Raw genomic sequence first — 41544 nt, 5'->3', positions numbered from 1 at the left:
AGTCGTCACTCCAGATCATCCCGCCGCTGCGGCAATCTCGATCCGGTTGCGGCCATTTCCCTTCGCGCGGTAAAGCGCGGCGTCCGCATCCTTGATCAGCTGCGCCCATAGTGAGCGGTTCGGCAAACGCTCGACCTGGGCATTCATCGCCAGCTGGCCGCACCTTGGATTGCCTTATCCACCGGGACGTCATGCAGCATCCGGTAGCGCGCCTCGACCAAGGTGAACAATCCGAAGGCTAACAATCCAGCACCGATAACCAGATCGTACGGGCTGCTGAGCCACGAGAGAACGCGCGCCATTCCGCCCGCCTCATCTGCCTGCCCCTCCATGCCGGCGCGCATCAGAAAGTAGCCACTGATAAGAAACACTAGGCCACGCGCGGCATAACCTGCGCGGCCGCTCCATTGAACCCACGACTGTCGGGCAATCGACGGTTCAAGGTAGCGCAGAAAAGATCCCTTTATGGCTTTCACGAGCTGAACCACGCCAACCACTAGCAACACCAAGGCGCCGATAATCACGAGCGCCCAACCGCCTGGCAGTTGCAGCGCGGTTTGCGTTCCCTCCTGCGTGCCATCGCCGGAAACCGCGGAACCGCGCATCAATTCGATCGCCTGCCAGCTCATGAACAGGTGGACGATTCCGCTAGCGCCCGCTCCTGTACGTTCGAGAAGGCCTTTGCGATCGGAACCGTGCTGTTCGATGTTGAAGCAGGCGTCGGCCAGTCGCCAGATCCCATATGCGGCGAGACCCGCCGCTATGATCCCTAACAAAAACTGCCCGCCCCCCTGACCGAGGTACTCGAGGGCGCCACTTTGATCTTCCGCGCGGCCGGTTCGGAGGACCAACACTGCGATCACGATGTAAAGCAGGCCCCGTGCCGCGAAGCCGATACGGGTTAGGGTAGTCAGGCGCGCGTTGGCGTTCATGTGAAGCTCCTCAGCTTTGCCAAACAGCAGCCAGGCACGATCGTTCCTGTGGCAAAACATTTGGTCCGTTTGTTCTATCTACGGCCGGCGATCCTCTTCTGGCGCCAATCTATGGTCGCATATTTCGAAGCGATGGCCCTGAGACCAGTTCTCATTTCCTAGTCTTACAAACAGTCAGCCGTCCGATCAGACGGAACACTCTTATCTCGAGAGCGGTTTGACGCGTGATGGGAGCCTGCCGATGTCCGATACCGACCGAAGAACATTTGTTGCTGGCGTCGCCGCGCTTTCTGCCGCCTCCGCAACGTCGGTAGCAGCGCAGGAGGCTCAGTCGGTCCCACCCGCCACTACGCCGGGTGCCGCAGCGTTTCCGCGACCGCCGTTCCCCTTGCAGCGGCAGCCTTGGCCCGGCTTGGCATCGAAGATGAATCCGAAGCCCGACCATGGCGAGCAGAGCTACAAGGGTTCCGGCAAACTGCTGGGCAAGAAGGCGCTGATCACTGGCGGCGACAGCGGGATAGGTCGGGCGGCCGCGATTGCTTATGCCCGGGAGGGAGCAGACATCGCGATCAACTATTTGCCGGCGGAGGAGCCGGACGCTCGAGAGGTCATCGCGCTGATCCGGGCAGAGGGCCGCAAGGCGGTCGGCATACCGGGTGACTTGCGCGAGGAACGCTTTTGTCGGCGCTTGGTAGAGCAAGCGACTGCTCAACTTCGCGGCCTCGACATCCTCGTGAACAACGCCGCTCGCCAGCAGACCCGTCCTACGATCGCCGACATATCCAGTCAGGATTTCGACGATACGATGAAGACCAACGTCTATGCCCCGTTCTGGCTGACCAAGGCCGCACTGGAACGCATGGGGCCGGGTGCGGTGATCGTGAATACCTCGTCGGAACAGGCGGGGGACCCCTCAAAGGACATCGTTGACTATGCGATGACCCGCGCCGCGCTCCTGAACTTCACCAAGGGCATGGCCAAGCAGCTTGCCTCGCGCGGTATCCGCGTCAACGCCGTGGCACCTGGCCCATTCTGGACTCCGTTGCAGGTCAGCGGCGGCGCAACACCGGAAAAGCAGCGAACCTTTGGCGAGACCGCGCCGCTGGGTCGTCCCGGGCAACCTGCCGAGATTGCGGCGTTGTATGTCGCGGCCGCGGACCCTGCACTCAGCTTCTCAACCGGGCAGATTTTTGGAGCGAGTGGCGGCAATGGCCAGCCCGCCTGAGGAAGCGAGATGACAGATGTCGCGACGCTGGCGAAAGCCATAATGCATCTGCGTGATTTTCGCGCGTCGTTATACGACGGCGACGAAGTGGATACTGGAAGCCAACTCAGCGGCACCGACATCGATATTGTTCTGGCTGCTGCCGAGCGTCAGCTGCGGTCAGACCAGATGGGTGGCATCGGCCTAGAGGGACCTGAGGGAAAGTGAGCGCGCCAAGGCGGCATGGCGCTGACCTGCTACGTTCGCGCAGATCCAACGATCCGGGCGGGAGCCAATTCGCACGAGCCGCTTTCCTCTGCTTGCTTGGGCCATCATAGGAAAGGAATGGCTGAGCACATTCTCTACAGCTTCCGCCGCTGCCCCTATGCGATGCGCGCACGGCTTGCTCTGGCGATCAGTGCTACCCGCTACGAAGTGCGCGAAATCCGGCTTTCCGCGAAGCCCGCGGCCTTTCTCGAAGCGTCGCCGAAGGGAACGGTGCCTGTCCTCCGGGGAGGAGAGGGCGAAGTGATCGACGAGAGCCTTGAGATAATGCGTTGGGCCCTGGAGGCCAATGATCCGGATGGCTGGCTACAGCGCGACGATCCGGAGATGATCGACCGCTGCGATACTATGTTCAAGCACCACCTCGACAGGTACAAATATCCTGAACGTCACGGATCTGATCCTTTGGCGCACCGCGATGCTGGATTGAGCTTTCTGCATGAACTCAATTCTCGTCTCAAAAACGCCAGCAACCTTCGCGGGGAAGCCCTTGGGCTGGCGGACGCAGCGATCATGCCCTTCGTCCGGCAGTTCGCAGCGGTCGACGGCAACTGGTTTGAGACGCAACCACTCCTTGCCCTGAAGACTTGGCTCGCTCGGCATCTCGCATCGGACCTATTCGACCGGGTGATGTTCCGGGTATCTCCGTGGGCCGAGGGTAACCTGCCGCTCATCGTGGACGGCTGGCATTTGGCCCGCGACGAGTAAAAGGTGTAGCGAGGCTGAGATCGCGAACACGAAGCGTGGCCGGCGACAAACCTCATTTCGACGCCGTAATCCGAGCTCCTGATATTCTGATCTGGAAATGAGGCAATCGCCTTAGCGCACCGAGTAACGGCGTCGCTCGGGGAGCGCCGCTCAGGGCCGGGCTGCGGCGACCTGTGCCGCAGCAACGACAATTGCCGGTTCCTCGTATTAAGCCTCTGTGCCACACAGGGGTTGTGCATGCTTCCAATCTCATAGTCCGTTTCTGCTTTGCCGCCGCCTCTGCCGGAGGGCTGATCCTCGGCACGCCGGCGGCCGCTCAGGACGAAGCTGGTTTCCAGGCTTATCTCCCGCAGCTTCGCGCTCAGGCCGTTCGTGAGGGCGTTCGCCCGTCAACAGTGGATGCGGTGCTCCCGACGCTCACCTATAGCGCTCGGGTTGTCGAGCTCGATCGAGGACAGCCAGGCAACCCGCAATCCACCAGCATTCCCCCGTTCGCGCCCTATAAGGCACGGCATGTTGACGCGGCGCGGATCGGGCGCGGCCAGACCGCCTATGCCGCAAATCGAGCCAAGTTGGCGCGCGTTGAGGCGAGCACTGGCGTTCCGGAATCGATCATGGTCGCCATTTGGGGACATGAAACGAATTACGGCAGCTATACTGGTAATTTCGACCTTTTGCGCAGCTTGGCGACGCTCGCGTATGAGGGTCGCCGCCGCCAGCTGTTCGCCGGTGAGTTCGTCGCGACCCTGAAGATCATGGACCGCGGCATCCCCCGAGAAACACTGAAGGGAAGCTGGGCAGGCGCCACGGGAAACCCGCAGTTCCTGCCGTCAATGTATCTGCGCCTTGCTGTTGACGGTGACGGCGACGGGCGAGTCGACATTTGGAACAGCCAGGCTGACACGCTGGCTTCAATCGGCAACTACCTTCTCAACGCCGGTTGGCGTGCGGGCCAGCCATGGGGCTTCGCGGTCTCCGTCCCGGCGGGGTTCAACCGCGCCGCGATGAGAAATCGCCTGGTGTCTCCACGTTGCCCGCGCGTCTTCGAACGGCACAGCAACTGGCGGACGATAGCAGAATGGCGCGCTGCGGGGGTCTTGCCGCAGGGCCGAAGCTGGCCCTCGGACGATGTTCTGGCGACGCTGATGGAGCCGGACGGTCCGGGACAAACCGGGTATCTGCTGACCAGCAATTACCGGGTCATCCTCGATTACAACTGCTCCAATTTCTACGCTCTGTCGGTTGGACTGCTCGCCGATGCGGTTGAACGTTAAAGGCACACTCGCCATTCCGCTCTTGTTCGGGATGGCGTCGGGTGTCTGCGCTCAGGAGCGACGGGCCGGCAATGTTGACGATGGTCAGTCGACAGGTTCGCTGTTGCCGCTTGAGGCTGGCAACGTCAAAGGACCCATCGGCACCTCTGGCGCCGGCACAGCGCGCTACGATCGTGTGGGATTTGCCCGACTAAGCGCTGTGGCTTCTCCGGCGAACGGGGAAGCGGGATCCACATCAGCGGCAGTTCCGATCGTCCATCCCGTGCTGCCGGCAGGCAGCTTTGCCGAAATCACCGCCCTCGATAACGGGCGTGTAATCGTCGCGCGTGTAGATACTCGTGAAATGCTGCCGCAGGGCGTGGAGATCATGCTCTCACCGGCGGCCGTCAATTCTCTAGCCCTTGCCGACGGTCATCAGTCAGCGGTGCGGGTGCGCGACGTAATCGTTAGCCCGGCCGATCGCGCAGCTATCGGGGAAGGGCGCGGCGTAGCAAGCCGGCTGAACGCGCCGCCCGCGCTGCTCGCCGCGCTGCGCCGCCAATTGCCTACCGTTGCGGTTCCCACTTCTGCGACGCCAATCGTTCAAGCCACCGCTATGGTTGCTCAACCGCGGATAGCCGCCACACTGAAAGCTGATGGCGTGCTGAAAACGACCGCTGTCAGGCCGCCAACCGTGCCCGTGCGGGGTCGCTCCTACGCGGTGCAAGTGGCAGCGCTCAGCGATCAGAGGCGAGCTGAGGCACTCGCGACGCAGCTTGGCGGCAGTGCACAACGTGGCGGCTCTCTATTCCGAATACGCCTTGGCCCGTACGCATCGCGCAGCCAAGCAGAACGCGCGCGTGACGACGCCGTTCGCCGCGGCTATGGGGATGCCGCCATCATCGTTCAGCCCTGATTTCACCGAGTAGAGCGTCCATGACCAAGCTAATGTCCTATCTGGCCGTGCCGGCGATTGCACTGGCTGTCGCCTATCCTTCCGTTGCCGCTGCTCCGCAGTTCCAGACCGTCGCGCCCGTCGCCTTCATGAAGGACATGTCCTCGGGCGCAGTGCTATTTGCCAAGGACGCCGATCGCCGGATGCCGCCCGCCTCAATGGCGAAGATGATGACCGTTTACGTCGTCTTCGACATGCTCAAGCGCGGTGATATCCGTCTGGATCAGGAGTTTGAGGTTCGTCCCGAGACCTGGCGCAAGTGGCACGGGCCGTCGGCAGGATCGACCATGTTCCTGTCTCCGGGCGAGAAGGTGTCGGTAGAGAATCTGCTCTACGGCGTCGTCGTCCTTTCCGGTAACGACGCGTGCGTCGTACTTGCAGAAGGCATCTCCGGTACCGAGGAAGCCTTCGTTCAGCGGATGAACGAGGCGGCGCAGAAGCTGGGCCTGAACAATAGCCACTTCGGCAACTCGAACGGCTGGCCCGATAACGGCGTCACCTATGTCACGGCGCGCGACTTGGCGAAGCTCGCCGGCTCGACGATTGAAGAGCATCCTAAGCTCTACAAGCAATTCTATTCCCGGCGCGAATTCACATGGGGCAAGACGCTCGGGTCCGGCGCCGCGATCACCCAAGCCAACCGCGACCCGCTTCTGGGCCGCGTCGCTGGCGCGGACGGTCTCAAGACCGGCCACACCGAAGAAGCGGGCTATGGCTTTACCGGGTCGGCTGAGCAGAACGGCCGCCGACTGGTGATGGTTGTCGCCGGGCTGACCAGCTTCAACCAGCGCGCGAGCGAATCCGTCCGCTTCATGGACTGGGGTTTTCGTGCCTGGCAGGCGAAGCCTGTCGTGAAGCAGGGCCGCAAGGTGGCGGACGCCGCCGTGCAGTTGGGTGATTCGGCAACGGTCGGCTTGGTAGCCCCGCGCGATCTGAAGGTCGCGCTCCCCGCAGGCGCGGTGCCGGCGATGAACGCGAAGGTCGTCTATCAGGGGCCGATCAAGGCGCCGATCAAGGCCGGCGCACATGTAGCCGACCTGGTGGTGACGTCGCCCGGCCTTCCGGAGCAGGTTCTGCCTTTGGTCGCCGAGACGGACGTTGAAGAGGCCGGCTTCTTCGGTCGGGCATGGGCGGGCCTGACTGGGCTGTTCCGGTGATCGGGCGCTTCCTCTCGCTGGAAGGCGGCGAGGGGGCGGGGAAATCGACACAGGTACGGGCGCTCGCCTCCGCTTTGGAGGCGCGCGGCCTCTCCGTGCACGTGACGAGAGAACCGGGTGGCAGCGAAGGCGCGGAGGCTATTCGCGCATTGCTGATGCAGGGTGACGTGGCCCGATGGAGCGCGCATGCCGAGACCCTTCTGTTCGCCGCAGCCCGTGCTGATCACGTCGAGAAGGTCATACGGCCAGCGCTCGCCGCTGGCACATGGGTGATCACGGATCGCTTCATTGATTCGACGCGCGCCTATCAGGGCGTTGCCGGCGGCATTGATGATGCGGCGATTCTGGCGCTCCACGGCTTCGGAACGCGCGGGCTGTTGCCAGATCGTACTCTCGTTCTCGACCTGCCAGTCGCCGAGGGAGCGCGTCGGGCCGCCATGCGCGATGGCGAGCTCGCGGATCGCTTCGCGATGCGCGGCGAACATTTTCATGCCGATGTCGCACGCGCCTTTCGAGGCTTCGCCTCGCGTGAGCCCGGTCGTTTTCGCATCGTCGACGCCAACCGCTCCCCCGGAGATGTCACCGCCATGCTGCTGGCGGAGTTGAGCGATTTGCTTCCGTGAAGAAGGTGTGGGGGAACGAGGCGGCGCAGTCGCTTTTCCGCTCAGCAATCAACGGCGGTACACTGCACCACGCCTGGCTGCTGACGGGACCGCAAGGGATTGGAAAGGCCACCTTGGCGCGCGAGGCTGCCCTAAGCCTCCTGAGCCGGGCAGCTGATGACAGTAATGGCGCCCGTACCCGCTCGCTGATCGAAGCAGGTTCGCACCCCGACTTTCGCCTACTCGAAAGGCTTCCCAAAGATGCCAAGCCGGACGCGGACCTCGCCCGCAGCATCACGATCGCCCAGGTCCGCAGTCTCAACCCGCTGTTTGCCACGACGCCGTCACTGAGCCCGCGGCGGGTCGTCCTCATTGATGCCGTGGACGATCTTGAAAGGGCAGGCGCCAATGCCTTGCTCAAGAACCTGGAGGAGCCGCCGGCCGGCACGATCTTCCTGCTGATCAGCCATGCGCCCGGACGTCTTCTTCCGACGATCCGATCGCGCTGCCGCCTGCTCCGCTTCGAACCGCTCGATCGGGAGGCGATGATCGCAGCCCTCACGGACCTGCTGCCAGACACCACGACAGAGGAGCGTGACGCCTTGGTGCGGGTCGGCATGGGCTCGCCCGGCCGCGCGCTACGCTTTGCTGGACTGGAATTGGAGAAGATTGATGAGGCTTTGTCCCGCATCGCCCGCGACGGTGATCGGGATAACGCCGAGCGGGTGAAGTTGATGCGCGCGTTGTCGCTGAAGGCTGCTCAGCCCCGTTACGAGGCGTTCCTTGATCGTGTACCCACCTTCTTGGCGGAACAGGCCCCATATCGTGCGGGGCCTGCACTCCGTACTGCGCTAGACGCTTACGATGATGCACGTGGTATTGCGGCGAGTGCGCGGGCGCTTTCCCTCGATGCCGGGGGCACGGTGTTTGAACTGGCAGGGGTGGTAGCGCGGCTCGCACGAGGGTAGAGGCTCGGGTCTATGGGCGACCCGTTTTATATCACAACCGCAATTAGCTACCCTAACGGGCGGCCACACATCGGCCACGCATATGAGGCGATCGCAGCCGATGCGATCGCGCGTTTTCAGCGGCAGGCCGGACGTGACGTGCGTTTTCAGACCGGCACTGACGAGCACGGCCTCAAAATGGTTCAGACCGCGCGCGATCGCGCTGTTGCCGTTGCCGACCTAGCGACCGAAATGTCGTCATACTTCAGAGCCATGTGCGACAATTTCAACATTTCTTATGATCGTTTCATCCGCACCACGGACAGCGATCACTATACTGCCAGCCAGGCCATCTGGCGGGCGATGGAAGCATCCGGCGATCTGTATCTTGATCGCTACGAAGGCTGGTATTCAGTTCGCGATGAGGCCTTCTATGATGAGAAGGAACTGACCGAGGGTGAGGGGGGCGCGAAGCTTTCGCCGCAGGGCACGCCAGTGACATGGACGGCTGAGGAAACCTGGTTCTTCCGCCTGTCCAAATACCAGGAACCGCTGCTCGAACTGTATCGCAACAACCCCGACTTCATCCGGCCGGAGTCGCGTCGCAATGAAGTGATGCGTTTCGTCGAAGGCGGCCTGTCAGATCTGTCTGTCTCTCGCACCAGCTTCGACTGGGGCGTGCCGGTGCCCGACAGCCCGGGGCACGTGATGTACGTCTGGGTAGACGCGCTGACGAACTATCTGACCGGCGTCGGCTATCCTGATGGAGACATGGCGCACTGGCCGGCCGATCTTCACCTGATCGGAAAGGATATCGTTCGCTTCCACGCAGTTTACTGGCCTGCATTCCTGATGTCGGCGGGTATCGCGCTGCCAAAGACGGTGTTCGGACATGGGTTCGTGCTTCACCGCGGTGAAAAGATGTCAAAGAGTCTCGGCAACGTAGTCGATCCGGGCGATCTGGCGAGTGCTTTTGGCGTGGACGCACTTCGTTATTTCTTGTTGCGCGAGGTCAGCTTCGGCCAAGACGGCAGCTATTCGGCGGAGGCAATAGTAACGCGTGTCAACGCAGAACTCGCCAACTCCTTTGGCAATCTGGCGCAGCGTACCTTGTCGTTCATCGCGAAGAACCTGGGTACCTTGCCCCCCGACGGGCGAGCCGAGGATGCTGACGGCGTCCTGATTGAGGAAGTCATCGTCGCTGCCGCCGGACTGAAGGCGGCCTTTGGTGACCTGATGCTGAGCCAAGGGATAGAGGCGTGGATGCGGGGCGTGTTTGCCTGCAACCAATATATCGATGCACAAGCCCCTTGGGCGTTGCGGAAGACTGACCCGGACCGGATGAATGCGGTCCTTCGCACGCTTGTTCGCGCGATAAGAATACTCGCAATCGCTATCTTCCCCGTGATACCGACCGGCGCTGCAGCGATCCTCGACCAGCTAGGCGTCGCACCCGAGGAGCGGGACCATGCCGGGATCGATGACGACAGCTGGTACGCGCGTCGCGTTGCGAACGGCTCCCCAGTCGCTGCACCGACGCCAGTTTTCCCGCGGCTTGAAATGCCAGCGGAGGCAGCCTGATGCTCGCCGACAGCCACTGCCATCTGAACTACAAGGGCCTGGCGGAGGACCAGCAGGAGATCCTCGCGCGCGCCCGCGCACGTGGCGTGACGGCGATGCTGAACATCGCCACCCGCGAGAGCGAATGGGACGACGTTCTCGCTACGGCAGAGCGCGAACCAGATGTTTGGGCGACTGTGGGCATCCACCCGCATGAGGCCGATCAGCATCCCCATATCGATACCGAACGTCTGATCGAGCGGGCGCAGCATCCGCGCGTGGTGGGGATCGGTGAGTGCGGGCTCGACTACCATTATGATCACTCGGACCGGGCGCAACAGCAGAGCATCTTCCGCGCTCACATCGCCGCCGCGCGTCAGGTTGGTGTGCCGATCGTGGTCCATACCCGCGATGCTGAGGCAGACACCGCCGCGATCCTTCGCGACGAACTGGGGAAGGGGGCGTTCGCCGGCGTCATCCACTGCTTCACCGGGACCAGCGAGTTTGCAGACATCGCACTGGATCTGGGGTTTTACATCTCGATTTCGGGCATCGTGACGTTCAAGAGTGCAGCATCGCTTCAGGAGATAGCGGCACGCCTGCCGGCAGACCGGCTACTAATCGAAACGGACGCACCATTTCTGGCACCGGTCCCGCACCGGGGCAAGACGGGAGAACCCGCTTTCGTGGCCGATACCGCCGCATTCCTCGCGAAGCTGCGGGGCGAACAGGTGTCGGAATTGCAGGATGTTACCGCTCGTAATTTTCACCGTCTCTTCAGCAAGACCGCCTAATGAAGGTCCGCATTCTCGGCAGCGGCACGTCGACCGGCGTACCACGGATCGGGAATGACTGGGGGGAGTGCGATCCTGCGGAGCCCCGCAACAATCGGACCCGCGTATCCCTGTTGGTCGAAGCGGAAGGAACCCGCGTTTTGGTCGACACCGGGCCAGACCTTCGGCACCAGTTGCTGGCTGCCAACGTTGGCGTCGTTGATGCCGTCATCTGGACTCATGAGCATGCCGACCACGTCTTCGGCATCGACGATCTGCGACAGATTTACCACCAGCGAGGCACTCCGGTACCCGCCTATGCGCGTCCACAAACGCGTGACCGGCTGGAGGGGATGTTCGGCTACGTTTTTCACGGACGCGGCGGCTATCCGCCGACGGTCACGATCAACGATCTACCGGACAAGATCAGCATCGGTGCGCTAACCATCAGCGTTGCCGATCAGCCTCACGGACGCATTACCTCCGCCGGTCTACGCTTTGAACATGGCGGCAAGTCAGTAGGTTACGCTACAGACCTGAGCGGTATGACCAATGAGATGCGAGCGCTGTATAGTGGTCTTGATATGTGGATCGTCGACGCACTCCGTCGAAAGCCGCATCCCAGCCATCCGCATCTTGGCAAGGCATTGCGCTGGATTGAAGAGTTCGCTCCTAGGCACGCCGTGCTGACTCACATGGACCAATCCATGGATTACGCCACCCTGCGGGCAGAACTGCCGCCGCACGTGGAGCCGGCCTATGATGGCCTGGAGTTCATTCTTTGACGGCAGGACCACAGGTATGGCTACTGGCAATGATGCTGATCCTGCCGGTTTCCGCTTTGGTCGCGCGACGGCTACCGCTCGGCAGAACGATGAAGCTGGCACTTATATGGGTCGTGCTGTTCGCCTTAGCGACAATCGTGTTCATGCAGATTGACCGCTGAACGCGGGACAACGCTGAGGGACTAGGAAGTCCGGGCAGGTAGTGCTCCGGTGAGTAACCGCGAGCAGCAGATATCGCTGTTTAACATAATAAATATTATCGCCTTAAGCACTGTGCATCTTTGATTGTGCGATCTTGCTAGCTAGTCTCCCCCAGAAGCACCTGGTCTTCCAAATTGCCGCATGGCCGCGTTGTCGCTATCCAGCCGCGGGTCATGCCAAACGCTTCTAACGCCCTTGCGCGACTTCAAACAATCATGGCCCGCTTACGAGACCCTGCTACGGGTTGTGAATGGGACAAGGTCCAGACCTTCCAAACGATCGCGCCCTACACCATTGAGGAGGCCTATGAGGTCGCCGATGCCTGCGCACGTGGTGACATGGATGATCTGAAGGACGAACTCGGCGATCTTCTTCTCCAGGTGGTCTTTCACAGCCGCATCGCCGAGGAAGCCGGCCACTTCGCCCTCGGCGATGTTGCAGACGCGATTTCTACCAAGATGGAACGACGGCACCCACATATTTTCGGGGGTGCGGTCGAAGGCGGGCATCATCTATGGGAGGCGATCAAGGCCGAGGAGCGAGCGGCCAAGGATGATCCGAGCGCGCTTGCCGGCGTGGCTCTGGGCTTGCCAGCGCTCTTACGCGCGGAGAAATTGCAAAAGCGAGCCGCCCGCGTTGGTTTTGACTGGCCAGACGATGACGGCCCGCGTGCAAAGATCGCCGAAGAAATTCAGGAAGTGCTGAACGCCGATGACGACGCGGCCAGGACGGAGGAAATCGGCGACCTTCTGTTTGCGGTGGTAAACTGGGCCCGGCACCTCGGCGTGGATGCAGAGGCTGCGCTTCGATCCGCCAACACGAAGTTCGAGAGCCGTTTCCGGGCAATGGAAGCGACCGCGGGCGGCACCATCGCGGGTTTCACCCTCGATGATCAGGAAGCGCTGTGGTCAGCCGCAAAACAAGCCGAACGTGAACCGCGCAAGGTATAGAAGAGGGGCGTTGCCTACGGCGCCGCCCATCCGATCACTCCTGCTGTGCGCCCTGCCCGGGCAATCGCTCCATGAACCGGGCATAGTCACTCGGAGCCATGCGCACCTCGTACACCGCCGTCTCTCCCGCGATCTCCTGCTCCAGAACTTCACCATGCTGGTGCAGCCACGCTGCGTTGGCACCATCGCCGGCCGGAAGTTCGATCGAATACCGCTGATGACCTAGAGTCAGCCGCTCCGAGAGCACTCGAACCAGTTCCTCCATCCCTTCCCCACTAAGCGCAGACAAAGAAACGACATCGTCGCGGCGCGCGGCTTCAGTCAGCAGATGCTCGCGGGCATCGCCTTCCAGCAGATCGACCTTGTTCCACGCCTCGACCCGCGGCGTAGCCTCGGAAACGCCGATATCAGCCAGAACGGCCTCCACGTCAGCCTTCTGGGCGGATGTATCGGGATGCGCAACGTCGCGAACGTGCACCAGCAGATCGGCGGAGATCACCTCTTCCAGCGTCGCCTTGAACGCAGCAACGAGTTGGGTAGGCAATTCCGACACAAAGCCCACCGTGTCCGACAAGATCGCCTTGTCGATCCCCGGAAGGCTGATCTGCCGCAGCGTCGGGTCCAGCGTTGCGAACAGAAGGTCTTCCGCCATCACATGAGCGCCGGTCAGGCGGTTGAACAGCGTTGATTTGCCCGCGTTGGTGTACCCGACCAGGGCGATCACCGGCCACGGCGCGCGCTGCCGCCTCTCTCGATGAAGGCCGCGCGTGCGAGTCACCTGATCAAGCTCACGGCGCAGACGCGCCATCCGGTCGCGGATTAGTCGCCGATCCGCCTCGATCTGCGTCTCGCCCGGGCCGCCTAGGAAGCCGAAGCCACCCCGCTGGCGTTCCAAGTGGGTCCAACTGCGCACCAGCCGGCCCGCCTGATAATCCAGGTGAGCAAGCTCGACCTGCAGCCGACCTTCCGCAGTCGCAGCGCGTTCCCCGAAAATCTCGAGGATCAGTCCAGTTCGGTCGATGACCTTCGCTTCCAACTGCGTCTCGAGGTTTCGCTGCTGGATCGGTGAGAGAGCCGCATCGAAGACGAACAGTGTTGCCTCTTCCTGGCGGCCCAGCGTTGCGAGTTGCTCTACCTGGCCGGACCCCATGAGCGTCGCCGCCCTCGGCGTCCGCACACGAACGGCCTGTCGCTCGACGACGTCAACGCCGATGGCGGCCGCAAGCCCGGCGGTCTCCTCAAGGCGAGCATCGGCATCGCGTGAGGAGCCGCCCAGGTCTGGATACACGACGATCGCGCGTGCGCCCCGGGCGAATTCCTCGCGATCGCGGTCAAACCCGGCGCTCAATCCTCGTCAGACCCATTGTTGTCGTCCGCCAGGTTCAGCGGCCGCGCCGGCTGGATGGTGGAAACTGCATGCTTGTAAACCAGCTGGGACGTGCCATCCCGCTGAAGCAACATGCAAAAAAGGTCGAAAGCTGCGATCTGTCCCTGCAGCATCACACCGTTGACCAGGAACATCGTCACTGCGTCTTCCGAGCGACGCACTGCGTTCAGGAAGATTTCCTGCAAGAGCGGCTGCTTCTTGGTGGCTTCGCCCAGCTGATCGACGATTGCCGCCACATCGATCTGCGCGCCCGGCATGATCGTGGAAATCGCATGCTTGTAGATGAGCTGGCTCTGACCATCGCGCCGCAGGAGAACGGAGAAATTGTCAAACCACGTGACGATACCCTGCAGCTTGACGCCTTTGACCAGGAACAGGGTCACCGGGGTCTTCGACTTGCGAAGGGCGTTGAGGAAGAGGTCTTGGAGAGAGCTTTGCTTATCGGCCATCGATCGATGCCCTTTCGTTTTTTGGCGAGGTTTTCCCCGCGATGCGCCGGTGCCCGGCGTCGGTTGCAGCCCCAACGGCACGCTCCGCCCTATGTAGGGAGCCGGCCGGATCGGGTCCAGATCGATCAATCGTCGCGTGTATCCGTGATCCCAAGCAACTTGAGTTTGCGGTGAAGCGCAGAACGCTCCATCCCGATAAACGTCGCGGTTCGGGAGATATTTCCGGAAAATCGCCGGATCTGTACCTTCAGATACTCACGCTCGAACGTCTCGCGTGCTTCGCGCAACGGCGCACCCATGATCGCGTTGGCACCCCCGCCGCCTTGATCCCCCAGAACCTCGCCCGGCAGCAGGTCAACATCGATCCGCGCGATCCGATCACCCGGGGCAAGGATGATCGTGCGCTCTACCACGTTGCGCAGCTGGCGGACGTTGCCCGGCCAGTCGTAGGATTGAAGCGCTACCATCGCATCGGTTGCCACTTCCGGCGTCGTCACCCGACGCTGCGCCGCATAGTGAGCGACGAAATGCTCCACCAAAGCCGGAATGTCCTCGCGCCGTTCGGCCAGGGACGGGATGGCAACCGGAACGACATTGAGCCGATAGTAGAGATCTTCGCGGAAGCGGCAGTCAGCGATCTCTTGGGTCAGGTCGCGCCCGGTCGCGGAGACCACCCGAACATCCACCTTCACCACACGTGTACCGCCCACGCGCGTGAAGCTTTGGTCAGTCAGAACGCGAAGGATGCGGCCTTGCGTGGTTATCGGCATGTCCGCAATTTCGTCGAGGAACAGCGTGCCGCCATGCGCCTGCTCGAGCAAGCCGGGCCGTACAAGATCGCCCGCCTCCTCTACGCCGAACAATTCCTCCTCCACGCGCTCGGGCGTCATATTGGCCGCGCTGACGACGACGAAGGGCGCCGCGGCACGCTGGCTCCATCCATGAAGCAACCGTGCCGCCACTTCCTTGCCCACGCCAGCGGGCCCGACGATCATCACTCGGCTACCAGTCGCGGCCACCCGCTTCAGCGTAGCACGCACCGCATTGATCGCGCTGGAACTGCCGGTCAGGTCGGTATCGCTGCCTGCCGACGCGCGAAGGCTCGCCACCTCGCGGCGCAACCGCTCAGTTTCCGTCGCGCGTTCGACCATAAGCAGCAGGCGCTCCGCCTGAAACGGCTTCTCGATGAAATCCGCCGCGCCCTGCCGAATTGCCGCCACGGCAGTATCGAGATTACCGTGCCCCGAAATCACCAGCACTGGGATCGACGCGTCGCGACGCTTGATTTCGGCGAGCAACTCCAGGCCGTCCAGCCGCGACCCCTGCAGCCAGACGTCCAGCAGCACGAGGCTTGGGCGACGTGTGGAAATCGCCTCCAGCGCCGCATCGCTGTCCGCCGCGGTGCGCGTATCATAGCCTTCGTCCTCAAGCACGCCCGACACGAGTTCGCGGATGTCGAGTTCGTCGTCGACGACTAGGATGTCTAACGCCATGGCTTATGCGGTCCGATTGCGGGTCAGGGCGGCAAAATTGCCCCCCTCGGTCTCTGATTGTTCGTCATCTCGAGCAGCGACGCCCGCGAGCATGACCGTGTCAAAGGTCATCGTCACCAGCGTGCCGCCGTCGGGACGGTCGGCAAATGAAATCGTTCCGAAATGTTCCTCCACGATCTTCTTCACGATCGCGAGCCCGAGGCCGGTGCCCCGCGCCCGCGTGGTCATATAGGGTTCGACGATCCGGTCCCGCTCTGCCGGGAGGCCGATGCCATCGTCGGCGACGGTGATGACCGCACGGCCTTCCTCCTGCTCCAACGCCATGAGGATTGTCCCCTCACCCCGCCCGGTCCCCTCGATCGCCTCGACAGCATTCTTGACGATGTTCGTCAGCGCCTGCCCCATCTGGCGGCGGTCGCACACAAGAATCGGTCCGGGTTCTTCATGCCGGATCTCGAAGCGGATCCCGGCGTGGGCGACCTCGTGCAGGAACATGGTCTGACGCGCGACATCTACCAGCGACTCCTCGCGGAAGACCGGCTTGGGCATGCGTGCAAAAGAGGAGAATTCATCCACCATGCGGCGCAAATCGCCGACCTGCCGCACGATCGTCTCTGTCAACCGGCTGAAGGTGGTGTCGCCCTCCTCCACCTTGGCGCCGTACCGTCGCTGCAACCGCTCCGCCGCCAGCTGGATCGGGGTTAGCGGATTCTTGATCTCATGCGCGATGCGACGCGCGACATCGGACCACGCGGCGCGGCGCTGGTCGAGCAACTGCTGGGTGATGTCATCGAAGGTCAGGATCGGACCAGTTGGGACGCGTGCGATCCGAACCGCCAAGGTGCGCGCTTCGCCCGCGGCCGTCAGCTGCACGATCGCCTCGCGCGCGGTGCCGTCCAGCAGCTCGGCCAATTCGGGCGCGACAATCGCCAGCGGCTTGCCGATAGGCGGATCTGCGAGGCCGAGCAGGCTCTGCGCGGAATTGTTGATCAGCCGGATCGTCCGGTCAGGCGCAATCGAAATGACGCCCGCCGACACGCCTGACATCACCGCTTCGATCAGCGACCGGCGGCTGTCGAGCTGTGCGTTGGCGGTGACGAGCGCGGTATTCTGCTCCTCGATCCGCTCGGTCATGCGGTTGAACGCGTTTGAGAGAGTGCCAACCTCATCACGCTCGCGCGTCTCGGGAACGCGGGCGGTCAGATCACCACCCTCGACCCGCCGCGCCGCATTGACCAATTCGGCCACCGGTCGGACCAGCCTGTCGGCGACCGCCAACGCGATCCACACAGCGACCCCAACGATCAGCAGGGACAGCAACAACAACGCGGCGTTGAAGCGGAGCTGCAACGTGCGCGCGCGAACCAGAAGCGACCGGTAGTTGGCCAACGCCGCCTCCGCCCGCTCGGTCTGAGTTGTCATTTCCTTCGGGTTGGTGACACGCGCGGCGTATAGATAAACGCGGCTCGATCCTGGCAGCCGAGTGACCGTCTGAATGCGATCCCCCGTCACGGTGACGACGCTACGCTGGCCGCGCGCTAGCTTGCGAACAGCCTCGGCAGAAACCTGCCGCGCAAGATCCAAATCGTACGGGTTTACAAATGCCAGCGTCTGAAGCTCGCCATTGGGCGCCACTTGGAACAGCAGCGCCTCAGACAGGCTTCGGAAATAAGTTTGCTGGAACAGGAAGGCGCGAAACTGCGGATCCTCTATCGGGCGCTCGTTCAGCTCGTTCGAGATGTCGCTGGCCATCGTGACGGTGGCCTCCTCCCATCGCTGGAGGATTTGATTGTACGACGTGCGCGTCAGGGTCGTCGCATTTTCGAACACCCCGCGCGCCCGGTCGGAATACCAGAATTGCACACCATATTGGAACAACAGAGACGCCGCGATGGTGACCAGAACCATTGGCACGGCTGCAACAATCGAGAACAGGGCAACCAGACGGACGTGAAGCCGTCCCTCTCCGCCAACTGGCGAGCGCGCTGCACGGCGACGCGCAATCCGGCGCCCAAGCAGCATCATCAGCGCGACGCCGGGCACCAAATTGGCGACCAGCAGCAGGGCGACAACCTCCGGTGCAATCAGCCCTTCGGGCCGGCCAGTATGCGCCACGACGATGTAGGTTGCGATTGCTATGCCAATGGCAACGCCGAGCACCGCGATCTCGACAGCAGGCGTTACGCTCCAGCGACGCGGCGTGGCGACCAGATCAGGGGTTCGAGGTGCCGCGCCGGCAGTCATCCAGGCAACTCTACAACAAGAGTGTTGCAGAGAAAACACATAATAACTGCGTTCACCTTGTCTCTGGCGCGGGTGGCCTCCGCGCAGGATCAATCCCGAGCGTGTCCAGCCGCTTTCTCAACGTGTTCCGGTTTAACCCAATCGCTCGGGACGCGCGAAGCTGATTACCACCGTGGCGAGCCAGCATCACTTCGATAAGCGGACGCTCCACCTCCGACAGAAGCCGGTCATATAGCGTTCCGTCGTCCAGCGAACGCGGATCGCACTTAGCCAGGCGGTCGATGAAAGCTCGCACCGCGGTCTCGAGCCCTACGTCGGGCAAAACCGAGGCGGGGTGGCCACCGGCTTGACCAAGCATGGCAGCAACTTCGCCGGCTGAAATCTGATCGTCGCGGGACAGGGCGGCAAGGCGTCGCATCAGGTTCTCGAGCTGTCGGACGTTGCCCGGCCAGTCGTGGTCCCGCAGCAATGTGACTGCCTGCTCGTTCAGCACCTTGCGGGGCAACCCCGCATCGGCTGCACGTTCCAGGAAGTGACGCGCCAAGATAGCAATATCTTCACGACGCTCGCGCAAGGCAGGCAGTTCGATCGGCACGACGTTCAACCGGTAATACAGGTCCTCACGAAACTGCCCGTTCGCGACGGCTTGCTGGAGCTCGCGATTTGTCGCCGCGACGATGCGCACATTGGCGCGCATGATCCGCGCACCGCCGACCGTGGTGAATTCGCCGGACTGAAGAACACGCAGCAAGCGCGTTTGCGCCTCGATCGGCATGTCGCCGATTTCATCGAGGAACAATGTTCCGCCTTCGGCCTGCTCGAAGCGTCCCGCGGTTCGCTGGGCCGCCCCGGTGAAGGCGCCCCGCTCATACCCGAACAGCTCGGCTTCGATCAGGTCGCGGGGGATCGCTGCCATGTTTATGGCCACGAAGGGTGCCGCGCGACGACGCCCCAGGTCGTGGATCGCGCGCGCCACCAACTCTTTGCCCGTCCCCGACTCGCCGGAAACCAAGACGGTCAGATCGTTCGAAACGACACGTGCGATGATCCGATAGACTTCCTGCATCGCCGGCGAACGGCCGATCAGCGGCAGGCTGGCATCGTCACTGTCCACCGCGACGGGAGCCAATTCGCGCCGCCGCGCGAGAGCGGCCGACACCGTCTTTGTCAGCGTGTCGAGGTCGAACGGTTTAGGCAGATAGTCGTAAGCACCAGCCTCATTGGCGCGAACCGCGGTACTCAACGTATTGCGCGCAGACAGCACGATGACGGGAAGCTCCGGCATTTCCCGCGAAAGCCGCTGGGTCACGTCAATGCCGTCGCCGTCTGGCAGCACCACATCGGTCAGCAGCACGTCGGGCCGGCTCGCCGCCAGTTCACGATCCAGCTCGGCGATGCTGGATGCCGAGCGAACACTGTGCCCGGCCCGGCGAAGCGCCTGCGCCACCACGACCCGGATGGCATCGTCATCATCGACCAGCAGGATTGCCCCGCCCGGCATCAGCCGGCTGCTCGCTGAAGTAGGATCCGGAACACTGTCTCGTTCGGGGTACCTTCACGCGAATACTGCACGATCCCACCCATGTCCCGGACTAGCTTGTCGACGAGGGCGAGCCCCAGCCCCTTCCCCTCCGGGCGGCTGGACACAAAGGGGTCGAAAAGGTGCTCGGCAATGTCTTCGGGAGCACCCGGCCCGGTATCGATCACGCAGATCTCGATCGGCAGGGGCGTCCGAGGACGACCCGGCGCGGGAGCGACGGACATGCCTAGTCGGAATGAGGTGGTCAGCGTGATCCGCCGCTCACCGCGAGGCCCCAGCGCAGTCGCGGCGTTCTTCATCAAGTTGAGCAAGACCTGCAGCAACGCATCGCGGTTCGCCAGCACCGGCGGCAAGGACGGATCGAAGCGTTCCTCGATCGTGATTCCCCGCGCAAATCCCGCGCGTGCCGCATCCCGCGCATGAGCGAGCAAAGGGTAGATGTTGAGCGATTCCACCGCGAGCGGCCGTGTATCGGTGAAGTCCTCCATCCGGTCGATGAGCGCGGTGATCCGGTCGACTTCGTCGATCACTAACCGGGTGAGCTCCGCCGGCTCCGCCCCATCGGCGATCAACTGCGCCGCTCCCCGAATGCTCGACAACGGGTTCTTGATCTCGTGCGCCAGCATCGCGGCTGCCCCTACGGCGGATCGAGCAGCGGCGGCACGATCAGCAGACACACCCAGGCGCCGCGACGTTGCGGCATTGTGAAGTGTGATGACGCGCCACCCAGGCTGATCCGGCAGCTCAGTCGCCGCCAGATCGACGCGAAGCCGCTGCCCCCGCGCCGTCGTTAGCGCTAGATCGAAGGCGGCGAATGCCCTGCCCTCCGCTACATCGATTTCATCGGGCAGCAGCAGCACATCCCCGAGGGAGCGTCCGCGCATCGCCCGCTCGGACAGGTTGAGCAGCAGCTCGCATTCAGCATTCGCCTGCGCAATCCGCGTTTCGGAATCCACGACCATCACTGCGACGGGCAGCGCACTTAACAGGTCCGTCGGATCAGGACCGCGCCGGGGGTGCATCAGGCAGCTGCGTTCAGACGGTAAGGCGCGTAGAATTCGGCGAGCATCGAAAGCACGCGCTCGGGATCAGGCTCCTGGTTCACGGCGTTTCGGAACTCGGCAGATCCGTGAATGCCCTTCGTGTACCAGCCAATGTGCTTACGGGCCATGTTGACGCCAGTCAGCGTGCCATAATGGCCTAGCATCGCCTCATAATGTTCGACAATCACGCGATATTGTTCGTCCAGTGATGGCTCACCACGGGGCGTGCGCCCGGCGAGGGCGTCCATCACCTGCCCCAGCAACCACGGTCGTCCGTAAGCGCCGCGACCGATCATCACGCCATCGGCCCCTGATTGATCGAGCGCCGTCTCGGCGTCCTCGATCGAGCAAATGTCGCCGTTGACAATCACCGGCAGGTCGATCGCATCCTTTACCGATCTCACGAAGCCCCAGTCCGCGCTTCCCTTGTACATCTGGTTGCGGGTGCGACCGTGGACCGTGATCATCTTGGCGCCAAGATCCTGGGCGATACGGGCGAGTTCGGGTGCGTTCAGGCTGTCATGGCACCATCCCATGCGCATCTTGACCGTGACAGGGGCCGCAACGGCCTTCACCACCGCGTCGATGATCGCGCCGGCGTTCTTGAGATCGCGCATCAGCGCCGACCCGGCGTCACCGCTCGTTACCTTGCGTACCGGACAGCCCATGTTGATGTCGATGATGGCCGCGCCTTTTTCCTCCGCGAGCTTGGCAGCCTCAGCCATCTCGTACGGCGTACAGCCAACCAGTTGCATCGACACGGGCTCTTCCGACAAATGCCACGCCGCCTTCTGAATCGACTGGCGCGTTTCGCGGATCGCGGCCTGGCTCGCGATCATTTCGGTTACGTTCAGGCCGGAGCCGTACCGACGCACGAGCGTCCGGAATGGTTGGTCCGTCACGCCCGTCATCGGTGCCAGAACGACGGGCTCGTCGATCTGAACGGATCCGATCTTGATTGGGGCGAGCGTGCGCATCAACAGTCTGCCTGAAAAATGGGCAGGTAGGTCATCGACGTGGCGCTGGCAAGCCGTCCCGCTTGTCGCTAGTCGCCCGCGTATGAAGACTGTTGTGCTGATTGTTGCTGCCGGCAAGGGAGAGCGGACTGGTGGCGAGATACCGAAGCAATTCGCGCCGCTGGCCGGCCGCCCGATGCTCATGTGGAGCCATGCCGCCCTTGCAGTTCATCCCACAATCGATGATATCTTGGTCGTCATTGGGCCGGGCCAAGAGGGTTTGCTCAAGGACTGCCTGCCGGACGCTCGGTTCGTCCTCGGTGGCGCAACCCGGCGGGAATCGGTGGCACGGGGCATCGCCTCGCTGCAGGACGCTGACCGCATCATTGTCCATGATGCGGCCCGCCCATTTCCGTCATCATCCGTAGTTGACCGCCTGCTCGCAGCGCTGGATCAGGCTGACGCCGCCATCCCTGTCCTTCCGGTCACCGATACGATCGTGTCGGCAGAGGGCGCGACGGTGCCGCGAGACCAATTATCGCGCGTGCAGACACCGCAGGCGTTCCGAGCGGCAGCCCTGTTGCGCGCACATGCCGAGTGGACCGGCGACGAGCCGACTGACGATGCGCAGATGGTCAGGGCGCTTGGCGGATCGGTCGCCTTGGTGCAGGGCGATGTGATGCTCGAGAAAGTGACCTGGCCCGGCGACTTTACCGCCGCCGAAGCGCGGATCGGCTGGGAAACCCGCATGGCGACAGGTTTCGACGTACATCGGCTTGTCGATGGCGCCGATCTGTGCCTTGGCGGCGTCAAAATACCGCATCACCAAGGCCTTAGCGGGCATAGTGACGCGGACGTGGCGCTGCACGCGTTGACCGACGCGCTGCTCGGCACGATTGCAGCCGGAGATATCGGGCTGCATTTCCCACCGAGCGATCCGCAGTGGCGTGGTGCCGAATCCGGTCAGTTCCTGCGCCATGCGGCAGACCTGGTCGCCGACCGTGGCGGGCAGATCGTCTTTGTCGACCTGACCATCATGTGCGAGGCGCCCAAGATCGGCCCACACCGCGCGGCCATTCAGGGTCGCATTGCGGAACTTCTTGGGCTGTCGACCGATCGCGTGAGTGTGAAAGCGACAACGACCGAGCGTCTGGGATTTACTGGCCGTGGCGAAGGCATCGCGGCACAGGCCGCGGCAACCGTGCGCGTGCCGGGGACGACACGATGAAGCATGTGCTTACTAGCGTTGCGGCGGCAGTGACCGCGATGGTCCTTCCATCGACCGCGGTGGCGCAGACCGCGTGTCTCAGCGCGGCAGAAGCAGAGGCGATCACTGCCGTAGCCTTCCCGGACATCATTTTGGAAACTGGCCGGGTGTGCACCACCCTGCCCGCCAGCAGCATCATTCGGCGCACCTCCGGTCCCTTCCTCACGCGCTATCAGGCTGAGGCAGACCGGGCATGGCCCGCCGCGCAACAGGCGATTGCAAAGTTGAGTGATCCGCGCGTCTCCCTGTTGCTTCTTCAGTCCGATTACGCGCGCCCCCTGATCACGTCGTTGATTGCGCCGATGGTGGTGGGGCAGATCCAGCAGACGGATTGCGGCACGATCGACCGCATTGTGACACTTCTGGAGCCCCTTCCCGCGCGCAACACAGCGGGGATCGTTGTTGCTACGCTTCAGCACCTGAAGGCCGAGAAGGCTCGGGGCGCCGCCTCGGTCGCCAACATTCCTGACCTACCGGTATGCGCGGCGGCACGGCGATGAGCGAGAGCCTGCTCCCCGCCAATCTCGTGGAGGCCGCTCAGCGGGTGATCGAGGCCAATCGTGCAAAGGGGCGCCGCATCGCCGTGGCCGAAAGCTGCACCGGCGGCCTTGTGGCGGCCGCGCTGACCGAAGTGCCGGGTTCGTCCGACGTACTCGAAGGCTCAATCGTCAGCTATTCCAATGAGGCTAAACAGCGCCTTCTGCACGTTTCCACCGACGTGCTGGAAACCTTTGGTGCTGTCTCGATCGCGACGGCGTGGAGCATGGCCCAGGGTGCGCTGGAGGTGACCGGGGCGGACGTCGCCGTAGCGATCACCGGAATCGCAGGCCCCGGCGGGGGATCAGACAAGAAGCCGGTCGGCACGGTCGTCTTCGCGCGCGCCGAACGCGGCGGCGATCCCGCCGACGTGGTCGCCGACAAGCGCGCGTTCGGTGATCTGGGTCGGTCGGGTGTCCGGCTTCAGGCGGCGCTGTGCGCGCTCGACTTGCTTATGCCCCCGTCGGACGAACCGTCACCGTAGAGCACACGGGCACGATCCTCAAAGGCCCCGATCATCTTGCGCAGCGCAAGGCCGAACACCTGCCCCGCCAGCATCTCGAACATGCGGTTCTTGAACTGGAAATCGACGGAGAAGTCGACGAGGCAGCCGTGCCCGTCCGGCCGAAAACGCCATTCGTTGTGAAGGTACTTCATCGGCCCGTCGACATAGTCGACATAGACCCGGTCGGGCCGATGCTTCTCGACGCGCGAGGTGAACGTCTCACGCAGTCCCTTGAACCCGACGATCATGTCCGCCAGCGTCTCATCGGCGCTGTCCTGCCGCACCCGCATTGCGACCACCCACGGGAGAAAATCCTGATAGGCTTTCACGTCCGCGACCAGATCGAACATCTGCTCGGGCGTGTACGGCATGGCACGGGTTTCGCTATGCTTTGGCAAGCTGAGCCTCGCGCGCTGCCCGCATCTTCGCGAAATCATCGCCCGCGTGATAGCTCGAACGCGTCAGCGGCGACGATGCAACCAGCAGGAAGCCCTTGGCCCGCGCGATCGCCGCATAGGCATCAAACGCCTTGGGCGTGACGAAATCCGCAACTTTGGCGTGCCGCGGCGTTGGCTGCAGATATTGGCCCATGGTTAGGAAATCGATGTCCGCCGAGCGCATGTCATCCATCACCTGGTGGACTTCCAACCGCTCCTCGCCGAGCCCCAGCATCACGCCGGACTTGGTGAAGATCGATGGATCGTGCCGCTTCACGCTCTCCAGCAGACGGAGCGACGCGTAATAGCGCGCGCCCGGCCGGATGGTGGGATAGAGCCGCGGCACTGTTTCCAGATTGTGGTTGTAGACGTCCGGTCGCGCGGTGACGATCGACTCAACGGCGGCTTGCGTCTTGTTCCGGAAGTCCGGCGTCAGGATCTCGATCGTCGTGCTCGGCGTGTTGCGGCGGAGCGCTTCGATAACCTTCACGAACTGCGCGGCACCGCCGTCCGGAAGATCGTCACGATCGACGGAAGTGATGACGATGTGCTGAAGCCCCATCTCGGCCGCCGCCACGGCGACATGCTCCGGCTCGAGCGGATCCACCGCACGCGGCATCCCCGTCTTTACGTTACAGAAGGCGCAGGCGCGGGTGCACGTGTCGCCGAGGATCATCACGGTTGCGTGCTTCTTCGTCCAGCATTCGCCGATATTCGGGCACGCAGCCTCTTCGCACACCGTCGCCAGGTTGAGCCGGCGCATCAGCTGTTTGGTTTCCGCGAAGCCAACGGAGGTCGGCGCCTTGACCCTGATCCAGTCAGGCTTGCGGGCGCGTTCGGGCCGGGCGAGAGGAAGTGTTTCGGTCATCGTGGGGGCGAGATAGCGACTGACGCCGGCCGAAACAACGCGGTAAGGAGGATGCATGACCGTCTTCACCGATCTCATCGCCGGATATCGCCGCTTTCGTGGACAGGGCTGGGCCATGCAGCGTGACCGCTGGGCAACTCTCGCCGAGGGACAATCGCCCAAGGTAATGGTGATCGCCTGTTCCGACAGCCGCACCGATCCCACCACTGTGTTCGACACATCCCCGGGCGAGATCTTTGTCGTCCGCAACGTCGCCAATCTCGTTCCACCATTCGAGGTCGGCGGCGGGCGCCACGGCGTGTCAGCGGCGCTTGAGTTCGCCGTCACCCAGCTGAAGGTCGAAGAGATCCTGGTAATGGGCCACGGGATGTGCGGCGGCGTCCATGCCGCCATGACCCGGCGCTTCGAGCAGGCGGATCCCGGCGAAGGCGGCTTCATCGCCAATTGGATCGGCCTGCTGGACGAGGCGCGCGACCGGATCACCGCCGAACATGGCGCCGGCGACGACGCGATCCGCGCGCTCGAGATGGAAACCGTACGGGTCAGCCTTGCGAATCTGCGAACCTTCCCATTCGTCCAGGCGGCCGAAGGCGCCAGCCAGCTTTCGCTCCACGGTGCATGGTTCTCGATCAAGGAGGGCGTGCTGTGGGTGATGGGCGAGGACGGCGGCTTCTCGCCCGCCGCCTGACGCACCGGCGCTAACCTACGTCTCTGGCGACTAAACCACCGGTATATGGCCGCCAATCGTCCCCAGAAGCCGTGCGAGCCGCGCCTCGGCCGCGCGGTCTTCCGCATGGTTCGCGGCTAGCGCAGGGAGCATGGCAGGCGCCTCGCTGCCTGCCAGTACCATCGCCGTCTCGATCGACACGATTTCGGCTGCCTTGGCTTTGCGGAGCGCCCCGATCAGTGCGGTATCGAGCAGCGGCCCGCGCTGGTGGCTCTGCGCGTCGCGGTAGGCATCGTTCAGGATGCCGCTCATCCAAAGGTTTTCCGGCGCACCGTCTAGCGTCGCCATCTCGTCCAAGCGCGCAGCATGTCGCTTGGCGTTGAAGCGGTCGCGCTCGATCACTTCCTGCAACCCCGGGTCGCTTGCAGCATCGGCCAGCGGCTCCAGCCGCTTCACCAGCAATTGCTTGCCGGCGCGCAGATCCTGAAGGGCGACGTGAAGAAGCGCGGCACGCGAAGCGGTAAGCGACATAGACCTCTAGCGCTCACCGCGGCGCGCGGTTCCCTCATTCGGCGCTTGGCGTGGCCAACTTGTCCTTTGCTGCTTCCGCCGTCACACGGATATTCAGCTCGCGCAGCTGTTTGGCGGTGGCGAAGTTCGGCGCCCCCATCATCAGGTCTTCCGCCTTCTGCGTCATCGGGAAAACGATGACTTCGCGGATGTTCGGCTCATCCGCCAGCAGCATGACGATGCGGTCGATCCCAGGGGCAGACCCGCCGTGCGGCGGCGCGCCATATTTGAACGCGTTGATCATGCCGGCAAAGTTAGTGTCGACATCGGCCTGGGTGTAACCCGCGATCTCGAACGCCTTGTACATGATCTCCGGCCGGTGGTTCCGGATCGCACCCGACGACAACTCGATACCGTTGCAGACGATGTCATACTGGTAGGCGAGGATATCCAGCGGGTCCTTGGTCTCCAGCGCCTCCATCTCGCCCTGCGGCATGCTGAAGGGGTTATGGCTGAAGTCGATCTTCTTCGCCTCTTCGTCATACTCGAACATCGGGAAGTCGACGATCCAGCAGAATTCGAAGCGGTTCTTGTCGATAAGGTCCAGCTGCTCGGCAATGCGCGTGCGTGCCAGCCCGGCGAGCTTCGCCGCCTGAGCTTCCTTGCCAGCCGCGAAGAACACACCGTCGTCGGGTCCAAGGCCCAGCGCCTCAGCCAGTTCGCGCATGCCGATGTCGCCGTGGTTCTTCGCGATCGGGCCACCGAACTCACCACCCTTGCGAGTCGCATAACCCAGCCCCGCGAAGCCTTCGGACTGCGCCCAGGCGTTCATGTCGTCGAAGAACTTGCGGCTCTTGTCCGCCGTCTTCGGTGCCGGGATCGCCCGCACGACGTCGCCCGCTTCGACGATCGAAGCGAAGCGCCCGAAGCCGGAACCCGAGAAGAAACCACTGACGTCCGAGATGATCAGCGGGTTGCGCAGATCGGGCTTGTCGTTGCCGTATTTCAGCATCGATTCCCGGTAGGGGATGCGCTTGAACGGCAGCGGGCTGACCGTGCGGCCCTTGCCCTGCCAGTTCGCGAATTCCTCGAACACGCCGTGCAGAACTGGCTCGATCGCCGCAAAAACATCGTCCTGCGTGACGTAGCTCATCTCGAAATCGAGCTGGTAGAACTCGCCGGGCGAGCGATCTGCGCGTGCGTCCTCGTCACGGAAGCACGGTGCGATCTGGAAATAACGGTCGAAGCCAGCGACCATCAGCAGCTGCTTGAACATCTGCGGCGCCTGCGGGAGCGCGTAGAACTTGCCGGGGTGGACGCGGCTCGGGACGAGATAATCGCGCGCCCCTTCCGGCGACGACGCAGTCAGGATCGGCGTCTGGAACTCGGTGAAGCCCTGATCCACCATGCGGCTGCGGATCGACGCGATCACGCTGGAGCGCAGCATGATATTGGCGTGCAGCTTCTCGCGGCGCAGGTCGAGGAAGCGATAACGCAGGCGGATATCTTCCGGATATTCCTGCTCACCAGCCACCGGCATTGGCAGTTCCTGCGCGTGGCTCTGCACGGTGATGCCGCGTGCGAACACCTCAATCGCGCCGGTCGCAAGGTTGGGATTGATCGTCGCGTCCGACCGCGCCTTCACCACGCCGTCGATCGTGATGACCGACTCGACCCGCAACGCTTCCAGCGTCGAAAGCGCCGGAGAGTCGCTGTCTGCCACGATCTGGGTGATGCCATAATGATCGCGCAGATCGACGAACAGGACGCCGCCGTGATCTCGCTTCCGGTGAACCCAACCGGACAGACGGACTTCGGCGCCGACATCGTTGGCGTTGAGCTGGGCGCAAGTGTGCGAGCGATAGGCGTGCATGGCCGCAATCTCTGAAATAGCTTGTTTGGAGGTCCGCGCCCCTCCCCTTCCAACCTCTCTTTGTCAACCCGCTCGCACGCGTCTATGGGGCGGCACTTATGCATGTTCACCCGCTAATTACCGACAGCGCCACTCTCGCCAATCTGTGCGCGCGCCTTGCCGATGCTCCCTTCGTGTGCGTCGATACAGAGTTCATGCGAGAGAATACCTATTGGCCGGAGCTCTGCCTGATCCAGATCGCTGACACAGAGGAAGCGGCCGCCATCGACCCCAAGGCGCCGGGCCTCGACATGCAGCCGCTGCTGGATCTGCTGGTCAACAATGAGGATGTGCTGAAGGTATTCCATGCCGGTGGTCAGGATATCGAAATCATCTACAACCTGACCGGCAAGACGCCGCACCCCATGTTCGATACCCAGGTCGCGGCCATGGCGCTCGGACAGGGTGAACAGATCGGCTATTCCAACCTCGTCGACAGCTGGCTCGGCATTCAGATCGACAAGGGCGCGCGCTTCACGGATTGGTCGCGACGGCCGCTGGATCAGCGACAGGTTGATTACGCCATCGGCGACGTGACCCATCTCTCCAAGATTTTCCCGCGCATGCTGGAACGGCTTAAGAAAACCGGGCGCGGTGCGTGGTTGGACCAGGAGATGGAGCGCATCTCCGACCCGGCGAACTATGCCAACGACCCCGATCTGGCATGGAAGCGGGTTCGCATCTCTGGCCGCCGCGCAGATGTGCTCGGCCGGCTGAAGGCGATCGCACGCTGGCGCGAAGTGGAAGCGCGGGCAAAGGATCTGCCCCGCGGTCGTATCATAAAGGATGAAACGCTGGCTGATCTGGCCGGTCATCCGCCAAAGCGTCAGGCTGATCTGGCAAAGGTACGCGGCCTGTCCGCCACCTGGGCCAGCAACGATATCGGGAAGCGCCTGATGGGGGCGATAGAGGCCGCTGAGCCGCTGCCCGCCGACGAGATGCCGGCGCGTGAGGATCGCAAACCTGGCTTGGGACGCGAGGGATCGCTGGTCGCCGACCTGCTGAAGCTGTTGCTGAAAATCCGCGCTCGCGACATCGATGTCGCTCCGCGCCTGCTGGCGCGCAGCGAGGAGCTCGAGGCGCTCGCCGCCGGCGTTCGTACCGATCTGGCGATTCTCCACGGCTGGCGATTCGATCAGTTCGGGCGCGACGCGCTGGATCTTGTCGAGGGCCGTCTTGGTTTTGCTGTGCTTGGGGGCAAGCTCAAGATGACGCGAACGGAGAATGAGGCATGAAGGCGATCTTGGCAGCAGCCGTTCTGCTTTCCGGGTGCGCGACCGCGACATCGGGATCCTCGGGCGGCGATGGCGCGATGATGTGCAACGCGAACGCAGCTGAGCGGTTCGTAGGGCTACCCCTCAAGGGCAACGAGGAGGCGGCACAGCGCGCCGCTGGCGCCCAAGTCATCCGCGCCTATGTGACTGGCGACGCACTTACGATGGACTACCGCTCCGACCGGCTGAACATCGAAACCGATCCCAACGGGAAGATCGTCGCGGTCTCCTGCAGCTGAGATCAGGCTTGCGTCAGCGCTTCGTCTGACGACCGGCTTGCGACCGGCAGCCGGAGCGCCGCGCCCAACCCCTTGAGCCGCTTTTCCACCGCTTCGCCACTCAGCGCGCGGTCCTCGCCCCGCCAGACCAGTTCCACAATGCCGTCGCGGCGACGAATACTGCTTCGCTTGAGTGGGCCGGCTACACCGCCGGATAGCCGCTGCGCCAAACGTATCGCGAGGCCCCAGCAGGTTGCACGGTGCAGCTCCTGCTCGCTCGCCAGCGCCCGCAACGGATCGGGGAAAGGCGGCTGCTCGCCCAGGCTGGCCGCCAGCGCTGCTGCCATCAGCGCGCGTCCCCGGCTGTCAACGGCTACCCAGTTTCCATGCAGCGCCGTCTCGATGCCTAGCGCCACGCGAAACTCGGGGTTCGCGCGCCAGCTCGTATCGGCCAGCAGGCAGGCAGCGTGCCGCAACCGCGCATCCTCGGCCGGCTCGCCATCGAACAATGGCGCGATCCAGCTGTTCAGAAGGTCGCCGTGCTCGGGGAACCGTCCGCGATGCTTCCCCTCGTCACGCGCTGCCACGATCAGCGGGTCCATCTGCTGCTCCCGCGCGGTCAGACGCTGATACAGCAGCCCTTCCCGCAACCCGAACGCTGATACGACGGTCTCGCGCGATCCGATCACCGGCAGCAGCGCGTCCAGCAGATCTGTTGCCGCACTCAGCGTCGGCACGCGGCCACCAGAAAGGTGCGGCACGCTCTTCAGCCAGTTCTTCTCGAATGTCGGCAGTTTTCGTCGTAGTAGAGAAATTCGCGCTCGAGACATGACATAGCCGTGCAGGATCGGCAGCGGGTAGCCGCGGTCGCGGATATCCACCCGCGCGAGCGACCGCCACGACCCTCCCACCAGATAGAATGGCTTGCCCGACCCAACGCCAGACCAGCCCGCCGCATTCAGGATGTCGGTGACACGCTGGTCGAAATTGTCTTTCGCCCGCAGATCCGCGAGCCGCAATACGCCCAGCGGGAAGGATGCGTGTTCGCTGACCCTGCCGTCACATACCCGCACCAATTCCAGGCTACCCCCGCCTAGATCCCCTACGATGCCGTCGGCATGCGGTATGGCCGAAAGAAGGCCGTAACCGGCCGCCTTCGCTTCTTCCGCTCCCGACAGCAGTTCAACGGACAGGCCGTTCTTCTCCGCCAGCGCAATCAATTCTGCCCCGTTGGCGGCGTCGCGCACTGCTGCGGTGGCGACCGTGCGCACCTCATCACAGTCCATCTCGCGCGCCAGTGCCGCAAAGCGTGACAAGGCCGTGCCGGCCAGCGCCATCGCCTGCTCGTCGATCGCACCTGTTCGGGACAGGCTCTTTCCCAGCCCCGCCAGTACCTTCTCGTTGAACAGCACCGCCGGCAAACGCCGCGGTCCCTGGTAGACGACGAGACGGATCGAGTTGGATCCGATGTCGATGATCGCGGTGCGAGCTTCCTTCACCCGTCAGCCCCGTAGCGAGAGCTTCGGTACCTCGCCACCCTCCGCGAGTGCCGCGCCGCGACCGGAGAGCGACGGGTTGGTCATGAAATAGCGGTGTAGATTGAATGGCTTGTCGCCCGGACTTGTCCGCTTGTAGCTGCTGTCGCCATACAGTTCCCAGCTCTGCTCGGTGTCGATAAGATTCGCCACCATGACCTGATCAAGTACCTGATCGTGAACCGTTCCGCTCTCCAGCGGCAGCATATACTCAACTCGCCGATCGAAGTTTCGAGGCATCCAGTCGGCGGATGAAATATAAACATGGGCTTCGTCGTTGGGCAGAGCCTGGCCGTTCCCAAACACGGCAATTCGACTGTGCTCAAGAAACCGACCGATGATGGATTTGACCCGGATATTCTCCGACAGACCCGCAACACGGGGACGCAGGCAGCAGATACCGCGGACGACCAAGTCGATCTGAACTCCGGCCCCGCTGGCTTCGTAGAGCTTCTCGATGATCGCAGGATCGACGAGGCTGTTCATCTTTGCCCAGATTGTCGCAGGCCGTTGCGCTCGGGCATGTGCGATCTCGGCGTCAATCTCCTCGATCAGCCGGGCGCGCAGCGATCGGGGTGACAGGACGACACGCTCCATGTCTTCTGGCTCGACGTAGCCGGTGATGTAATTGAATAGCCGCGCCGCATCACGACCGATCGCAGGATCGGCGGTGAAGAAGCTGAGATCAGTATATATCTTCGCCGTAACGGGATGGTAGTTTCCGGTGCCAAAGTGGCAGTAAGATCGGAACTGCCCCGCCTCTCGCCGAACGACCATCGAAACCTTCGCATGGGTCTTCCAGTCGATGAAGCCGTAGACGACTTGAACACCCGCACGCTCCAGCGCCGACGCCCAAAGAAGGTTCTGCTCCTCGTCAAAGCGAGCCTTCAACTCCACGACGGCCGTGACCGACTTTCCGGCTTCTGCTGCCTGGATCAGTGCATTGATGACCGCGGACTGCTTGCCGGCGCGGTACAGGGTCTGCTTGATCGCTACCACATCGGGATCGTTCGCGGCTTGCTTCAGAAATGCGAGCACTACATCAAACGTCTCATACGGATGATGGACGATGATGTCCTTGGCACTGATGGCGGCGAAACAATCACCGCCAAACTCTCGAATTCGCTCGGGAAACCGGGGCGTGAACGGCACGAACTTGAGGTCCGGCCGATCCTCCTCAACGATCTTGCCCAGGTCACCTATGCCCAGGAAGGAACCAGAGTCGGTGACCAGTGCCTGCTCCCCCAACTCCTCCTTCAGGACCTTGGAGAGCGAGTCGGGCATGCCCGTTTCCAGTTCCAGCCGAATGACGCGACCACGACGCCGGCGTTTGATCGCATTGGCGAAGTAGCGAACGAGGTCCTCCGCTTCCTCTTCGATCTCGATATCGCTGTCGCGCAGCACGCGAAACTCAGCGGCACCGTCGACCCGATACCCCGGAAACAGCATGGTCGAGAACCGCTTAAGCATCGATTCGACCGCTATGTAGCGAGCAGGTTCGCCCGGAAGCCGAACGAATCGCGCCATGCCATTCGGGACGATGACCAACTCACGGATGGGTTCGTTGTCCGACAGACGAACGAGGTCGAACATCACTCCCAGCCCCGCGTTTGGGATGAACGGAAAGGGATGTGCGGGATCTAGCGCTTGCGGCGTAATGACCGGAAAAATCTGTTCCCGAAAATGCGTCTCGAGCCAGAGAATGTCCTCGGCTGCCAAACGATCATCCAGATGGCGCGACGACAAAACCTGTATTCCGCTGTCAGCCAGTGCATGCCGGATGTCACGCCAGACGCTTTGCTGGCTGGCGAGTAGTGCGTCCGCTTCAGCGGTAATCGCGCTAAGCTGCTGAGACGGGGTCAAACCGTCTGCCGATCGCGCCTCCACCTCGAGCAGTTGCTGCCCTTTCAGGCCGGCAACTCGAACCATGAAGAACTCATCGAGATTGGACCCGGAGATCGAGAGGAAGCGCAACCGTTCCAGAAGGGGGTGCGCTGCATTGCACGCTTCTTCCAACACCCGACGATTGAAGGCGAGCCACGAGAGTTCGCGATTGAAATATCGCTCGTTGTCGCGCTCTTCGAACGGATCATCATCCGAATCGAGACGGGCTTGGCGAAGGGTTCGGGTCATCACGGCTCCGGCGTTGTGGGGATCAACGCCGCTGCCAACAGCGTCTCCCGTGCCAAGGGAATGGACAGTCGCTTGCGGCGTTCCATTACCTCCTGATCAAGCGCATCAACCGTGCGCATGACAGCCACGTGACTCCGTTCAATCCGTATAACCAACCAATCCAGCACTTCCGCCCGCGCATCTATGCCGCGACGGGTGAATTCCCGCTCCAGCAATGCGCGCAGCAACGCATCGTCTGGAGGACCGATGATGGCGAGTGGCGTGGCCGCCAGTCGCGAGCGTAGGTCCGGCAGCGCCACTTCCCAGGCGGGAGGAGCAGCGTCGCTCACCAGCAGGAGCGGGCGACGTAGCGCCTGAGCATCGTTCCAGGCGTGGAAGAGCTCATCCTCGTCCCGCAACGGCGCGTCATCGATGATCGTGCCGCCGCTCTTGGCAGCGAATATCCTTGCGAGGAGACTGCGGCCAGATTTCCGCGGCCCGACCAACAATGACGCCATTACGGGCCACATCGCCCAATGGTCTAGCGCGCTGACCGCCCGCGCGTTCGATTCGGTGACAAGAAACTCCTCATCCCGCGGGTCAGCGGGCCAGGCAAGCGGCAGCGCGATTTGGCTCATCGTGCGACCGGGAGCGGTCGCATCCGCATCATCCGGCGGTCGCATTGTCGGGCAAAAGGTCTTGCGGCAGCAAACGTGGGGCACGGCGGATGCGGATAGTCGATCCCGACCCGAACACCTGCCATCCGCGCGCCTCAAGTGCCGCCTTCAGCGCCTCTGGCGGCCCCACATACGCAATGGTCATCACTGACACGCCGCCAAGTGCCAAGCTGCTCGTGGTTGCGCCAGAAACCCCAGGCACGCCGCGCATGGCCGCCTCCGTCGCGGTCACCGCTGCCACATTGGGTGTGTCAAACTGAACTGAAACCGTCGCAGTGGGGAGAACGGGCGCGTCCGTCACGACAGTTTCACCTGCCTCGTCATCATCCTGCGGCACATCCTCAGGCGGAACGTAAGACAGTCCCGGGTCGCTGCGCAGAAGGCCGGCACGCAGCGCCTGCTGGTAGATGTCGTCGATCCGCTTCACGCCAGCGTCGAGCAACGCGGGCACGCCCCCGACGCTGCTGACCCGCAAGGTAAACTGTGAAAGCAGCCGATTGTCAGGCCCCTGCCGCGCTTGAAATACGCCGACAACTGGGCCGCCAGGCCACTGGCGGTAGAGCTTCACGGTCGGGATCAGCACATCCGAGCCGCCATATTGATTCAGCACCGCACGCCACCACCCTCGGGCCGGACGCTGCGTCTGACCGAAGTTCAGCAAGAGAGGGTCGGGACCACTTCCGGTCGGCCGGATGTAATCGATTGCGCTGCCGCCGGTGCGATATCGCGCCCATGCTTCCTGCCAGAGGGTTCGCTGCTCAAATCCCGTGGCGACGCCGCCGGACCAAACGATGGGGATGACGACCATCGGCGGCGAGCGCATAACGTAATTAGAAATGCCAAGGATGGCGCCCGCGCGGTTTCGGTCGAAGAGCACGCCAAGCCGGGCCACGTAGCGCTTTGGACCAATCTGCTCATTTTCGACGACGATGCCACTGACCACCGAATCGAGCGCGGAATCGGATAGACCAGCGTTTCCTGCCCCCAGGCGCTTCGTGAGTTGGGCCCACGCCTTTCGCTGAGCAACGCGCCACCCGCCAAGCCGCGCGGCGTCAGCATCCTTGGCCGCCACATCAACGCGGATACCCGAAACTTCATAGTCGCGTGAGCTGTCCACTGGCGCCACGCCTCTGCCGCCGCCCTCGATCTGGGCGACACCAACCCCTGCCCCGAGGGCGAGCGCCACGGCAGCAGGAACGAGGAACAATGGCTTCAGACGCATAATCACGCGTCTTTTGGCGAAGGAGGCGTGGAAATCCAAGCGCGTTGTGGCTAGGCGGCTGAACATGAGCGATAGCGGGTACACATACGAGCAGGCTGGCGTGTCGATTGCCGCCGGCAACGCACTGGTCCGGGCGATAGCGCCCTTGGCACGCGCAACACGCCGCCCCGGAGCGGACGCGGACCTCGGCGGCTTCGGCGGCTTCTTCGATTTGAAGGCCGCCGGCTTCGTCGATCCGCTGCTTGTCGCTGCCAATGATGGCGTCGGAACCAAGCTAAAGCTAGCGATCGATTACAACCGCCACTCGGGCGTCGGCATCGATCTTGTGGCGATGTGCGTGAACGATCTGATCGTCCAGGGTGCTGAACCGCTGTTCTTTCTGGATTACTATGCGTCCGGCAAGTTGGACTCGCAGGTGGCCGAGCAAGTGATCGCATCGATCGCAGAGGGATGTCAGCTCGCGGGTTGTGCCCTGATCGGCGGTGAGACTGCCGAGATGCCCGGGATGTATGCGGAAGGAGATTATGACCTCGCAGGCTTTTGCGTAGGCGCAGTAGAACGGGAGCACGTGCTCACCGGCAGCGAGATCACGGATGGCGATGTTATTCTAGGTCTCGCGTCCTCCGGGGTGCACTCGAACGGCTTCTCGCTCGTGCGCAGGCTGGCCGCCGACAAGGGTTGGAAACTTGATCGCCCTGCTCTCTTTGATCCCGAAGTCCTCCTGATCGACGCATTGATGGCGCCGACGCGAATTTACGTCCGGAGTTTGCTTCCTCTGCTTCGCGAACAACGCGTGAAGGGGCTGGCTCACATCACGGGCGGAGGGCTGCTGGAGAATATTCCGCGTGTTTTACCAAAAGGCATGCGCGCAGAAGTGAACGCGGATGCGTGGCCGCAATCCCGATTGATGGCTTTCCTCCAGGCTCAGGGCACGATCGAGCCCGAGGAAATGGCCCGCACATTCAACTGCGGTATCGGAATGGTGGTCGTTGCCGCCGCCGACGCAGCAGAAGGGGTGATGGCTGACCTGAGGGCCGCTGGGGAGGAAGTCTTCCAGATCGGCCGTATCATAGAGGGTGCGCGCGGTTGCACCGTCGCAGGCTCGACTGACACCTGGAGCGCCCGCTCACCCTGGCGGGCGAGCCACGACGCGTGACAGCCAAGGTGGGCGTCCTGATCTCCGGCAGGGGATCAAACATGCGATCGCTAGTTGCGGGCGGGACGGACGCGTACAAGGTTGTCGTCGTCGCGTCCGATCGGCCCCATGCCGAAGGACTGATCTGGGCGCGGGAACAGGGCATCCCGACCTTTGCCTTGTCACCGAAGGATGTTGGCAAGCAGGCCTATGAAGCCGCGCTGGATGCCGCCCTTCGTGAGGCAGGCGCCGAGTACATCGCCCTGGCGGGCTATATGCGCTTGCTGTCCGATGACTTTGTTCGCCGCTGGCGTGATCGAGTGATCAATATCCACCCCTCCCTGCTACCAAAGTACAAGGGTCTTGATACCCACGCGCGCGCCATCGCCGCGGGTGATCGGGAGGCGGGATGCTCGGTTCATGTCGTGACAGAGGAGCTGGATGGCGGCGAGGTTCTAGGTCAGACAATTGTACCGATTGAGCCCGGCGACACTCCCGAGCTTCTGTCAACACGGGTGCTTGCTGCGGAGCATCGTCTCTATCCGCGCGTTCTCGCAGAATGGCTGACACGGTAACCCATTCCGACAACGCGCTCGCCAAAGTGCGGGAGATCGCGCTTGCTCTACCGGGATCCGGTGAGCGGCTCTCACACGGCTCGCCGGGATTTCACATCGTCGGCGGCAAGTTCTTCGCCTACTTCTGGCATGATCACCACCACGATGGTGAGACTGTCGTCATCGTGAAAACCAGCGGCCTCGACGAACAAGAAGCGCTGATCGAAGCAAAGCCCGATCTGTATTTCAAACCAGCATATCTCGGTCCTTCCGGTTGGGTCGCGCTTCGGCTTGGCGGGGACACTGACTGGGAGCTCGTGGCCGACAGAGTCGCGCAGAGCTGGGAGATGGTGGCTCCTCGTCGTCTGCTGGAAATGGGGGGGCGGTGAGCGAGTCTGCTGATCAGGCCGCCACCCGCCGCCGCTGGATCTCGCTTGCGGAGATCGTCGCCGTATCCGGCCTTCTGATCGGTGCGCTGACTCTTTGGATGAACTGGAGCGACAAGCGCAGCTCCGCAGAGGAAAAGGCAGCGGCTCGTAGTGCTGCGAGTGCTGCAGAGGCCCGGTTCGCACCACGCGTGTCGCTCGCCGGCGACGGTCGCGAGGTGCAACTGAGCGATCCGCGGCATGATCTGCTGGAGACGACCATCACCTTCCCCTCTCAGCTAGGTCTCGACCAGCAGAGTCCCGCGACGGCAAGGATCGAGAAGAAGTGGTTCGCAGATGCCGTGCTGAAGGCAACCGACGGGGGCTCAGATGAATTGGAAGGCCGTTTGCCCGTGCTCGTGACAGCCCATTATCGTTCAGGTGACGGGATAAAGAGCGGCAGAGTGATCGTTGAGATCGTGTGGCGAACGGAGGGGCAACTGCTGCGAGGCCGCAGCCTGTCGCTTGAAACGGCTCGTATCCGCGAGATCGGTGGAAGCACAGAGGCCATCAATGATTTGTGGGCCGCAGAGATCAAGCGTCAGAGCGAACGCGCGTAGATCACATCATCATACCAACCAGCGCCAACATTGAAGCGGCGTGCTCCGGCAAGTTGAAAGCCCTCACGTTCGTAGAACGCGCGTGCGCGAGCGTTGCGACCGAGAACACCAAGCAATAGCCGCCGCCCGCCGAGGGCGCGGGCGTCTTCGAGTGCTGCTGCCATAAGCGAGTGTCCGAGCCCGGTGCTGCGTGTGATCGACAGCGCATAGATGCGGCGCAGCTCGACATCACCTGGGAGCGCCGGGACCGGAAGGTCGGGCATAGTAACCAAAGAGTACCCCACAGGCGCCATCCCTTCGGGATGTTCCGCGACCGTGACCACGCTGGAGCGATCCTCTGCCCAGAAAGCGAACTTCGCGGGAGAGCTGTTCCGCTGGCAATGTACGACGATATCTGCACCCGGCAAAATACCGGCGAATGTCTCCAGAAAGCTGGCGCCCGCAACCATCGCCACAGCCTGCGCGTCGGCAGCAGTGGCATGCCTGAGCCGCCAGTTCCCGGTCATCAGATCAGCCGACGATCTCTTCCGGCTTGAAGAAATAGGCTATCTCGATCGCCGCATTCTCATCCGAGTCGGAGCCGTGAACCGAATTGGCTTCGATCGACTCGGCAAGCTCCTTGCGGATCGTGCCCGGCGCCGCGTCCTTCGGGTTGGTCGCGCCCATAATGTCGCGGTTGCGCTGAACCGCATTCTCACCTTCGAGAACCTGAACCACAACGGGCCCAGAAATCATGAAAGACACCAGGTCGTTGAAGAACGGGCGCTCCTTGTGGACCGCGTAGAAGCCTTCGGCCTGTTCCTTGGTCATCTGGATTCGCTTGGAAGCTACGACACGCAGGCCAGCCTCCTCCAGCATCTTGGTGACGGCGCCGGTCAGGTTGCGACGGGTGGCGTCCGGCTTGATGATCGAAAACGTACGATTGGCGGCCATGATGGTCGCTCCTGTGCTTGAAGATGTGCGGAAACAGCGGCGCCGTTAGCCGCGAGCGGCGCCCAGCGCAACTGTTCGGATAAGCGAGCGCAGCGGGCATGGCCAGTGGGTTCGTTGCAAGTGACCGCTCAGGCTGCTTGCTCCCAGCGGCCTGCCTCATTCTGCTTCCAGTAGCGCCGCTCAACGCACTCGCGCTCGTTCAGCGTCCGCCAAGCGTGACGCGCCTCAACGATGTGCTCTTCATCGAAGAAGTGAAAGGCGCGCTGGAAATCCAGCGCATCCTCCCGCCATGTGCCATCCACAAGCGCGACGTGACGAGCGCCGTTAGCGGCATTCACGTCCAGCGCGATAAGGACCGGCTGGTCGTTCTCATCCGCCGCACCAGCACATGCGTGCGGCAGGAAGCTGTCTGCAGAGTATTCCCACAAAAAACGATCGATCGCCGCCTGCTGCGTTTGATCCCCAGCAACAATGAGTAGCCGGGCGCCGCTCTCAAGCACGCGCTCCGCGATCCGCGGCAGCGCGCGCTCAAGCGGCATGCTGGTCAGATGATAGAAGTCGACCTGCACTGCGGAGTGACCATCAATTCTCGAAGTTCTGAGCGACGAACGTGTCGAGCAGGCGCACACCGAAGCCAGTGGCCCCCTTGCCCCATGTTGGGCCATCCTTTTCCGACCAGACCATGCCGGCGATGTCGAGATGCGCCCAGCGCACGCCGTCCTCGACGAAGCGCTTGATGAACTGGGCTGCCGTGATCGAGCCGCCGCCGCGTGGCCCAACGTTCTTCATGTCGGCAATCGCGCTGTCGATCAGCTTGTCATAAGCAGGCCCCATCGGGAACCGCCACAAGGCATCGCCGCTCGCCTTGCTTGCGGATAACAGCTCATCTGCCAGCCCATCATCATTCGCGAACAGGCCGCCCTGCTCATTGCCGAGGCTGATGATCATTGCACCGGTCAGCGTCGCGAGATCGACGATCGTTTTCACATTATGCGTGCGCTGGACCCAGGTGATGCAATCGCAAAGGACTAGACGACCCTCTGCATCGGTGTTGATGACCTCGATCGTCTGGCCGGACATGGAGGTGACCACGTCGCCCGGACGTTGCGCGTTGCCGTCTGGCATGTTCTCCACCAGACCCATCACACCGAGGACGTTTGCTTTCGCCTTACGCAGCGCAAGCGTCTTCATCGCACCCGCGACAGCGCCTGCGCCGCCCATGTCCCACTTCATGTCCTCCATGCCCGCCGCCGGTTTGATGGAGATACCCCCTGTATCGAAGGTCACGCCCTTGCCCACCAGCGCGACAGCAGGATCACCCTCACCGGCGCCGTTCCAGCGAAGCACAAGCAGTCGCGCCTCTCGCCGCGAGCCCTGAGACACACCCAGGAGAGCACCCATTCCCAGATCCCGCATCGCCTGCTCATCCAGCACCGATACCTCGATGCCGAGGCCATCCACTTCCTTCGTCACCAGCTCAACGAAGCTTTCCGGATACAGGATATTCGGGGGTAGAGTGACCAGCGCCTTGGTCAATGCCAGACCTTGGGTCACCGCATCGCGGTTCGTCCAGGCTGCCTCCGTTCCGGCGGGCGCGCCGACGATCGTGAGGTTGGCCAGAGAAGGCTTTGCGTCATCAGTTAGCTTCGTACGATAGACATCGTACCGCCATGCTCGCTGCGCCGCGCCCGCAGCAAAGCGCGCAGCCGCCACGTCCGTGCTCCCCGACAGATCCGCCGTCACTTCTGTAACGCCGGACGTCAGCAGGCGGGCCGTCAGAGCGCCGCCCGCCCGCTCATAACCCGCGTCGTCGCCATCGCCCACGCCCAGCAACAGCACGCGGCCGGACTCGACATACGCCTCCGCGGCCGTGCCTGCCTCGCCCTTGAAGCGTTGTCCGGCCGCGGCAGCGGCGATGATTCCGTTCGTTGCCGCGTCCATGCCCGCTGGTGCGATCGTGCCGGCTTCGTCCTTTCGCACGGGAAACGCTAGGACCGGCGATGCCGCGGGACGGGAATCGGCGAAGGTGACGTTCATGGCTCTTCCTCTTGTTTCGTGACGCAGATAGGGATTGACCAGGACGCTGGCAAAGCGTTGCAGCCGCTCGCACACGGTGCGATAGGAATTTCGACCGACGCCTCGATGGGCTTCGGAAAGGGGTTTCCAGCTTTGCGAGTAACCGAGTGACGCGTCTCGACCTTTTGGCCAGTTGCGCGTTTTCGCTGGTCCTGTTCGCTGGTGCTGCCAGCGCTCAGGACTTGCAGGATCGCACCGTCCCGCCTCCGGTGCCGGAGGCCAGCGCGCCGGCGCAGCCCGCGGGCGACGATGAGGTGAATTTCAGCGCCGGATCGCTCGAATATGATTATGAAGCGGACATCGTCACTGCGCTGACCGACGTGCGCATGTTCCGCGCGGGGCAGCGGCTGCGAGCCGACAAGGTTGTCTGGAACAGGAAATCCGGACAGGTTGTGGCTACCGGCAATATCGCTGTGACCAGTCCCGAAGGCGACACCGCGTACGGCGACTCGATCGAATTGACCGATTCGCTGAAGGACGGCGTAGTCGACAACATGCTGGTCGTACTGGAACGTGGCGGTCGGCTTGCAGCGGAACGCGGCACTCGCGAGGAGAACGGCACGATCTCTCTCGATCGCGCAGCCTATACGGCCTGTTCGGTGGTCAGTTCAGAGGGATGTCCGAAGGAACCGACCTGGAAGGTGACGGCCGTACGCGTCACGTACCGTCCGGACCGTGAGCGCGTTTACTACGTCG

45 protein-coding genes (1 of these 45 cut by a window edge) are annotated in these 41544 nt (G+C 62.9%); 24 read left to right on the top strand and 21 right to left on the bottom strand.

Annotated elements, in window-relative coordinates; translation table 11 throughout:
* Nucleotides 1-15 precede the first annotated feature (15 nt).
* Both K0S66_RS01640 and K0S66_RS01635 read right to left on the bottom strand, forming a co-directional pair.
* Nucleotides 16-147 carry a hypothetical protein gene (locus K0S66_RS01640; RefSeq protein ID WP_301073330.1) on the bottom strand — a complete coding sequence of 44 codons (132 nt, stop codon included), beginning with the start codon at nucleotides 145-147 and terminating at the stop codon, nucleotides 16-18.
* Nucleotides 144-932, bottom strand: a complete 789-nt coding sequence (locus K0S66_RS01635) for a DUF1206 domain-containing protein (RefSeq protein ID WP_301073329.1) — start codon at nucleotides 930-932, stop codon at nucleotides 144-146. Before K0S66_RS01635 ends, K0S66_RS01640 begins: the two co-directional genes overlap by 4 nt.
* Before the next feature lie 424 nt (nucleotides 933-1356).
* On the opposite strand from K0S66_RS01635, the gene K0S66_RS01630 reads away from it, so the two are divergent.
* From K0S66_RS01630 to mazG, 13 genes are all read left to right on the top strand, one after another.
* Nucleotides 1357-2157: an SDR family oxidoreductase gene (locus K0S66_RS01630; RefSeq protein WP_301073328.1), complete on the top strand. Its 801-nt coding sequence runs from the start codon at nucleotides 1357-1359 to the stop codon at nucleotides 2155-2157.
* Between the two features lie 9 nt (nucleotides 2158-2166).
* Nucleotides 2167-2364: a hypothetical protein gene (locus K0S66_RS01625; protein WP_301073327.1), complete on the top strand. Its 198-nt coding sequence runs from the start codon at nucleotides 2167-2169 to the stop codon at nucleotides 2362-2364.
* Nucleotides 2365-2481: 117 nt separating this feature from the next.
* Nucleotides 2482-3129 carry a glutathione S-transferase gene (locus K0S66_RS01620; protein ID WP_301073326.1) on the top strand — a complete coding sequence of 216 codons (648 nt, stop codon included), beginning with the start codon at nucleotides 2482-2484 and terminating at the stop codon, nucleotides 3127-3129.
* Nucleotides 3130-3419: 290 nt separating this feature from the next.
* Nucleotides 3420-4403 (top strand): lytic transglycosylase domain-containing protein, encoded by a 984-nt coding sequence (locus K0S66_RS01615; RefSeq protein WP_301073353.1) that lies wholly within the window; start codon nucleotides 3420-3422, stop codon nucleotides 4401-4403.
* A complete protein-coding gene (locus K0S66_RS01610; protein WP_301073325.1) occupies nucleotides 4387-5298 on the top strand; it encodes an SPOR domain-containing protein in 912 nt (303 codons plus the stop codon). Before K0S66_RS01615 ends, K0S66_RS01610 begins: the two co-directional genes overlap by 17 nt.
* Before the next feature lie 20 nt (nucleotides 5299-5318).
* Complete coding sequence (locus tag K0S66_RS01605) at nucleotides 5319-6494, top strand: D-alanyl-D-alanine carboxypeptidase family protein (protein WP_301073323.1); 1176 nt, start codon at nucleotides 5319-5321, stop codon at nucleotides 6492-6494.
* On the top strand, nucleotides 6464-7117 hold the full coding sequence (gene tmk, locus K0S66_RS01600) for a dTMP kinase (RefSeq protein WP_301073322.1): 654 nt from the start codon (nucleotides 6464-6466) through the stop codon (nucleotides 7115-7117). Before K0S66_RS01605 ends, tmk begins: the two co-directional genes overlap by 31 nt.
* A complete protein-coding gene (locus tag K0S66_RS01595; RefSeq protein ID WP_301073321.1) occupies nucleotides 7114-8064 on the top strand; it encodes an AAA family ATPase in 951 nt (316 codons plus the stop codon). The genes tmk and K0S66_RS01595 overlap by 4 nt, the downstream gene beginning before the upstream one ends.
* Before the next feature lie 12 nt (nucleotides 8065-8076).
* Complete coding sequence (gene metG, locus K0S66_RS01590; RefSeq protein ID WP_301073320.1) at nucleotides 8077-9624, top strand: methionine--tRNA ligase; 1548 nt, start codon at nucleotides 8077-8079, stop codon at nucleotides 9622-9624.
* Nucleotides 9624-10397, top strand: coding sequence for a TatD family hydrolase (locus K0S66_RS01585; protein ID WP_301073319.1), 774 nt, complete (start codon nucleotides 9624-9626; stop codon nucleotides 10395-10397). The genes metG and K0S66_RS01585 overlap by 1 nt, the downstream gene beginning before the upstream one ends.
* Entirely contained in the window at nucleotides 10397-11161 is a 765-nt protein-coding gene (locus K0S66_RS01580) for an MBL fold metallo-hydrolase (protein ID WP_301073318.1), read from the top strand. The genes K0S66_RS01585 and K0S66_RS01580 overlap by 1 nt, the downstream gene beginning before the upstream one ends.
* A gap of 29 nt (nucleotides 11162-11190) precedes the next feature.
* Nucleotides 11191-11322 carry a hypothetical protein gene (locus K0S66_RS01575; protein WP_301073317.1) on the top strand — a complete coding sequence of 44 codons (132 nt, stop codon included), beginning with the start codon at nucleotides 11191-11193 and terminating at the stop codon, nucleotides 11320-11322.
* A gap of 213 nt (nucleotides 11323-11535) precedes the next feature.
* Nucleotides 11536-12312 (top strand): nucleoside triphosphate pyrophosphohydrolase, encoded by a 777-nt coding sequence (gene mazG, locus K0S66_RS01570; protein ID WP_301073316.1) that lies wholly within the window; start codon nucleotides 11536-11538, stop codon nucleotides 12310-12312.
* A 34-nt stretch (nucleotides 12313-12346) separates the two neighbouring features.
* On the opposite strand, the gene hflX is transcribed toward mazG, so the two are convergent.
* From hflX to dusB, 7 genes are read right to left on the bottom strand one after another with little or no spacing between them, the layout of a single operon-like run.
* A complete protein-coding gene (gene hflX, locus K0S66_RS01565; RefSeq protein ID WP_301073315.1) occupies nucleotides 12347-13660 on the bottom strand; it encodes a GTPase HflX in 1314 nt (437 codons plus the stop codon).
* The gene (gene hfq / locus K0S66_RS01560) at nucleotides 13657-14241 is read right to left on the bottom strand and encodes an RNA chaperone Hfq (protein WP_301073352.1); all 585 of its coding nucleotides are present in this window, start codon (nucleotides 14239-14241) and stop codon (nucleotides 13657-13659) included. The genes hflX and hfq overlap by 4 nt, the downstream gene beginning before the upstream one ends.
* Nucleotides 14242-14273: 32 nt before the next feature.
* Nucleotides 14274-15641 (bottom strand): sigma-54 dependent transcriptional regulator, encoded by a 1368-nt coding sequence (locus tag K0S66_RS01555; RefSeq protein ID WP_301073314.1) that lies wholly within the window; start codon nucleotides 15639-15641, stop codon nucleotides 14274-14276.
* A gap of 3 nt (nucleotides 15642-15644) precedes the next feature.
* Nucleotides 15645-17885 (bottom strand): ATP-binding protein, encoded by a 2241-nt coding sequence (locus tag K0S66_RS01550; RefSeq protein ID WP_301073313.1) that lies wholly within the window; start codon nucleotides 17883-17885, stop codon nucleotides 15645-15647.
* A 52-nt stretch (nucleotides 17886-17937) separates the two neighbouring features.
* Nucleotides 17938-19386 (bottom strand): nitrogen regulation protein NR(I), encoded by a 1449-nt coding sequence (gene ntrC, locus K0S66_RS01545; protein ID WP_301073312.1) that lies wholly within the window; start codon nucleotides 19384-19386, stop codon nucleotides 17938-17940.
* Nucleotides 19386-20447, bottom strand: a complete 1062-nt coding sequence (locus K0S66_RS01540; RefSeq protein ID WP_301073311.1) for an ATP-binding protein — start codon at nucleotides 20445-20447, stop codon at nucleotides 19386-19388. The genes ntrC and K0S66_RS01540 overlap by 1 nt, the downstream gene beginning before the upstream one ends.
* Nucleotides 20447-21445 (bottom strand): tRNA dihydrouridine synthase DusB, encoded by a 999-nt coding sequence (gene dusB, locus K0S66_RS01535; RefSeq protein ID WP_301073310.1) that lies wholly within the window; start codon nucleotides 21443-21445, stop codon nucleotides 20447-20449. The genes K0S66_RS01540 and dusB overlap by 1 nt, the downstream gene beginning before the upstream one ends.
* Nucleotides 21446-21527: 82 nt before the next feature.
* Here dusB and K0S66_RS01530 point away from each other — a divergent pair, with 82 nt between their 5' ends.
* From K0S66_RS01530 to K0S66_RS01520, 3 genes are read left to right on the top strand one after another with little or no spacing between them, the layout of a single operon-like run.
* Nucleotides 21528-22652 carry a bifunctional 2-C-methyl-D-erythritol 4-phosphate cytidylyltransferase/2-C-methyl-D-erythritol 2,4-cyclodiphosphate synthase gene (locus K0S66_RS01530; protein ID WP_301073309.1) on the top strand — a complete coding sequence of 375 codons (1125 nt, stop codon included), beginning with the start codon at nucleotides 21528-21530 and terminating at the stop codon, nucleotides 22650-22652.
* 38 nt (nucleotides 22653-22690) lie between these two features.
* Nucleotides 22691-23191: a hypothetical protein gene (locus tag K0S66_RS01525; RefSeq protein WP_301073351.1), complete on the top strand. Its 501-nt coding sequence runs from the start codon at nucleotides 22691-22693 to the stop codon at nucleotides 23189-23191.
* Nucleotides 23188-23712, top strand: coding sequence for a CinA family protein (locus tag K0S66_RS01520; protein WP_301073308.1), 525 nt, complete (start codon nucleotides 23188-23190; stop codon nucleotides 23710-23712). The genes K0S66_RS01525 and K0S66_RS01520 overlap by 4 nt, the downstream gene beginning before the upstream one ends.
* On the opposite strand, the gene K0S66_RS01515 is transcribed toward K0S66_RS01520, so the two are convergent.
* Together K0S66_RS01515 and lipA are read right to left on the bottom strand one after the other, a co-directional pair.
* A complete protein-coding gene (locus K0S66_RS01515) occupies nucleotides 23652-24131 on the bottom strand; it encodes a type II toxin-antitoxin system RatA family toxin (protein WP_301073307.1) in 480 nt (159 codons plus the stop codon). The genes K0S66_RS01520 and K0S66_RS01515 overlap by 61 nt on opposite strands.
* Nucleotides 24118-25038, bottom strand: coding sequence for a lipoyl synthase (gene lipA / locus K0S66_RS01510; RefSeq protein ID WP_301073306.1), 921 nt, complete (start codon nucleotides 25036-25038; stop codon nucleotides 24118-24120). Before lipA ends, K0S66_RS01515 begins: the two co-directional genes overlap by 14 nt.
* Nucleotides 25039-25093: 55 nt before the next feature.
* On the opposite strand from lipA, the gene K0S66_RS01505 reads away from it, so the two are divergent.
* A complete protein-coding gene (locus tag K0S66_RS01505; RefSeq protein WP_301073304.1) occupies nucleotides 25094-25726 on the top strand; it encodes a carbonic anhydrase in 633 nt (210 codons plus the stop codon).
* 30 nt (nucleotides 25727-25756) lie between these two features.
* Here K0S66_RS01505 and K0S66_RS01500 read toward each other — a convergent pair whose 3' ends face one another.
* Entirely contained in the window at nucleotides 25757-26236 is a 480-nt protein-coding gene (locus tag K0S66_RS01500) for a DUF892 family protein (RefSeq protein ID WP_301073303.1), read from the bottom strand.
* A gap of 34 nt (nucleotides 26237-26270) precedes the next feature.
* Entirely contained in the window at nucleotides 26271-28088 is a 1818-nt protein-coding gene (aspS, locus tag K0S66_RS01495) for an aspartate--tRNA ligase (protein ID WP_301073302.1), read from the bottom strand.
* 98 nt (nucleotides 28089-28186) lie between these two features.
* Here aspS and rnd point away from each other — a divergent pair, with 98 nt between their 5' ends.
* Both rnd and K0S66_RS01485 read left to right on the top strand, forming a co-directional pair.
* On the top strand, nucleotides 28187-29362 hold the full coding sequence (gene rnd / locus K0S66_RS01490; RefSeq protein ID WP_301073301.1) for a ribonuclease D: 1176 nt from the start codon (nucleotides 28187-28189) through the stop codon (nucleotides 29360-29362).
* Nucleotides 29359-29640, top strand: coding sequence for an I78 family peptidase inhibitor (locus tag K0S66_RS01485; protein WP_301073300.1), 282 nt, complete (start codon nucleotides 29359-29361; stop codon nucleotides 29638-29640). The genes rnd and K0S66_RS01485 overlap by 4 nt, the downstream gene beginning before the upstream one ends.
* Nucleotides 29641-29642: 2 nt before the next feature.
* On the opposite strand, the gene K0S66_RS01480 is transcribed toward K0S66_RS01485, so the two are convergent.
* Genes K0S66_RS01480 through K0S66_RS01465 form a run of 4 tightly spaced genes read right to left on the bottom strand, consistent with a single transcriptional unit; the run spans nucleotide 29643 to nucleotide 35165 of the window.
* On the bottom strand, nucleotides 29643-31118 hold the full coding sequence (locus tag K0S66_RS01480) for a Ppx/GppA family phosphatase (protein WP_301073299.1): 1476 nt from the start codon (nucleotides 31116-31118) through the stop codon (nucleotides 29643-29645).
* 3 nt (nucleotides 31119-31121) lie between these two features.
* Entirely contained in the window at nucleotides 31122-33287 is a 2166-nt protein-coding gene (locus K0S66_RS01475) for an RNA degradosome polyphosphate kinase (protein ID WP_301073298.1), read from the bottom strand.
* Nucleotides 33287-33904: a DnaA/Hda family protein gene (locus tag K0S66_RS01470; RefSeq protein WP_301073297.1), complete on the bottom strand. Its 618-nt coding sequence runs from the start codon at nucleotides 33902-33904 to the stop codon at nucleotides 33287-33289. Before K0S66_RS01470 ends, K0S66_RS01475 begins: the two co-directional genes overlap by 1 nt.
* A gap of 28 nt (nucleotides 33905-33932) precedes the next feature.
* Entirely contained in the window at nucleotides 33933-35165 is a 1233-nt protein-coding gene (locus K0S66_RS01465) for a heavy-metal-associated domain-containing protein (RefSeq protein WP_301073350.1), read from the bottom strand.
* Nucleotides 35166-35229: 64 nt separating this feature from the next.
* Here K0S66_RS01465 and purM point away from each other — a divergent pair, with 64 nt between their 5' ends.
* From purM to K0S66_RS01445, 4 genes are read left to right on the top strand one after another with little or no spacing between them, the layout of a single operon-like run.
* A complete protein-coding gene (gene purM / locus K0S66_RS01460; RefSeq protein ID WP_301073296.1) occupies nucleotides 35230-36321 on the top strand; it encodes a phosphoribosylformylglycinamidine cyclo-ligase in 1092 nt (363 codons plus the stop codon).
* 41 nt (nucleotides 36322-36362) lie between these two features.
* Entirely contained in the window at nucleotides 36363-36875 is a 513-nt protein-coding gene (gene purN / locus K0S66_RS01455) for a phosphoribosylglycinamide formyltransferase (RefSeq protein ID WP_301073294.1), read from the top strand.
* Nucleotides 36860-37243 carry an MmcQ/YjbR family DNA-binding protein gene (locus K0S66_RS01450; RefSeq protein ID WP_301073293.1) on the top strand — a complete coding sequence of 128 codons (384 nt, stop codon included), beginning with the start codon at nucleotides 36860-36862 and terminating at the stop codon, nucleotides 37241-37243. The genes purN and K0S66_RS01450 overlap by 16 nt, the downstream gene beginning before the upstream one ends.
* Nucleotides 37240-37839: a hypothetical protein gene (locus K0S66_RS01445; protein WP_301073292.1), complete on the top strand. Its 600-nt coding sequence runs from the start codon at nucleotides 37240-37242 to the stop codon at nucleotides 37837-37839. Before K0S66_RS01450 ends, K0S66_RS01445 begins: the two co-directional genes overlap by 4 nt.
* On the opposite strand, the gene K0S66_RS01440 is transcribed toward K0S66_RS01445, so the two are convergent.
* The 4 genes from K0S66_RS01440 to K0S66_RS01425 form a co-directional block, all read right to left on the bottom strand.
* Nucleotides 37821-38345: a GNAT family N-acetyltransferase gene (locus tag K0S66_RS01440; protein ID WP_301073291.1), complete on the bottom strand. Its 525-nt coding sequence runs from the start codon at nucleotides 38343-38345 to the stop codon at nucleotides 37821-37823. The two genes, K0S66_RS01445 and K0S66_RS01440, sit on opposite strands and share 19 nt — an antisense overlap.
* Before the next feature lie 4 nt (nucleotides 38346-38349).
* Nucleotides 38350-38772 (bottom strand): nucleoside-diphosphate kinase, encoded by a 423-nt coding sequence (ndk, locus tag K0S66_RS01435; RefSeq protein ID WP_301073290.1) that lies wholly within the window; start codon nucleotides 38770-38772, stop codon nucleotides 38350-38352.
* A 128-nt stretch (nucleotides 38773-38900) separates the two neighbouring features.
* Nucleotides 38901-39341, bottom strand: a complete 441-nt coding sequence (locus K0S66_RS01430) for a DNA polymerase III subunit chi (RefSeq protein ID WP_301073289.1) — start codon at nucleotides 39339-39341, stop codon at nucleotides 38901-38903.
* A 13-nt stretch (nucleotides 39342-39354) separates the two neighbouring features.
* The gene (locus K0S66_RS01425) at nucleotides 39355-40809 is read right to left on the bottom strand and encodes a leucyl aminopeptidase (protein WP_301073288.1); all 1455 of its coding nucleotides are present in this window, start codon (nucleotides 40807-40809) and stop codon (nucleotides 39355-39357) included.
* A gap of 146 nt (nucleotides 40810-40955) precedes the next feature.
* Here K0S66_RS01425 and lptD point away from each other — a divergent pair, with 146 nt between their 5' ends.
* Nucleotides 40956-41544 carry the start of an LPS assembly protein LptD gene (gene lptD / locus K0S66_RS01420; protein ID WP_301073287.1) on the top strand. It continues 1655 nt past the right edge of the window, so 589 of the gene's 2244 nt are visible here — the first part of the coding sequence; it begins with the start codon at nucleotides 40956-40958; its stop codon lies beyond the right edge, outside the window.

Source organism: Sphingomonas sp. (assembly GCF_029239295.1).
Taxonomy (GTDB): Bacteria; Pseudomonadota; Alphaproteobacteria; order Sphingomonadales; family Sphingomonadaceae; genus Sphingomonas.
This window is presented reverse-complemented; position numbering and strand designations above follow the sequence as displayed.

What these genes read in the sequence shown, in the direction of transcription:
- K0S66_RS01640 (WP_301073330.1), bottom strand. Translation starts at nt 147, where the DNA reads ATGAATGCCCAGGTCGAGCGTTTGCCGAACCGCTCACTATGGGCGCAG.
- K0S66_RS01635 (WP_301073329.1), bottom strand. Translation starts at nt 932, where the DNA reads ATGAACGCCAACGCGCGCCTGACTACCCTAACCCGTATCGGCTTCGCG.
- K0S66_RS01630 (WP_301073328.1), top strand. Translation starts at nt 1,357, where the DNA reads ATGAATCCGAAGCCCGACCATGGCGAGCAGAGCTACAAGGGTTCCGGC.
- K0S66_RS01625 (WP_301073327.1), top strand. Translation starts at nt 2,167, where the DNA reads ATGACAGATGTCGCGACGCTGGCGAAAGCCATAATGCATCTGCGTGAT.
- K0S66_RS01620 (WP_301073326.1), top strand. Translation starts at nt 2,482, where the DNA reads ATGGCTGAGCACATTCTCTACAGCTTCCGCCGCTGCCCCTATGCGATG.
- K0S66_RS01610 (WP_301073325.1), top strand. Translation starts at nt 4,387, where the DNA reads ATGCGGTTGAACGTTAAAGGCACACTCGCCATTCCGCTCTTGTTCGGG.
- K0S66_RS01605 (WP_301073323.1), top strand. Translation starts at nt 5,319, where the DNA reads ATGACCAAGCTAATGTCCTATCTGGCCGTGCCGGCGATTGCACTGGCT.
- tmk (WP_301073322.1), top strand. Translation starts at nt 6,464, where the DNA reads ATGGGCGGGCCTGACTGGGCTGTTCCGGTGATCGGGCGCTTCCTCTCG.
- metG (WP_301073320.1), top strand. Translation starts at nt 8,077, where the DNA reads ATGGGCGACCCGTTTTATATCACAACCGCAATTAGCTACCCTAACGGG.
- K0S66_RS01585 (WP_301073319.1), top strand. Translation starts at nt 9,624, where the DNA reads ATGCTCGCCGACAGCCACTGCCATCTGAACTACAAGGGCCTGGCGGAG.
- K0S66_RS01580 (WP_301073318.1), top strand. Translation starts at nt 10,397, where the DNA reads ATGAAGGTCCGCATTCTCGGCAGCGGCACGTCGACCGGCGTACCACGG.
- K0S66_RS01575 (WP_301073317.1), top strand. Translation starts at nt 11,191, where the DNA reads ATGATGCTGATCCTGCCGGTTTCCGCTTTGGTCGCGCGACGGCTACCG.
- mazG (WP_301073316.1), top strand. Translation starts at nt 11,536, where the DNA reads ATGCCAAACGCTTCTAACGCCCTTGCGCGACTTCAAACAATCATGGCC.
- K0S66_RS01555 (WP_301073314.1), bottom strand. Translation starts at nt 15,641, where the DNA reads ATGGCGTTAGACATCCTAGTCGTCGACGACGAACTCGACATCCGCGAA.
- K0S66_RS01550 (WP_301073313.1), bottom strand. Translation starts at nt 17,885, where the DNA reads ATGACTGCCGGCGCGGCACCTCGAACCCCTGATCTGGTCGCCACGCCG.
- ntrC (WP_301073312.1), bottom strand. Translation starts at nt 19,386, where the DNA reads ATGCCGGGCGGGGCAATCCTGCTGGTCGATGATGACGATGCCATCCGG.
- K0S66_RS01540 (WP_301073311.1), bottom strand. Translation starts at nt 20,447, where the DNA reads ATGCACCCCCGGCGCGGTCCTGATCCGACGGACCTGTTAAGTGCGCTG.
- dusB (WP_301073310.1), bottom strand. Translation starts at nt 21,445, where the DNA reads ATGCGCACGCTCGCCCCAATCAAGATCGGATCCGTTCAGATCGACGAG.
- K0S66_RS01530 (WP_301073309.1), top strand. Translation starts at nt 21,528, where the DNA reads ATGAAGACTGTTGTGCTGATTGTTGCTGCCGGCAAGGGAGAGCGGACT.
- K0S66_RS01525 (WP_301073351.1), top strand. Translation starts at nt 22,691, where the DNA reads ATGGTCCTTCCATCGACCGCGGTGGCGCAGACCGCGTGTCTCAGCGCG.
- K0S66_RS01520 (WP_301073308.1), top strand. Translation starts at nt 23,188, where the DNA reads ATGAGCGAGAGCCTGCTCCCCGCCAATCTCGTGGAGGCCGCTCAGCGG.
- lipA (WP_301073306.1), bottom strand. Translation starts at nt 25,038, where the DNA reads ATGACCGAAACACTTCCTCTCGCCCGGCCCGAACGCGCCCGCAAGCCT.
- K0S66_RS01505 (WP_301073304.1), top strand. Translation starts at nt 25,094, where the DNA reads ATGACCGTCTTCACCGATCTCATCGCCGGATATCGCCGCTTTCGTGGA.
- K0S66_RS01500 (WP_301073303.1), bottom strand. Translation starts at nt 26,236, where the DNA reads ATGTCGCTTACCGCTTCGCGTGCCGCGCTTCTTCACGTCGCCCTTCAG.
- aspS (WP_301073302.1), bottom strand. Translation starts at nt 28,088, where the DNA reads ATGCACGCCTATCGCTCGCACACTTGCGCCCAGCTCAACGCCAACGAT.
- rnd (WP_301073301.1), top strand. Translation starts at nt 28,187, where the DNA reads ATGCATGTTCACCCGCTAATTACCGACAGCGCCACTCTCGCCAATCTG.
- K0S66_RS01485 (WP_301073300.1), top strand. Translation starts at nt 29,359, where the DNA reads ATGAAGGCGATCTTGGCAGCAGCCGTTCTGCTTTCCGGGTGCGCGACC.
- K0S66_RS01475 (WP_301073298.1), bottom strand. Translation starts at nt 33,287, where the DNA reads ATGACCCGAACCCTTCGCCAAGCCCGTCTCGATTCGGATGATGATCCG.
- K0S66_RS01470 (WP_301073297.1), bottom strand. Translation starts at nt 33,904, where the DNA reads ATGAGCCAAATCGCGCTGCCGCTTGCCTGGCCCGCTGACCCGCGGGAT.
- K0S66_RS01465 (WP_301073350.1), bottom strand. Translation starts at nt 35,165, where the DNA reads ATGCGTCTGAAGCCATTGTTCCTCGTTCCTGCTGCCGTGGCGCTCGCC.
- purM (WP_301073296.1), top strand. Translation starts at nt 35,230, where the DNA reads ATGAGCGATAGCGGGTACACATACGAGCAGGCTGGCGTGTCGATTGCC.
- purN (WP_301073294.1), top strand. Translation starts at nt 36,363, where the DNA reads ATGCGATCGCTAGTTGCGGGCGGGACGGACGCGTACAAGGTTGTCGTC.
- K0S66_RS01450 (WP_301073293.1), top strand. Translation starts at nt 36,860, where the DNA reads ATGGCTGACACGGTAACCCATTCCGACAACGCGCTCGCCAAAGTGCGG.
- K0S66_RS01440 (WP_301073291.1), bottom strand. Translation starts at nt 38,345, where the DNA reads ATGACCGGGAACTGGCGGCTCAGGCATGCCACTGCTGCCGACGCGCAG.
- ndk (WP_301073290.1), bottom strand. Translation starts at nt 38,772, where the DNA reads ATGGCCGCCAATCGTACGTTTTCGATCATCAAGCCGGACGCCACCCGT.
- K0S66_RS01425 (WP_301073288.1), bottom strand. Translation starts at nt 40,809, where the DNA reads ATGAACGTCACCTTCGCCGATTCCCGTCCCGCGGCATCGCCGGTCCTA.